At 64.5% G+C, this 55430-nt stretch carries 63 protein-coding genes, 4 tRNA genes and 1 pseudogene (2 of these 68 cut by a window edge); 32 read left to right on the top strand and 36 right to left on the bottom strand.

Going from position 1 to position 55430, the window contains the following annotated elements; all coding sequences use genetic code 11:
• Window positions 1-601, top strand: partial view of an enoyl-CoA hydratase-related protein gene (locus FZI91_RS22490; RefSeq protein ID WP_162525530.1) — the 3' portion only. Its footprint begins 185 nt before the window's first position; only the last 601 of its 786 coding nucleotides appear in the window; its start codon lies beyond the left edge, outside the window; the stop codon is at window positions 599-601.
• A complete protein-coding gene (locus tag FZI91_RS22485; RefSeq protein ID WP_155941316.1) occupies window positions 598-1242 on the top strand; it encodes a TetR/AcrR family transcriptional regulator in 645 nt (214 codons plus the stop codon). The genes FZI91_RS22490 and FZI91_RS22485 overlap by 4 nt, the downstream gene beginning before the upstream one ends.
• Before the next feature lie 10 nt (window positions 1243-1252).
• On the opposite strand, the gene FZI91_RS22480 is transcribed toward FZI91_RS22485, so the two are convergent.
• From FZI91_RS22480 to FZI91_RS22460, 5 genes are all read right to left on the bottom strand, one after another.
• Window positions 1253-2068 (bottom strand): enoyl-CoA hydratase/isomerase family protein, encoded by an 816-nt coding sequence (locus FZI91_RS22480; RefSeq protein ID WP_155941315.1) that lies wholly within the window; start codon window positions 2066-2068, stop codon window positions 1253-1255.
• Window positions 2065-2835 (bottom strand): SDR family NAD(P)-dependent oxidoreductase, encoded by a 771-nt coding sequence (locus FZI91_RS22475; RefSeq protein WP_155941314.1) that lies wholly within the window; start codon window positions 2833-2835, stop codon window positions 2065-2067. The genes FZI91_RS22480 and FZI91_RS22475 overlap by 4 nt, the downstream gene beginning before the upstream one ends.
• Complete coding sequence (locus tag FZI91_RS22470) at window positions 2832-3431, bottom strand: TetR/AcrR family transcriptional regulator (protein ID WP_162525529.1); 600 nt, start codon at window positions 3429-3431, stop codon at window positions 2832-2834. The genes FZI91_RS22475 and FZI91_RS22470 overlap by 4 nt, the downstream gene beginning before the upstream one ends.
• Before the next feature lie 69 nt (window positions 3432-3500).
• Entirely contained in the window at window positions 3501-3938 is a 438-nt protein-coding gene (locus FZI91_RS22465; RefSeq protein ID WP_155941313.1) for an SRPBCC family protein, read from the bottom strand.
• 28 nt (window positions 3939-3966) lie between these two features.
• A complete protein-coding gene (locus FZI91_RS22460; RefSeq protein WP_155941312.1) occupies window positions 3967-4710 on the bottom strand; it encodes a 3-oxoacyl-ACP reductase family protein in 744 nt (247 codons plus the stop codon).
• Between the two features lie 105 nt (window positions 4711-4815).
• On the opposite strand from FZI91_RS22460, the gene FZI91_RS22455 reads away from it, so the two are divergent.
• A complete protein-coding gene (locus FZI91_RS22455; protein WP_162525528.1) occupies window positions 4816-5706 on the top strand; it encodes an alpha/beta hydrolase in 891 nt (296 codons plus the stop codon).
• 6 nt (window positions 5707-5712) lie between these two features.
• Here FZI91_RS22455 and FZI91_RS22450 read toward each other — a convergent pair whose 3' ends face one another.
• Window positions 5713-6105: a type II toxin-antitoxin system death-on-curing family toxin gene (locus FZI91_RS22450; protein ID WP_155941310.1), complete on the bottom strand. Its 393-nt coding sequence runs from the start codon at window positions 6103-6105 to the stop codon at window positions 5713-5715.
• Window positions 6102-6302: a CopG family transcriptional regulator gene (locus FZI91_RS22445; RefSeq protein ID WP_155941309.1), complete on the bottom strand. Its 201-nt coding sequence runs from the start codon at window positions 6300-6302 to the stop codon at window positions 6102-6104. The genes FZI91_RS22450 and FZI91_RS22445 overlap by 4 nt, the downstream gene beginning before the upstream one ends.
• Window positions 6303-6384: 82 nt before the next feature.
• Between FZI91_RS22445 and FZI91_RS22440 the strand changes: the two genes are divergently transcribed.
• From FZI91_RS22440 to FZI91_RS22420, 5 genes are all read left to right on the top strand, one after another.
• On the top strand, window positions 6385-6765 hold the full coding sequence (locus FZI91_RS22440) for a VOC family protein (protein ID WP_155941308.1): 381 nt from the start codon (window positions 6385-6387) through the stop codon (window positions 6763-6765).
• Window positions 6766-6870: 105 nt separating this feature from the next.
• Window positions 6871-8358, top strand: coding sequence for a PPE family protein (locus FZI91_RS22435; protein ID WP_155941307.1), 1488 nt, complete (start codon window positions 6871-6873; stop codon window positions 8356-8358).
• 423 nt (window positions 8359-8781) lie between these two features.
• Window positions 8782-9483, top strand: coding sequence for a hypothetical protein (locus FZI91_RS22430; protein WP_239001611.1), 702 nt, complete (start codon window positions 8782-8784; stop codon window positions 9481-9483).
• Between the two features lies 1 nt (window position 9484).
• On the top strand, window positions 9485-9721 hold the full coding sequence (locus FZI91_RS22425; protein ID WP_162525527.1) for a hypothetical protein: 237 nt from the start codon (window positions 9485-9487) through the stop codon (window positions 9719-9721).
• A gap of 136 nt (window positions 9722-9857) precedes the next feature.
• Window positions 9858-10403 carry a hypothetical protein gene (locus tag FZI91_RS22420; RefSeq protein ID WP_155941306.1) on the top strand — a complete coding sequence of 182 codons (546 nt, stop codon included), beginning with the start codon at window positions 9858-9860 and terminating at the stop codon, window positions 10401-10403.
• 130 nt (window positions 10404-10533) lie between these two features.
• Here FZI91_RS22420 and FZI91_RS22415 read toward each other — a convergent pair whose 3' ends face one another.
• The 4 genes from FZI91_RS22415 to FZI91_RS22400 form a co-directional block, all read right to left on the bottom strand.
• Window positions 10534-11037, bottom strand: a complete 504-nt coding sequence (locus FZI91_RS22415) for an SMI1/KNR4 family protein (protein ID WP_162525526.1) — start codon at window positions 11035-11037, stop codon at window positions 10534-10536.
• 56 nt (window positions 11038-11093) lie between these two features.
• Window positions 11094-11170 (bottom strand) — tRNA-Phe (locus FZI91_RS22410).
• 46 nt (window positions 11171-11216) lie between these two features.
• Window positions 11217-11293 (bottom strand) — tRNA-Asp (locus FZI91_RS22405).
• A gap of 29 nt (window positions 11294-11322) precedes the next feature.
• A tRNA-Glu gene (locus FZI91_RS22400) sits at window positions 11323-11395 on the bottom strand.
• 137 nt (window positions 11396-11532) lie between these two features.
• Here FZI91_RS22400 and FZI91_RS22395 point away from each other — a divergent pair.
• Window positions 11533-11608, top strand: a tRNA-Lys gene (locus FZI91_RS22395).
• 31 nt (window positions 11609-11639) lie between these two features.
• Here FZI91_RS22395 and FZI91_RS22390 read toward each other — a convergent pair.
• From FZI91_RS22390 to FZI91_RS22380, 3 genes are all read right to left on the bottom strand, one after another.
• Window positions 11640-11915 carry a hypothetical protein gene (locus FZI91_RS22390; protein ID WP_155941305.1) on the bottom strand — a complete coding sequence of 92 codons (276 nt, stop codon included), beginning with the start codon at window positions 11913-11915 and terminating at the stop codon, window positions 11640-11642.
• Between the two features lie 103 nt (window positions 11916-12018).
• Window positions 12019-12186 carry a hypothetical protein gene (locus tag FZI91_RS22385; RefSeq protein ID WP_166548272.1) on the bottom strand — a complete coding sequence of 56 codons (168 nt, stop codon included), beginning with the start codon at window positions 12184-12186 and terminating at the stop codon, window positions 12019-12021.
• Between the two features lie 13 nt (window positions 12187-12199).
• Entirely contained in the window at window positions 12200-12895 is a 696-nt protein-coding gene (locus FZI91_RS22380) for an alpha/beta hydrolase (RefSeq protein WP_155941303.1), read from the bottom strand.
• Window positions 12896-13006: 111 nt separating this feature from the next.
• On the opposite strand from FZI91_RS22380, the gene FZI91_RS22375 reads away from it, so the two are divergent.
• Window positions 13007-13969 carry an AraC family transcriptional regulator gene (locus FZI91_RS22375; RefSeq protein WP_155941302.1) on the top strand — a complete coding sequence of 321 codons (963 nt, stop codon included), beginning with the start codon at window positions 13007-13009 and terminating at the stop codon, window positions 13967-13969.
• A gap of 7 nt (window positions 13970-13976) precedes the next feature.
• Here FZI91_RS22375 and FZI91_RS22370 read toward each other — a convergent pair whose 3' ends face one another.
• Together FZI91_RS22370 and FZI91_RS22365 are read right to left on the bottom strand one after the other, a co-directional pair.
• Window positions 13977-14879, bottom strand: a complete 903-nt coding sequence (locus tag FZI91_RS22370) for a DMT family transporter (RefSeq protein ID WP_162525525.1) — start codon at window positions 14877-14879, stop codon at window positions 13977-13979.
• 51 nt (window positions 14880-14930) lie between these two features.
• Window positions 14931-15386: a DUF2269 family protein gene (locus tag FZI91_RS22365; RefSeq protein ID WP_162525524.1), complete on the bottom strand. Its 456-nt coding sequence runs from the start codon at window positions 15384-15386 to the stop codon at window positions 14931-14933.
• Between the two features lie 102 nt (window positions 15387-15488).
• On the opposite strand from FZI91_RS22365, the gene FZI91_RS22360 reads away from it, so the two are divergent.
• The 3 genes from FZI91_RS22360 (at window position 15489) to FZI91_RS22350 (ending at window position 18249) form a co-directional block, all read left to right on the top strand.
• Window positions 15489-15986 carry a DUF1772 domain-containing protein gene (locus FZI91_RS22360; protein ID WP_155941300.1) on the top strand — a complete coding sequence of 166 codons (498 nt, stop codon included), beginning with the start codon at window positions 15489-15491 and terminating at the stop codon, window positions 15984-15986.
• Between the two features lie 39 nt (window positions 15987-16025).
• On the top strand, window positions 16026-16883 hold the full coding sequence (locus tag FZI91_RS22355; protein ID WP_155941299.1) for an SDR family NAD(P)-dependent oxidoreductase: 858 nt from the start codon (window positions 16026-16028) through the stop codon (window positions 16881-16883).
• 508 nt (window positions 16884-17391) lie between these two features.
• Window positions 17392-18249 (top strand): SDR family NAD(P)-dependent oxidoreductase, encoded by an 858-nt coding sequence (locus FZI91_RS22350; protein ID WP_155941298.1) that lies wholly within the window; start codon window positions 17392-17394, stop codon window positions 18247-18249.
• 16 nt (window positions 18250-18265) lie between these two features.
• Here the strand turns inward: FZI91_RS22350 and FZI91_RS22345 are convergent, their stop codons facing one another.
• Complete coding sequence (locus FZI91_RS22345; RefSeq protein WP_155941297.1) at window positions 18266-19258, bottom strand: oxygenase MpaB family protein; 993 nt, start codon at window positions 19256-19258, stop codon at window positions 18266-18268.
• Between the two features lie 108 nt (window positions 19259-19366).
• Window positions 19367-20371, bottom strand: coding sequence for an oxygenase MpaB family protein (locus tag FZI91_RS22340; RefSeq protein WP_155941296.1), 1005 nt, complete (start codon window positions 20369-20371; stop codon window positions 19367-19369).
• 75 nt (window positions 20372-20446) lie between these two features.
• Here FZI91_RS22340 and FZI91_RS22335 point away from each other — a divergent pair, with 75 nt between their 5' ends.
• A complete protein-coding gene (locus FZI91_RS22335; protein WP_162525523.1) occupies window positions 20447-21091 on the top strand; it encodes a TetR/AcrR family transcriptional regulator in 645 nt (214 codons plus the stop codon).
• Here the strand turns inward: FZI91_RS22335 and FZI91_RS22330 are convergent.
• Window positions 21048-21395, bottom strand: coding sequence for a hypothetical protein (locus FZI91_RS22330; RefSeq protein ID WP_162525522.1), 348 nt, complete (start codon window positions 21393-21395; stop codon window positions 21048-21050). The two genes, FZI91_RS22335 and FZI91_RS22330, sit on opposite strands and share 44 nt — an antisense overlap.
• A gap of 215 nt (window positions 21396-21610) precedes the next feature.
• Here FZI91_RS22330 and FZI91_RS22325 point away from each other — a divergent pair, with 215 nt between their 5' ends.
• The 4 genes from FZI91_RS22325 (at window position 21611) to phoU (ending at window position 27073) form a co-directional block, all read left to right on the top strand.
• Window positions 21611-22618 carry an acyl-ACP desaturase gene (locus FZI91_RS22325; RefSeq protein ID WP_155941295.1) on the top strand — a complete coding sequence of 336 codons (1008 nt, stop codon included), beginning with the start codon at window positions 21611-21613 and terminating at the stop codon, window positions 22616-22618.
• 12 nt (window positions 22619-22630) lie between these two features.
• On the top strand, window positions 22631-23806 hold the full coding sequence (dusB, locus tag FZI91_RS22320; RefSeq protein WP_309224048.1) for a tRNA dihydrouridine synthase DusB: 1176 nt from the start codon (window positions 22631-22633) through the stop codon (window positions 23804-23806).
• Between the two features lie 422 nt (window positions 23807-24228).
• A complete protein-coding gene (locus FZI91_RS22315; RefSeq protein ID WP_375234336.1) occupies window positions 24229-26292 on the top strand; it encodes an LCP family protein in 2064 nt (687 codons plus the stop codon).
• 112 nt (window positions 26293-26404) lie between these two features.
• Entirely contained in the window at window positions 26405-27073 is a 669-nt protein-coding gene (gene phoU, locus FZI91_RS22310; protein WP_155941293.1) for a phosphate signaling complex protein PhoU, read from the top strand.
• Window positions 27074-27088: 15 nt separating this feature from the next.
• Here phoU and FZI91_RS22305 read toward each other — a convergent pair whose 3' ends face one another.
• From FZI91_RS22305 to FZI91_RS22270, 8 genes are all read right to left on the bottom strand, one after another.
• Window positions 27089-28015 carry an NADP-dependent oxidoreductase gene (locus FZI91_RS22305; RefSeq protein WP_155941292.1) on the bottom strand — a complete coding sequence of 309 codons (927 nt, stop codon included), beginning with the start codon at window positions 28013-28015 and terminating at the stop codon, window positions 27089-27091.
• 54 nt (window positions 28016-28069) lie between these two features.
• A complete protein-coding gene (locus FZI91_RS22300) occupies window positions 28070-28873 on the bottom strand; it encodes a hypothetical protein (protein WP_155941291.1) in 804 nt (267 codons plus the stop codon).
• 52 nt (window positions 28874-28925) lie between these two features.
• Window positions 28926-29702, bottom strand: coding sequence for a phosphate ABC transporter ATP-binding protein PstB (gene pstB, locus FZI91_RS22295; protein WP_155941290.1), 777 nt, complete (start codon window positions 29700-29702; stop codon window positions 28926-28928).
• Window positions 29703-29712: 10 nt separating this feature from the next.
• Window positions 29713-30621, bottom strand: coding sequence for a phosphate ABC transporter permease PstA (pstA, locus tag FZI91_RS22290; protein WP_155941289.1), 909 nt, complete (start codon window positions 30619-30621; stop codon window positions 29713-29715).
• A complete protein-coding gene (gene pstC, locus FZI91_RS22285; RefSeq protein ID WP_155941288.1) occupies window positions 30618-31682 on the bottom strand; it encodes a phosphate ABC transporter permease subunit PstC in 1065 nt (354 codons plus the stop codon). Before pstC ends, pstA begins: the two co-directional genes overlap by 4 nt.
• A gap of 78 nt (window positions 31683-31760) precedes the next feature.
• The gene (gene pstS / locus FZI91_RS22280; RefSeq protein ID WP_162525521.1) at window positions 31761-32882 is read right to left on the bottom strand and encodes a phosphate ABC transporter substrate-binding protein PstS; all 1122 of its coding nucleotides are present in this window, start codon (window positions 32880-32882) and stop codon (window positions 31761-31763) included.
• 172 nt (window positions 32883-33054) lie between these two features.
• A complete protein-coding gene (mshD, locus tag FZI91_RS22275; RefSeq protein WP_155941287.1) occupies window positions 33055-33945 on the bottom strand; it encodes a mycothiol synthase in 891 nt (296 codons plus the stop codon).
• A 36-nt stretch (window positions 33946-33981) separates the two neighbouring features.
• Window positions 33982-34758 carry a response regulator transcription factor gene (locus tag FZI91_RS22270; RefSeq protein ID WP_155941286.1) on the bottom strand — a complete coding sequence of 259 codons (777 nt, stop codon included), beginning with the start codon at window positions 34756-34758 and terminating at the stop codon, window positions 33982-33984.
• Between the two features lie 98 nt (window positions 34759-34856).
• Between FZI91_RS22270 and lmeA the strand changes: the two genes are divergently transcribed.
• From lmeA to FZI91_RS22245, 6 genes are all read left to right on the top strand, one after another.
• On the top strand, window positions 34857-35672 hold the full coding sequence (gene lmeA, locus FZI91_RS22265; protein ID WP_162525520.1) for a mannan chain length control protein LmeA: 816 nt from the start codon (window positions 34857-34859) through the stop codon (window positions 35670-35672).
• A complete protein-coding gene (locus tag FZI91_RS22260) occupies window positions 35669-36136 on the top strand; it encodes a thioredoxin family protein (protein WP_155941284.1) in 468 nt (155 codons plus the stop codon). Before lmeA ends, FZI91_RS22260 begins: the two co-directional genes overlap by 4 nt.
• Before the next feature lie 10 nt (window positions 36137-36146).
• On the top strand, window positions 36147-36233 hold the full coding sequence (locus tag FZI91_RS24375; protein WP_353615267.1) for an Ms5788A family Cys-rich leader peptide: 87 nt from the start codon (window positions 36147-36149) through the stop codon (window positions 36231-36233).
• 79 nt (window positions 36234-36312) lie between these two features.
• Complete coding sequence (locus FZI91_RS22255; RefSeq protein ID WP_155941283.1) at window positions 36313-36813, top strand: DUF4395 domain-containing protein; 501 nt, start codon at window positions 36313-36315, stop codon at window positions 36811-36813.
• Between the two features lie 30 nt (window positions 36814-36843).
• The gene (locus tag FZI91_RS22250; protein WP_155941282.1) at window positions 36844-37677 is read left to right on the top strand and encodes a sulfurtransferase; all 834 of its coding nucleotides are present in this window, start codon (window positions 36844-36846) and stop codon (window positions 37675-37677) included.
• A 2-nt stretch (window positions 37678-37679) separates the two neighbouring features.
• Window positions 37680-37985 carry a DUF1416 domain-containing protein gene (locus FZI91_RS22245; RefSeq protein WP_005064245.1) on the top strand — a complete coding sequence of 102 codons (306 nt, stop codon included), beginning with the start codon at window positions 37680-37682 and terminating at the stop codon, window positions 37983-37985.
• Window positions 37986-38069: 84 nt separating this feature from the next.
• Here FZI91_RS22245 and FZI91_RS22240 read toward each other — a convergent pair whose 3' ends face one another.
• Complete coding sequence (locus FZI91_RS22240) at window positions 38070-38579, bottom strand: hypothetical protein (RefSeq protein ID WP_166548276.1); 510 nt, start codon at window positions 38577-38579, stop codon at window positions 38070-38072.
• 215 nt (window positions 38580-38794) lie between these two features.
• Between FZI91_RS22240 and FZI91_RS22230 the strand changes: the two genes are divergently transcribed.
• Window positions 38795-39412 (top strand): FABP family protein, encoded by a 618-nt coding sequence (locus FZI91_RS22230; protein WP_162525519.1) that lies wholly within the window; start codon window positions 38795-38797, stop codon window positions 39410-39412.
• Between the two features lie 18 nt (window positions 39413-39430).
• Here FZI91_RS22230 and FZI91_RS22225 read toward each other — a convergent pair whose 3' ends face one another.
• Window positions 39431-40090, bottom strand: coding sequence for a TetR/AcrR family transcriptional regulator (locus FZI91_RS22225; protein ID WP_155941280.1), 660 nt, complete (start codon window positions 40088-40090; stop codon window positions 39431-39433).
• Between the two features lie 136 nt (window positions 40091-40226).
• On the opposite strand from FZI91_RS22225, the gene FZI91_RS22220 reads away from it, so the two are divergent.
• Entirely contained in the window at window positions 40227-41297 is a 1071-nt protein-coding gene (locus FZI91_RS22220) for an alkene reductase (protein ID WP_155941279.1), read from the top strand.
• A gap of 277 nt (window positions 41298-41574) precedes the next feature.
• Here the strand turns inward: FZI91_RS22220 and FZI91_RS22215 are convergent, their stop codons facing one another.
• Window positions 41575-42429 (bottom strand): aminodeoxychorismate lyase, encoded by an 855-nt coding sequence (locus FZI91_RS22215; protein WP_155941278.1) that lies wholly within the window; start codon window positions 42427-42429, stop codon window positions 41575-41577.
• Window positions 42430-42499: 70 nt separating this feature from the next.
• On the opposite strand from FZI91_RS22215, the pseudogene FZI91_RS22210 reads away from it, so the two are divergent.
• Window positions 42500-43626 (top strand): annotated as a pseudogene (locus tag FZI91_RS22210) (YgfZ/GcvT domain-containing protein).
• Window positions 43627-43708: 82 nt separating this feature from the next.
• Window positions 43709-43888 carry a DUF3073 domain-containing protein gene (locus tag FZI91_RS22205; protein ID WP_155941276.1) on the top strand — a complete coding sequence of 60 codons (180 nt, stop codon included), beginning with the start codon at window positions 43709-43711 and terminating at the stop codon, window positions 43886-43888.
• A gap of 21 nt (window positions 43889-43909) precedes the next feature.
• On the opposite strand, the gene purM is transcribed toward FZI91_RS22205, so the two are convergent.
• Both purM and FZI91_RS22195 read right to left on the bottom strand, forming a co-directional pair.
• Entirely contained in the window at window positions 43910-44989 is a 1080-nt protein-coding gene (gene purM / locus FZI91_RS22200; protein ID WP_155941275.1) for a phosphoribosylformylglycinamidine cyclo-ligase, read from the bottom strand.
• A 51-nt stretch (window positions 44990-45040) separates the two neighbouring features.
• The gene (locus FZI91_RS22195; protein WP_155941274.1) at window positions 45041-45664 is read right to left on the bottom strand and encodes a TetR/AcrR family transcriptional regulator; all 624 of its coding nucleotides are present in this window, start codon (window positions 45662-45664) and stop codon (window positions 45041-45043) included.
• 92 nt (window positions 45665-45756) lie between these two features.
• Between FZI91_RS22195 and FZI91_RS22190 the strand changes: the two genes are divergently transcribed.
• Entirely contained in the window at window positions 45757-46641 is an 885-nt protein-coding gene (locus FZI91_RS22190) for an oxygenase MpaB family protein (protein WP_203448767.1), read from the top strand.
• Here FZI91_RS22190 and FZI91_RS22185 read toward each other — a convergent pair.
• Together FZI91_RS22185 and FZI91_RS22180 are read right to left on the bottom strand one after the other, a co-directional pair.
• Window positions 46638-47720 (bottom strand): dihydrodipicolinate reductase, encoded by a 1083-nt coding sequence (locus FZI91_RS22185; protein WP_155941273.1) that lies wholly within the window; start codon window positions 47718-47720, stop codon window positions 46638-46640. The two genes, FZI91_RS22190 and FZI91_RS22185, sit on opposite strands and share 4 nt — an antisense overlap.
• On the bottom strand, window positions 47717-48682 hold the full coding sequence (locus FZI91_RS22180) for a Rieske 2Fe-2S domain-containing protein (RefSeq protein ID WP_155941272.1): 966 nt from the start codon (window positions 48680-48682) through the stop codon (window positions 47717-47719). Before FZI91_RS22180 ends, FZI91_RS22185 begins: the two co-directional genes overlap by 4 nt.
• 91 nt (window positions 48683-48773) lie before the next feature.
• Between FZI91_RS22180 and FZI91_RS22175 the strand changes: the two genes are divergently transcribed.
• From FZI91_RS22175 to FZI91_RS22165, 3 genes are all read left to right on the top strand, one after another.
• The gene (locus FZI91_RS22175) at window positions 48774-49397 is read left to right on the top strand and encodes a TetR/AcrR family transcriptional regulator (protein ID WP_155941271.1); all 624 of its coding nucleotides are present in this window, start codon (window positions 48774-48776) and stop codon (window positions 49395-49397) included.
• Window positions 49394-50806: an amidase gene (locus FZI91_RS22170; protein ID WP_155941270.1), complete on the top strand. Its 1413-nt coding sequence runs from the start codon at window positions 49394-49396 to the stop codon at window positions 50804-50806. Before FZI91_RS22175 ends, FZI91_RS22170 begins: the two co-directional genes overlap by 4 nt.
• Before the next feature lie 96 nt (window positions 50807-50902).
• Window positions 50903-52900 (top strand): triacylglycerol lipase, encoded by a 1998-nt coding sequence (locus tag FZI91_RS22165; RefSeq protein ID WP_155941269.1) that lies wholly within the window; start codon window positions 50903-50905, stop codon window positions 52898-52900.
• 76 nt (window positions 52901-52976) lie between these two features.
• On the opposite strand, the gene FZI91_RS22160 is transcribed toward FZI91_RS22165, so the two are convergent.
• Together FZI91_RS22160 and FZI91_RS22155 are read right to left on the bottom strand one after the other, a co-directional pair.
• The gene (locus FZI91_RS22160) at window positions 52977-54632 is read right to left on the bottom strand and encodes an ABC transporter ATP-binding protein (protein ID WP_155941423.1); all 1656 of its coding nucleotides are present in this window, start codon (window positions 54630-54632) and stop codon (window positions 52977-52979) included.
• A gap of 5 nt (window positions 54633-54637) precedes the next feature.
• A protein-coding gene (locus FZI91_RS22155; protein WP_155941268.1) for an ABC transporter permease crosses the window boundary here: on the bottom strand, window positions 54638-55430 show its 3' portion. The gene runs 143 nt beyond the window's last position; only the last 793 of its 936 coding nucleotides appear in the window; the start codon falls outside the window, past its right edge; it ends in the stop codon at window positions 54638-54640.

The following is a 55430-nucleotide window of genomic DNA, read 5'->3' as shown; positions in this document are numbered from 1 at the left end:
CTGCGTGGGTGGTGACCTGAGCGACGGCTGGATGGTCCGTGACGGCTCGGCACCGCCACTGGATCCGGCCGCCATCGGCAAGGGCCTGCTGCTGAGCCATTCCCTGACCAAGCCGCTCATTGCCGCGGTCAATGGGGCGTGTCTTGGCGGAGGATGCGAGATGTTGCAGCAGACCGATATTCGGGTCGCGGATGAGTTTGCAACGTTCGGCCTCCCAGAGGTGCAGCGCGGGCTGGTACCCGGCGCGGGGTCCATGGTCCGGCTCAAGCGGCAGATTCCCTACACCAAAGCCATGGAGATGATCCTCACCGGCGAGCCGTTGACCGCCCAGGAGGCCTACCATTTTGGGCTGGTGGGGCATGTGGCACCGGCGGGCACCGCATTGGACAAGGCGCGCAGCCTGGCCGAGCGCGTGATCCGCAACGGCCCGTTGGCCGTACGCAACGCCAAGGAGGCAATCGTGCGCAGCGGTTGGATCGCCGAAGAGGACGCCCGCGTCATCGAGGCACGGCTCACCCGGCAGGTAATCACCTCCGCGGACGCACGCGAGGGGCTGACCGCATTCCGCGAAAAGCGAGAGGCACGGTTCACCGGGCAATGACCAGCACAGCGAGCGAGCCGTCCAGCCTCACACACGATTCCACCGACCAACGGCTACTCAGCGCCGCCGAACGGCTCTTCGCCGAACGTGGCGTGGACGCGGTGTCCCTGCGCGCCATCATGGCAGCTGCCGGCACCAATGTGGCCTCGGTGCACTATCACTTCGGGTCCAAGGAGCGCCTCATCGAGGCACTGCTCGACAAGTACCTGGGCCAGCTCGAACGGCGCCGTTTCGCGTTACTAGATACCGCCGAGGCAGCCGGGACGCTGCGCTCCATCGCCGAGGCGATCGTCTCGCCGCTGGCCGAGATCGGCGAAGAGGGCGGAACCGCATGGCTTTCCACGCTCGGGAAGCTGCTCATCAGCGGACATCCCGCGCTGATCCCGATGGGAGCCAGCTTTCAGCCGCAGGCCGCGCGGCTACAGGAGCTCATCCTCCGACTGCGTCCGACGGCGCAGCTGCCGTCGATCCGGTTTGGAGTCACCCATGCGGTGACGATGACGTGCGTGGTACTGGGCGATACCGCGCACACGAATCGTCTGATGTCCTTGAGCGGAACCTATCTCGACGAGGCGCAGATGCGAACACAACTCGTCGACATGGTCACAGCCATCCTGGCCGGACCGCCCGAGATTGACTAGCAATGCTCTTCTATCTACCCGAGCCGTCTCGGAAGGCGTCGAAAGAACGGCGTAATTCCCCTGTGGCGGTGCACATCACTTGGGTTCGGTTCTCTAAATCGAGGGCGTGACGCAGGCTCGGTGCATCGAGCGTCTGCCACATCGTCTCCTTGGTCATCCACACCGCCAGCGGAGAATGCGCGGCAATCTCTTCCGCCTTGGCGACGGCGGCATCGAGCAGACCCTCGGGCGGCACCACATCGAAGACCAAGCCGATCCGCTGGGCTTCTTCCGCTCCGAACACCCGGCCCGTCAGCATCAGTTCGGCGGCTCGTGCCGCGCCGACTAGCCGCGGCAGGTGATAGCTGGTGCCCATATCGCAGTTGGATACGCCGTGGCGGATGAAGACGGCGCCGAAAGCGGCATCCGGGCAACTGAACCGGATGTCACAGGCCAGGGCCAACGCGAACCCGCCGCCGACCGCGTGCCCGTTGATGGCCGCGATCACCGGCTGCCGCATCCGGTGAATCCGTTCGAACAGGGAGGCCATCAGCTCCTGAGCCGCGAGCGTGCGCACTACTTCCGAGTCGGTGGCCCCGAGTAGCGCCGCGGTGGAGGTGGCACTGGTGTTGGTGAAATCGGTCGGTAACGACTTGAGATCGGCTCCCGCGCAAAAGGATGCGCCGACTGCGGTGAGGACCACCGCACGAACATTCGGGTCGCCGTCGGCCCTCTGGACCACGGTGTGCAGCTCGGCGACTGTCTGCGGGTCCAGTGCGTTGCGACGCTCAGGACGATCGATGGTGACCACCAGCACGCCGTGGTCGCGATGTTCGGTGCGGATCATCGGGCCACCAGCCCGCCGTCGGCGATGAAGGTCTGCCCGGTGATGTAGCTACCCGCATCGGATGTCAGAAGCAGTGCAGTGCCCACCATTTCGTCGGGGACCCCGAGCCGCTTGAGGTGATTTCCGTTGGCCATACCATCCACGACGGCCTGCGGGTTCCTGCGCACCATGTCGGTATCGATCGCGCCGGGGGCGAGCGCGTTGACCCGCACACCGCGTGAGGCGAGCTCGGCGGCTGCCGACCTCGTATACGAAACGAGCGCGGCCTTGGCCGCCGAGTACATGGAGACACCCTGCCCAAACATGAAGGCGCCCACCGAGACCACGTTGAGCACTGCGGCGTGGGGGCTGGCCACCAGATGGGGCAGCGCGGCCTGCACCAGAAACACCGGCCCGCGCAAGTTGACCCCGAACGACTTGTCCCAGCCGTCGACCGAGAATGCACCGACGGGCTCGGTGAGGGCATTGGCGGCGTTGTTCACCACGATGTCCACACCGCCGAACTCGTCAACGGTGGCCTGCACCAGTTGTTCCAGGGAGTCGATGTCGCCGGTGTGCGTGGGCACACCCAGTGCCCGCCCGCCCAGGGTCCGCAGGTGTTCGACGGTCTCGGCACATGCTTCCGGTTTACGGCTCGCCACAACGACATTGGCACCCGCGCACACGTAGCCCTCGGCGAGCGCGCGTCCAATCCCGCGGGTGCCGCCGGTCACGATGACGGTGCGCCCGGTGAGGTCGAACAGGGTGGCGAATGTTTCTCGATTCATCGTTCCTTACCTTCTTCTCTGTCTACGAAACTGGCGGCACGGACCACGCCAAGAACTTGTTCGATCAGCGCCTCGTCGGCCCTGCCGCGCAGGACGCCGTAGTAGACCGCCATGCCCACGATGGTGTCGAAGAGCGCGTCGGGCGCCGGCTCAGCGGCACACCGGCCCGCGGCAACGGCCTCGTCGTGCGCAGCCCGGAACTCCTCGCGCAGCGGCGTTTCCGTGCGCTCGACCAGACCCGCGTACTGGCTCGGTTCGCGGTAGTACTCGACCAGCAGCCCCGGCATCGCCGCGCGGGTGGCCGGATCGGCGAAGTACTCGACCACCGCGCGCACCAAAATGGGTAGATAGTCCTGGAATTCGGCGCGATCAGCCAACGCCGCGGGCCATGGGCGGTCGGCGATCGCGCTTTCCACCATGTCGGCCTGGGTGGGCCAGCGGCGATAGATCGTGGGTGCACCGATTCCGGCGGCCCGGGCGACCGCGGGGATCGTGGTCCCCTGGTATCCCTCGGTGGCCAGCATCTGGCGCACGCTCTCGCGTACCGCGTCGTCCTTGTCGGGATCGCGGGGGCGCCCGCCCTGGCGTCTATCCACTATCCGACCATCCTCTAGTTTCGATATTTGAAATAACGATACTAGGGAAGGGTGCCGGAGGGAAGGCCCCTACCGATAGGTGGCAAGAACCTGCTTGCGGAGGCCATCGGTCGCGGTTTCCATGGCGCCCTTGATGGTCCGCTTGAGGATGAATCCGGGCAGCGGAATCAGCAGGTCCACGCTGAGCTCAAACTTCACGTGCGTCTTGTCACCCTTGGGGGTGAAGGTGTACTTACCATCCTGGCTGCGTAACTGACCTGCCTTCAGCAGCGTCCAGCTGACGGCGTCGGGCCCCCAGCTGTACGCCACCACCTGCTCGTCGGCGATACCTGCCGCCTTGATCTTCATCTTCACTTCGTGCGGTCGCCCGTCGTCGTGTGTGGACACGACTGTCGAACTCTGGTGCGCCAACGACCATTTCGGCAACACATCGAAGTCGGCAATGACGTCCATGATCTGCTCGGGAGTCGCTTCGATGACGACTTCCCGCGTATCGCTAGTGGCCATGGATCTGACCCTAGCGGCCGGTAACGGGCTAGACGGTGAATCCCCCGTCGATGTTGATGGCGGCGCCGGTGATGTACCAGGCTTCCTCGGAAGCCAGATAACTCACCAAGCTGGCGACATCGCGCGGCTGGCCGTAACGCCCGACGGCGATCCGCGGCAGTAGGACCTCGGCCAGTTCCCCATCTTCGGGGTTCATGTCGGTGGCGACGGGACCGGGCTGGACGTTGTTGATAGTGATCCCGCGCGGACCGAGCTCGCGCGCCAAGCCTCGGGTGAGACCGGCGACCGCGGCCTTCGACATCGAATACAGCGCCGAGTCGGGCGTGGGCGAATGATCTCCGCCGATACTGCCGATGGTGATGATCCTGCCGCCCGCACCCAACTGCGGGGAGGCTGCTTTGATCGCGGCGAATACGGCCCGCACGTTGACCGCAACGATGTCGTCGAAATCGTCAAGGGTGGCATTATCGACATCGCCAAAGATGGCAATCCCGGCGTTGTTGACCAGGATATCCAGTCCCCCAAGGATTTCCGCTGCCTCGTTGATGGCGGCGGCCACCTGACCGGGATCGGATACGTCTGCCCGGGTCGCCATCGACCATCCACCCTGCTCCTTGACACCGGCCACAACATCGGCTGCCTGTTTTGCTGAACTGGAGAACGTGAAGACAACGCGTGCCCCATCCGCCGCGAGCCTGCGCACGATCGCCGCCCCGATTCCGCGCGATCCGCCGGTGACGAATGCGCGGCGGCCCTTGAGTGGCTGAGTCATGTCGATCCTTCCGTCGGTACGAACGAGTCAAGCGGACCAAAGTCCGAAACATTCCCGAATACGGAATCCGCCACGGTGCACCCAGGCCCCCGGCATACTCGCTATGTGTCGTCCCCTGACATTCATCCCGATCTCCGCTTGGCCGCCAAGCTATTTCCCCGACGAGTAGCTCTTCCGCGATCCCTCGCTGCGCTGCGCGCAGTCATCCGAGTCTCCGGCCTCGTTCCGGTACGCGGGGCGCGGACCGTAGTGGTGAACGACGAGGTCAGCGTTCGCGTACACCTGCCCAAGAATCTCATCGAGCCGTCCCCGGCCCTGTTGTGGATTCACGGCGGTGGCTACGTGATGGGCACCGCGCGGCAGGACGATTTCTTCTGCCGCAAGCTGGCGCGGACGGCCGGTCTGCCGGTCGTATCGGTCGACTACCGACTGGCACCCGAACATCCCTACCCAGCGGCCATCGAGGACTGCTACGCGGCGCTGCGCTGGCTGTCGGTGCAGGGTTGGGTTGACCCGACTCGCATCGCCATCGGCGGTGCCAGCGCCGGCGGCGGGCTGACCGCCGCGCTCGCGCTGCTGGCACGGGATCGCGGCGAGGTTGCTCCCGCGCTGCAACTGCTGGTGTACCCAATGCTCGACGATCGCACGAGCACCCGCACCGACATCGACGAAACCAACCTCCGCATGTGGAGCACCGATGCCAACCGATTCGGCTGGGATGCGTACCTCGCGGACGCGGACCGCGACATCGCCGTGCCGGGCCGCCAGATGGATCTGTCGGGGCTGGCGCCGGCGTGGTTGGGCATCGGAACCGCCGACCTGTTTCACGACGAGGGCATCGCCTACGCCGAACGCCTCCGTGCCGCGGGAGTGCCCTGCGAGTTGGAGATCGTGCCGGGTGCATTCCACGGGTTCGACAGGTTCGCACCGCGGGCAGGGGTTTCCAAGGATTTCGTGGCCAAGGCGTGCCGGAGCCTGCAGGGCGCGCTTATCTGAAGCCGGCTAGCCGCGAAAGAAGATGACCGACAATCGCTTCGCGATATCCGCCACTCCGGCAACCTCGCCCGCCGCGACGTCCAGCACCAGATCAACCTTCTGATCCTCGGTCGCCGAAACCCAGTACCCGTTGAAGCCATAAAACAGTCGGGTGGCAACCCAGCCGAGCCGCTTGTTGCCGTCTACGAGAGCGTGGTTGTTGACGACGGAATCCAGCAAGGCAGCGGCCTTCTCATGAATTCCGGGATATGCGTCGTCCCCGAAGACAGTGGCCTTAGGCCGGGCGAGTGCCGATTCAAGCAGCCCGAAATCACGCACCTCCGCGGGATGTCCGAGGTATCCCTCACAGATGACGAGCAGATCCTCCAGCTCGAGGTAAACAACGTCAGGCTGGGTCATGCGTCAGCGAGACGGTCCAGTACGCCAGCATCTTCGGCAACTATGCGCTTGAGGAGGTCATCCCGTCGACGGCGACGGCCGTTGAGATATTCGTCGACAGCCTTAAGCGCGACGGCCTGCATGGACAAGCCCTCGCGGTCGGCCGCCGCACGCAGCGCCGACGTCTGTTCATCGCTCAACCGAAGGGTCATCGCCATCTTTAGATGGTATCGCTTGATACCATTAGATACCACCAATTTTTCGATGCCGTGCTGCCCGCCCAGTGAGTAGGTTTCCTGCATGGCATGTCGTATCAGCGAGCTCGTGCTCGATTGTCGCGATCCCGAGGCGCTGGCCCAGTTCTGGTGTGAGGTGCTGGATTTCGTGGTGCTCGATCGCATGGACGACGGCTCGATGGAGATCGGTCCGCGCGAGGGGTTCGGAGGCCCGCAGCCGACGATCATCCTCAGCCGCAGTGACGAGCCGCAACGCAGGAAGTCCCGGCTGCACATCGATGTCAACGCGACCGATCGCGATCAGGACGCCGAGCTCGAACGCCTCCTCACGCTCGGAGCACGTCCAGCAGATGTCGGCCAGACAGGGCACGAGCAGTGGCACGTCCTGGCCGACCCCGAGGGTAACGAGTTTTGCCTGCTCAGGGCCCGCCTGAACCCGCTCTGACCATCCGCATCGACGCCAATCCTGTGAGATGGCCCCCGAAAACCTGTGAGACTTCTGCGCTAATGTAAACGAATATCGTTTTCATTATCATTAGCGAGAGGGCATATGTTGTCTACTCCGGTGTGGATGGCGTCGCCGCCAGAGGTGCATTCGGCCCTACTCAGCGGCGGTCCGGGCCCCGGCCCGCTGCTCGCATCCGCCGCAGAATGGTCGTCGTTGGGCGCGCACTACACCGCGGCCGCCGACGAGCTCCGAGCGGTCCTGACCGCAACGCACGCAGCGGCATGGCAGGGTCCGAGCGCGGAAATGTATGCGGCTGCGCATGTTCCGTACTTGGCGTGGCTGACCCAGGCCAGCATCGAAAGCAATGCCAGGGCAATCCAGCACGAGGCTATGGCGGGCGCCTACAGCGCCGCCTTGGCCTTGATGCCCACCCTTGCCCAGTTGGCCGCCAATCACGCCACCCACGCGGCGTTGGTGGCAACAAACTTCTTCGGAATCAACACCATTCCCATCGTCGCGAATGAGGCCGATTACCTGCGCATGTGGATGCAGGCCGCCGCCACGATGGCGACCTACCAAGCCACCTCCGAGGTCGCGATGACGTCTACGCCACACTCCACACCGCCTCCGTCGATCCTGGCCGGTCATGACCACGACCACGATCATGAACACGGTGACGACGACCACGGTCACGGCGACCTGGACCCCACCGACCCGGAGTGGTGGCTGCACGTGGCCGGTGAGATGTTTGAGCATTTCGAGCTGCTGCTGAACAACCTGCTGACGGATCCCGCCGCGCTGCTGACCAACCTCCCGTTGGTGCTGGCCGACATCACCTTTCACGCCGCCCAACTGGCTTCCACCATCGGCCAGTTCGCACCGGCTCTGATTCAGCCCGCATTGGCGCTCGCGATCGCCAGCCTGGGATGGGCGGCCGGGTTCGCGGGGCTGGCCGGCGTCCAACCGTCTCCCGAGGCTCTTGCCGCGGACCCCGGCCGCGCCGAGGAACATCCCGTCACCGCGGTCGCGGGGACGACCCCTACCGTGAGCCCGTCCGCACCCGCTTCAGCGGCGGCTCCGGCGGGCGCCCCCGCGTCCAGTGTCGCCAGTGCGGCACCATCGCCTGCTCCGCCGCCGGCCGGCGGTGGAGCAGCGTTCGCGTTTCCCTATGCCGTTGGCGGCGGACCACGCATCGGCTCTGAATTGGCATCCAGAAGCCACGCGCGCTCGGAAGCCCTTGCGGCGGCACGGGACTCGGTAACCGAGCAGGCCGCCACCGCGGCAGCGGTAGCAGCCCGGCAGGCACGACGCCGCCGTAATCGGGCGAAGCAGAAGGGCCGCGGCGTCGAACATATGGATATGGACGCCACCACCGCGCCGGATTCCGTCGCAGGTACCGACGGGGCCGGCCAGAATGCCATGGCCTCGCACCGAGGTGCGGGACGCATGGGATTCTCCGGTACCGCGCCTGGAACGGATACGGCGGCAGCAGGACTGACGACGTTGGAGCGCGACGCGTTCAGTGGTGGAGCTCGGGCGCCGATGATGCCGAGCACGTGGAACCCCGAGGGCGGCCACGACACCGAATAGCTCCCCGGCGGGCGGCGTTCGCGGTTCAGATCACTCCGCCGGTGCGGGTCGCGTTTCCCCTGTCTGCGCCGTGTCGCGCAATACCTCGGCCACGAGTGACTTGATTCCCCCTAGCGCGTCATCCGGAGTGGGTGCAAGAAACGACAACGAGGGGAACTCGGTGGACCGTCCTACAACCCTGAAGCGGTGACCTGGTCTCCTCTGCGTCCGGCACGGGCGGAGCTCGCGCCGGTGCCGACGGCGTCCAATCACGTGTCCGGCGCAGACGAGCTACCTCGGTACAGTTCACTACGTGGATTCCACCAAGCTGTTCAGATCGAACCCGGCACCCTTGGCAATGCTTCGCATGGCCCTCGCGGCGGTGCTCACTGCGGCGATAGCGCTCGTAGGTACGCCGACCGCCCAGGCTGATCCGATGACAGCATGCCCACCGAACCAGCCGAGCGGATGGAACGGGCAGCCATGCTTCCCGCGGCCGTGTGTGCCTCCGTACGCGCCGGGCATCCCGCCGTGCTTCATGCCGCCGCCGCAGATCGGGCCGAACGGGTTGCCGGTGTTCGGGTGAACCTCGTCGAGCCGACCAGTCGGCGCTACCTCACCGCGCGGGTCGCTCGCGTCACCGGAGACGCTTCGTGGTGGGTCTTTGTCGTCGCTCGGCTCATGGCCGAGATGACCTCGTTCGGGTTGCCGCGCCGCTATGCCGATTACGACGAGTCCATCTTCGGTATCGGCTTGGGCCAGGGCGATTTCGGCTGGACCGCTTACGAGCCGCTGACCGATCAGCCGCCGTCGACGTTGGCCGACCCGTTCTACAGCGCGAACGTCGTCTCGAGCGTCGCCGTAGCCGCCTTGGCGGTAACGGTGATCGCCGCCGTGGTCGAATCCGTGACGGTCGGCCGGTGGCCGGCGGGGGTCGCAACGATTCTCACGCCGGTCGTAGGCGCTGGTGTGATCCTCACCGCGCTCTACTACCGGAGCGGGTTCGCAAGTGAGCTACAACTAAACCTCACTGTGGTGCTCGTGCTGGTGCTGCTCGGGGTCGCAGTCCGCGAGGTGTGGAGCCGCGTATGGGCGCCGCGGGCGTCGCGCGCATTCGACGAGCAGCCCCGGGAAGGGCGGGACTGACGTGAAGAGAATCGCATTCATCACGGGCATCGCCGTTGCGCTGCTGATCTCAGTGCTCGCCGTGCCGACCAAAGTGATATGCCCAAACGGCCCATGCTCCACGGCACCGGATGCACAGAGCAACGTTTACCGGTACTACGAGATGAAGCCGCTAGGTGCGACGCTGGTCGAGGAAGTGACAGGGCTCCGGATCCCGATCCACTACACGTCGGGCCGAGACACCGAGTCGCTCAAGTAGCTTCCAGGCCATCAATTGCCCGGCGCGAGAGTTCGACTTCCTTCGCGTGTTGAGGACCCATGTATCGCCCACATCCGCTTCAACGGACTCCGCATCCAGCAAAGTCTATAGCGAGACAAACAAGTACTCTGTTCTCGTGTCCCTTCGGATCACGGCGGCGTGGCTCCTGCGAGCCGTAGACATCGCGTTCGTCGCGGCGGTGGCGTACCTGTGCTGGACGCTGGTGTGGTGCGGCGGCCCCTTCGAGCGCATGGGCTGGATCTTCCCCGCGTTCTTCCTCGGACCCGCGCTCCTGCTGGCCGGCGCCATCTACTTCGGGGTGGGCGCCACGCGGCGGCAAAAGGTGACGATCCCGGTCGCCGCGATCGCCGGCGTGGTCGCCCTGTCGGTGCTCCTGATCGGCACGGGCGTGCTGCAGAAGGCACGGTGGGCGCACGCACGCTCCGCAGTACTCGCCGTCGCGGACCACCCGCCTGCCCACGGCGAGACCCAGCACCGCAGGATCGGCACCTACCCGGCCACCGTCCACACCAACTCGAGCGGCACCGTGCTGATCAGGTTCGAGAACAGCTGGGACGGCCTGCTCTACGTGCCCACCGGGATGCCGGAGCCGGATCGGGACGACGACCTGCGAATCGGCCCCGAGATGTTGCCACGCTGGTGGTACTACGACACCGACTGAGGCAGGCCCACGTGCGAGAGTCGAGCCAATGCCAGAGTCGCTGCTCACCGAGCAGGATGTCGTCGCCTTCGATGTCACGTGGCGTTCCCGGTGGCCGCGGCTCGGCGTAATCCCAAGCGGTCCAACTCACCTACTGCCACTTGCCAGATCGCGGAACCAGCTGGGCGAGATAGGCGTCGAACGATCCGGCGACGAACGATTCGATGTCGGGTTCGCGCGCTTCGGTATCGATCACTGCGACGGTCGGATCGGCGCGCAGACCGTCCGGACCCGTCGGAGATCGCCGGTAGTCGAGGCACAGGTCCCAGTGCCCGTCTCCGTCGAACGGGACGAGCCACTCTGCCTCATCGACCCGCGGCGGTCCCCAGTCGGGGTCGTGCCACCAGGCGTCCTTCTCCAGGCACGGATACATTGTGCCGACGCCGCGGATGATGTCGTGCGTGGTGTCGAAATTGTGATCGTCTGGGAAGCCGACTTCTAGGTGGCCGCCGTTCTGCACGCGGAGCAGAGTGACGAGCGACACGGGCAGCCGCACACCCAGTTCCCGCTCCGTCTCGTCGAGCAGCTCGTCGGTGAGCGGTGCCTGAACGGAGTTCTTGTAGGGCGGCGCTTTCCACACCTGTGCGGGATCCACTGCGTCAGGCTAACGGCTCCGAGACCGGCGCCGAGGTGGAGGACCTGCGGATACTATGGTGGCCAGGGCCGGGATCGAACCGGCGACCCTTCGCTTTTCAGGCGAATGCTCGTACCAACTGAGCTACCTGGCCGGCCGGCACGTCCCACGGGTAAACCCGCAAAACTGCCTCGCCGTACTGGCGACCCTGACGGGACTCGAACCCGCGACCTCCGCCGTGACAGGGCGGCGCGCTAACCAACTGCGCCACAGGGCCTTACTCTGCTCCCAGTATGACTGGTTGCGTACCCCCAACGGGATTCGAACCCGTGCTACCGCCGTGAAAGGGCGGCGTCCTAGGCCACTAGACGATGGGGGCCTATCCGAATCACTCCGGGGTACCCACAACGCAGTCACGTTGGGAGCTCGCCCAGCTTAGGGCACAACGCCGCCAATTCCCAAACCGGATAACCGCGGTGCTCGCCTGCCGGTCCAACCAGTATTCTGTCTCTCCGCGCCCCTATAGCTCAGTTGGTAGAGCTACGGACTTTTAATCCGCAGGTCCCAGGTTCGAGCCCTGGTGGGGGCACCAGCAGTACCATCGCCGTCCGGCCCAATCGGCTTTAGCCGGCCGGTTCGACCACGGTGGGCCCGGTCTTCTTCGCCGGCTTAGTTGGTTTAGCCGGGATGTCCTTGAGGTTGGGCTTTGAGTGAAGCTCAGCGTCGTGATCGCCGCCGCACACGGTTGTGGAGGTGTGTACCGAGCACTTGATGTTGCCGATCGATAGCGGTGTCGATTCGGCGGGTGCGGGGTGAAAGACCGCGAAGGCGGCAGGCGCCGCCGCGAATATGCCCACTGCCAGGACAAACAAGGTACGGCGGGCGTCTGTCAATCTCATGGCGAACACCATAAGGCCGAGGTTGCTCTTGCGCAGCGCGGGATGGTTAATGAGTCAACTCGGCATATTCGCCCCAGCTACCAGGCGGGGGCACCACCGCTGGTCAGCCGCTCCCGCGGCGACTCAGCACGATTCCCGTGACCACGATCACGCCGTCGAGGGGCGCGTTCCGTCCGATTCGCCCACTCAGGAGCACGACCCCCAGCAGGACGCCAATCACCCAGCCCATAAACCGGGTGGGGGTGCCGGCAGCACCTGCCGACACCCCCACCCGCATAGGGCTATTAGCCGACGACGGCCTCAGCGGCCTCGGAAATGAGATCCGCGATCGCGACGGGCTGAGACGCCAGCGACGCGTGGCTGGCATCCAATTCGATGGTCTTGCGGGGGTTCATCCGCTGTGCCATCTTGCGTTCGTTCTCCGGGTTGATCATCCGGTCTTGCGTAGATACCTGATACCAGGAGGGCTTGACCCGCCAGGCGGGTGCGGTGACGGTGTCCCCGAATGTCGATGCCAGCGGCGCCTTCTGAGTGACGGCCATGACGAGCGCCGCATCCTCTGGCAGGTCCTGGGCGAAGCTCTCGCGAAACTTGTCCTGCTTGACCCACAGATAACCATCGCTATCGGGAGCCAAATTGGCCGCCGCAGCGGGCGGCAGCTGCTCGGTCAGCTGACCGGGACTCTCACCCGCATCGGGGGCGAATGCCGCCACATAGACCAGGCCAACGACGTTCGGAAGATCTCCTGCCTCTGTGATCACCGCGCCTCCGTACGAATGCCCGACCAGGAGCACCGGCCCGTCGATCTGCTCCACCATCTGCCGCGTGCGGGCAGCGTCATCGGCCAACGAAGTCAGCGGGTTCTCGACCGCGTAGAGCTCCCCATACCCACGCTTATGCAGTTCGACGATGACGTTCCCCCAGTGTGCGGCGCCACCCCAGAATCCGTGGACCAGAACGATGGCTGGTTTGCTCGACATATCTGCCTCTCAATAGATGTTGGACGACCTGCACCCCGCGGCACCCGCCATCGGCGACGCTGTTGACTTACCGGGGCTACACCAACATATTTGGACTATGGAGCAAATGGCATGACCGATCATCCTGAATATTTTGCCGATCGGCCAGAACCGCACAGCTGGTTCTCAGACACACCGGATATTGATGCCTTCTCCGGGATCCTGTCCGCCATCGGGTTGAGGGGCGAAACTGTGATGCGTTGCTGTTCCGAGCCGCCGTTCGATATCGCCTTCCCCTCCAGCGATCGCGTACTCCATATCGCAGAAACTCCCGGGCTCCGCCTGCATATCGACGGAGATCTCGAATACACCCTCGGCGCCGGCGACATGGTGCTCTTGGCGCGCGGTACCGCACACCGTCTTGCCAAGGGCGAGTCAACCCGTGTACGAGACCTGTCTGCGACGGACGGGCACGTCAGCGATCGGGAGACTCAGACCGCAGCCCGGTGGGTCAGTGGCCGGTTCACCGCGGAAAAGGCTGCCGCCGACCCTCTGCTGTCGGTCCTGCCGGCGGCCATCGTCGTTCGGACCGATCAGCCCGGCCACGAATGGCTATCGCTATCTCTTCAGCTCGTCCTCGCTGAGGTCATCACACCCAGCCCGGGCTCATGGGTGATGCTGTCGCGAATCTTGGACCTGCTGTTCATCCATGCGCTGCGGGAGTGGTCGACATCCGATCGCGCCGAACCCGGCTGGCTCACCGCGGCCATGGACCCGCGTCTCGCACCCGTCCTCACCGCGATACACGGCAATCTGGCGCACCCCTGGTCCATTGCAGAGCTCGCCATGCACGCGCGGCAGTCACGCTCGTCCTTCACGCAGCGCTTCACCGCACTGCTGGGACAGCCACCCGCCGGTTACATCACCGAACGACGGCTCGATCGGGCGGCGCATCTCCTGCGCTTCAGCAGCAAGGCGGTGAGCCAGGTCGGCAAAGCCGTCGGTTACACCTCAGACGCAGCCTTCAGCCGGGCGTTCCAGCGTCGATTCGGCGAGCCGCCCTTGCGTTGGCGCATGCGACATCGGCCCAGATGACCTCAGGTCAGCCGCTTCCGCGGCGGCTCAGCACGATCCCCCCGACCACGATCACCCCGCCGACGGGCGCGTTCCATCCGATTCGCTCACTCAAGAGCGTGGCCCCCAGCAGGACACCGATCACCGGGGTCAGATAGGTGACCGAGGACGCAGCGGTGGCACCCCACCCGTTGATGATGTCGGTGTTCCAGACGTACGCCACGCCGGTCCCGAGCACTCCCAACGCCAGCATGCTCAACACCACTGCCGGCGTCGCCACCATCCGGTGATGGTCCACGGTCGCCACCACCGCAGTCAGCAGCACCGCCCCCACCCCCACCTGAATCCCGGCGACCGCCAGCGCGGGCAGCCCCATCGGGGTGACGTACTTGCGCATGTAGACGAACCCGATCCCGTAGCTCAGCGTGGCGCCCAAACAGGCGAATTGAGCAAGCACCGGTCCCCCGTGACCGATCAACTGCCAGGGCGCCAGCACCACGCACACACCCAGGAATCCGATCGCCAACCCGAGCGACTGGATCCGGCCGGGCCGCTCGGCGCGCAGGGCGATGAGTGTCACCGCAGTGGTCATCAGCGGGGTCGTCGCGTTGTAGATACTCGCCAGCCCGGAGTCGATGGTCTGCTCGGCCCAGGGGTACAGCACGAACGGTATGACGCACAGCGTCAGCGAGACGACAGCGATATGCCACCACACTCTAAACTCGCGCGGCAGCGAAACCCGCAGCAGCACAATGAGAGACACGAGCGTCAGGGCACCGAAATCAAGACGCGCCGCCGCTACCTGTAGCGCCGACAACCCCTGCAACCCGACCTTGATGAACAGAAAACTTGCGCCCCACACGATGGCGAGAACCGCAAACTGCAGGGGAAGCCATCGGCTACGGACCGGGGCGCTGGTCGCGGTGTCCACGCACCGATTCCACAGCACGACCACCATCCGGCGCTAGCGGTTTTCCGCCATCTAGACGCCGGTACTGGACCCCGGGCGCACGATCATCAGCACGGTGATCATCGCCCACAACAGGTTGAAGACCCCCGTGGACATCGCCAGTCGCGAAAACACCCGCGTATCGACCAATTCGCCGTCGCCCAACGCGGCCAATACCCACCGCTGCCGTGGCAGCACACCCAACACCAGCAGCGCCGCCGCCACCACGGTGAGCGCCAGCGATGCGATCAACCACGGGCTGCCGAGCACACCCATTACATTGGCCAACGTCAGACCGAACAGGGGCACAGCAATCCCCACGACCGCGTACACCTGGCAGACCCGATGCAATGTGCGCAGGCTGCCCAGCTCGCCGTCGGCGGCGCCTGCCCGTCGCGCGAACGCTGGAAACATGCTCGCCGCCACGGCGATTGGTCCGATCGCGAGAATCACGGCCAGCACGTGGATCGAGAGCAGCACCTTGGTCACGAGCCGACGTTATCGGGCCCACCGAAACGCCGACAGCCTGCCGCTGGCCATATTTCGACGACTTTTGGCCGCATCGGGCCCAATATTGGGCAGGATGTACCGATGGGCCGTCGAATACTGATGTATTTCACTGTGTTCGGGATCGCGATGTGGTTCTTCGGAAACCTGTACGAGGCCATCGTGATCGGGCCCAACATCGCTGGCGACTCCAAGGAGCAACTAAAAGCCTTCCAGCAGTTCACCGAGGTGACAAACCCGGTGTACTACTACATCCCACTCACCCAGATCGCCACGATCACCCTGATCGTCTGGTTTGTGCGCACCCCACGCAAGGCACCCGAGAAGCTCTCGCTGCTGATGGCCTGCATCGTCGAGATCGCGGCCGTCGCCCTCTCCGGCTACGTCATCGTCAAGCTCAATATGACGCTGTTCTTCGGCTCCCTCGGAGAAACCCCCAGCGAGCTGCATCAGCTTGCCCTCCAATGGAACCTCCTAAATCTCATTCGAGTGGGGCTCACCGCCGTTGCCCTGCTGTTCGCAATGAGGGCCCTGCGGCTCATCTGGCAGTCCTCCGGTCGACACCCTGTCGCTACCGTGTGAGACTTCCTCCTGTTCCGGACGTCTCGATGAGGAGATCGCATGCCCAACAGCCCGAAAACGGTGGTCATCACCGGCGCGAACGCCGGAATCGGCCTGGCCACGGCACACCGGCTGGCCGCCGACGGGCACAGCATCGTGATGGCATGCCGCAATCAGGAGAAGGCCCAGGACGCGCGAGATCAGATCCTGGCCGCCACCCCGGGCGCACAGCTCGACATCATGTCGCTAGATCTGTCCTCCTTCGAACACATCCGACGTTTCGCCGGTGAACTGGCCGCGCAGCATCCCCAGGTCGATGCGTTGGTCAACAATGCGGGTGCCTCACCGGTACGACAGTCGAAAACCGAGGACGGCTTCGAACTCCAGTGGGGCGCCAACTATCTGGGCCCCTTTCTGCTCACACACCTCATCCTGCCCCAGCTCCTGGCGGCCAACACCGGAGATTCCCGGATCATCCACCTCGCTTCGGTCGCCCACAATCTCGGCAGAATCAACGAAAAGACTTGGCGGGGACGCCGTTTCTATTGGGCGATGCCGCCCTACGCGCAGTCCAAGATGGGCAATCTGATGTTCAATTACGCGTTGGCGCGCCGCCTCCCAGACGGGGTGAGCACGCATGCCGTCCATCCCGGTGGGGTGGCCTCCGATATCTATCGCGAGATACCGCAACCCGTGCGCGGCCTGATTCTCAAAGCCATGATCCCCGTCGAACGGCCCGCGGAGCTCATCGCCGAAATCGCTACCGCTCCCGAGCACAAGGACCGTTCCGGTCAATACCTCACTGCACAGAAGCCGAACCCGGTACGCAAATATGCGAGAAACGCAGCGGCACAAGATGGCCTGTACGCCAAGAGCTGCGCGCTCGTCGGCGCAGAGCCACTCCCTGCACGCAGCTAGGGCCCCCTGGGCTGTAGCGGCGGACGTCGGACTACATATGTTGTGGCCAAAAGCATTTGGGTTCAACATGCCGGCTCTTCAACGGTTAGCGTAGGGGATGCAGCTGACGCCGGAGGGGTGTGATGTGTGGATCACTGTCGCTCGAACGGCGTTGATCGCCTACCTAGTCGTGAGCGCAGGAGTCCTGATTTTCCTGTGCGTCAGGCGTTCGAGAGCACAGCGCGACACCCCAGAAGCACGACGCGATCTGAATCTGTCGTCCCAGCCATTCCTGCCCGAATTGAGGGACGAATCGTCACCGCTGGTCGCGGAATTGGTCTACGCCCCGCCAACGGAAGCCGATGCTTGGCGCGGACAACTCCGGCCGAAATCTCACCGCCTCATCGAGTGAGGCTCACCGCCATCACGCTGCTGTGCGCGTTGCGCGCCCTGGCAAGCCTCCAGTCGACACCCGGCCGCCACCGTGTGAGACTTCCCCCTGTTCCGGACGTCTCGACGAGGAGATCACATGCCCAGCACCCCGAAAACGGTGGTCATCACCGGCGCGAACGCCGGGATCGGCCTGGCCACGGCACACCGGCTGGCCGTCGACGGGCACAACATCGTGATGGCCTGCCGCAACCTGCAGAAGGCCCAAGCCGCGCGAGACCAGATCCTGGCCGCGATACCAGGTGCCCAGCTCGACATCATGTCGCTGGACCTGTCCTCCTTCGAGCACATCCGACGTTTCGCCGACGAACTAGCCGCGCAGCATCCCAAGATCGATGCGCTGATCAACAACGCAGGCGCCTCACCAATGCGGCAATCGAAAACCGAAGACGGTTTCGAACTCCAGTGGGGCGCCAACTATCTCGGCCCGTTCCTGCTGACACATCTCCTGCTTCCACAGCTGCAAGCTGCCCGAGCTGGCGACGCCCGTGTCATCCACCTGGCCTCCGTCGCCCACAGCGTGGGCAGGATCAACGAAAATACCTGGCGGGGAAGACGTTTCTACTTCACCTTCTCAGCGTATGCGCAGTCGAAAATGGGAAACCTCATGTTCAGCAATGCGCTTGCCCGCCGCCTCCCCGACGGGGTCACATCGAACGCACTGCATCCAGGCAACGTGAGATCCGATATCTGGCGTGAGATACCGCGGCCTGTCCGGTCCCTGGTGATGCTGGCGCTGATCACCCCGGAACGGCCAAGTCAGCTGATCGCCGATATGGCGATGTCAGAGGAACACCACGGGCGCAATGGGGACTATCTGGCCGCACAAACGCCAAGCCCGGTTCGGCGCTGCACGAGAAATCAAGCGGCACAAGATGACCTCTACGCCAAGAGCTGCGAACTCGTCGGCATCGCTCCGCTCCCAGTGCGCGCCTGAGAAGCCGACGCGGCGGTCAGAACACCTTGGGGCTGTAGTGGTGCGGGCTGTCGCGCAGTTCCACGGGCGGCAGGTAGCGAGCCGAGGTCTGCGGCAATGGCGCATCAGCGGGTAGCCGCCCGGTCGCCCTGTCCCATCCGGCACGCGCACGCGGGTGCTTACGCCACCGAAACGGAACGAGCCGGAAGATCACGCTGTTCACCCGGCCGAGCCGCTCCAGCCGCCGCTCGTCACGCTCGGTCCACATGTACCCCAGTCGTTTTCGCACCGGTTCGTCGAACATACCCACCATCACCCATTCCGAGAAACGCGTGAAAACAGGAAGCGTGAACCGCCACATCCAATCCGGCATCAACGGCACAAACGGCGGCTTCGGCAACTGCGCAAAGTCCAGCAGGTCGCGCGTTGCCTTGTTGTCCTCCAACACATTCGCGCACATGTGATCCCAGTACTCCTGGAATTCCTCCCAGGTCTTGGGCACCGGCCGCATGCTCATCCCGTACATCCGGTACCAGACGATGTGCTCATCGAAGAGCTGACGCCTCTGCTCCTCGGTGAGACCACCCCCGAATCGGTCTACCGACAGGATCAGCGCCTTGAAGAAGGTGGCGTGCGCCCAATAAAAGACGTCGGGATCCAGGGCGCTGTAGCGACGGCCCTGACTGTCCACGCCCTTGATGCCGACGTGATAGTTGCGCACCTCGGCGCCGGTGACCGGTGCGCGATCTCCGTCGAACACCACACCGGTGATGGGATACAGCGAACGGAAGAGCCGTTCCCAACGCTCACGCAGGAAGGTGGAGTGCTCCTCGACGGCGGCGCCAAGTTTTGGGTGCATGTTCTGCATCGCGGTGGCATACGAGCCCATGGGCATTCCCGACCAGTCCGCGATGAGCTTCCAGGTCAGCGAGTCCGGCCCCAGGGGCGTGACCATCGATCGATCCGGACCATGGGTGACCGGACACCCGGCCGTCAGAGCACCGGTTTCGGCAGCACCGTCATTGACCATGGCTGGCTCACCCCACTTAGCCGGTTCCAAAAACTGAATTTGGATTCAGTTATGCACCTACACTACGAGCCCACTTGTGGTGACGTCAAGCACCAGAAGCGACGGGGTTCAGGAAACCTTGGGGTTGTAGTGCCTGGGACTGCCCCACGTGTCCAGCGGCGGCAGATTGCGATCCGGGGTCTGCGGCAGCGGCGCGTTGACGGGAACGCGTCCGGTGGCGCGATCCCATCCGGCGCGCGCCCTGGGGTGGCGCCGTTTTCGTTCTGGCACGAGCTTGAAGAGCACGTTGACGCCCTGCCCAAACTTGCGATGCAGCCATGCGTCGCGCGCGGACCATGTGTATCCGTAGCGGGCTCGAACGGCCGGGTGATACAGCCCCACGGTCAGCCACACGAACATCGGCGCCACCATACGTCGCTGGAAGCTCCACACGCGCTCAGGAATCCACGGCGCGAAGGGCGGTACCGCAAGGGAGGTCAGGTCCAGCACATCGCGCGCGGCCTTCTGATCCTCTAAGACGTTGGTGCACATGTGATCCCAGTACTCCTGGAATTCCTCCCAGGTCTTAGGCACGGGCCGCATGCTCATCCCGTACATCCGATACCAAGTGATGTGTTCGTCGAACAGTTGGCGCTTCTCGGCCTCACCGATACCGCCACTAAGCCAGTCCGCCACCACGATCGTTCCCATAAAGAAGGTGGCATGAGCCCAATAGAAGACATCGGGATTGAGGGCGCTGTACCGGCGTCCCTGGTCATCGACGCCCTTGATGTCGATGTGGTAGTCGCGCACCTCCGCACCCGTCATCGGGGCCCGATCACCGTCGAACACCACACCGCCGATCGGGTACAGCGAGCGCAGGAGCCGTTGCCAACGTTCCCGAAAGAACAGCGAATGCTGCTCCACCGCGGCACCCAACTGCGGATGCATGTTCTGCATGGATCCGGCGTACGGGCCCTGCAAGACCCCGCGCCAATCGCCAAAGTACTTCCACGTCAACGATTCCGGACCAAGCGGCACAGGCGTCGACGGGCTCGCTCCGTGACTCACCGGACATCCCGTCGCGAACGCGGCGGGTTCCGTTGCGGCGACCTCCGACATATCGTTGACCATTTCAGAACGCTCCGTTGCAGTTCGACGTACACTGACAATCAACGTTGTCAGTTTCACCATCAGATTAGGAGGCCCGTGGCGAACGGTCAAGGCCAGCGACGCAGCTGGGCGGGAATATCACCGGCCGAGCGCGCCGATGAGCGGCGCCGCGAGCTCATGGCAGCAGGCGTGCGGCTACTGGGGCTGAGCCCCCGGCCGGCCGTCACCGTCCGCGCGGTGTGCCGATCCGCCGCCATGACCGAGCGGTACTTCTACGAGAACTTCTCGGACCGGGACACCTTCGTCCGGGCCGTATACGACCACGTGGGCTTTCGCGCGATCGAGGCACTCAGCGGCGCGCGCTCCCCACACGAAGGTGTCGACGCCTTTGTCCGACTCATGGTCGACGAACCCACCATGGGGCGAGTTCTGCTGATAGCGCCAACATTTGAGCCGATACTCGCGGAGTCCGGGTACGACTGGCTGCCGCGATTCGTGGCGCTACTGCAAGGAAAACTCAGCACCAATCTGACCGACGAGGTGCAACAACAGCTGGTGGCCACGAGTCTGGTTGGCGCGCTGACAAGCCTTTTCCGGGCATATCTGAATGAGGACTTACAGATAGATCGGCAGCGATTCGTGGACTACTGCGTGCAGATCATGCTCCAAGGCGCCAGCTCGACGACATCATCGACTGTTACGTCGACGCAGCCTTCGCCTTCTCCTCAGCAGCCTTCTTAGCGGCGGCAACCTCGGCCTTGTAGCAGCGCAGGGTCACGTGCACCATCTTGCCGCGATCGTCCTGCCCCTTCTTGACGGTGAACGCTTCCTGATGGGAGACGAGGCAATTGTCGAGCGACACCTGATCACCGGAACGTCCCGCGACCACTACGGAGTAGCCCTCGCCCTTCAGGGTCGACGACGCATCGGCATAAAGCTGTCCGGTGGTGTCGCTGGGGCCACCCGCATGGGCCAGACCGGCCGCCGCCAAGGAGAAACCCGCGCCCGCGACGGCGACAGCCGCCACCTTGACTACCGACTTCACTGGATACACCTCCGCTGTGGGTTGCCAAGCATCATACTGCCGGTGCGGCGGTCCCGCAGGTCGAGCGAGACAACTACTTATCCGCAGGTCGGAATGCCTGCGGAGCGGTGAATGTGCGGCAGTTTCCATCCACTTGTGTGCAACCGGCGTTTACAGATATATTGACTGCAACTTCCAGATACAGATAACTCTGTCGAAACTTGAGGGACGCGTCCATGCCGCAGAAGGAATTCACCGACCTCGAGCTCATGCATGAGCTCGAGCCCGTGGTCGAGGAGAACGTCAACCGCCACCTCGGTGTCACCAAGGACTGGAACCCCCACGACTACGTCCCGTGGTCGGACGGCAAGAACTACAAGGCGCTCGGCGGCCAGGACTGGGATCCCGAGCAGTCCAAGCTGTCCGAGCTCGCCAAGGTCGCCATGATCACCAACCTGCTGACCGAGGACAACCTGCCCTCGTATCACCGCGAGATCGCCATGAACTTCAGCATGGACGGCCCGTGGGGCACCTGGGTGAACCGGTGGACCGCCGAGGAGAACCGGCATGGCATCGCTATCCGCGACTATCTGGTGGTTACCCGCGCAGTCGACCCCTTCGAGCTGGAAAAGCTGCGCATCGAGCAGATGACCCGCGGCTTCTCCCCCGGCCAGAACCGCCAAGGCGGGCAACAGGTGTTCGCGCAGTACATGCTCGATTCCGTCGCCTACGTGACGTTCCAGGAGCTGGCCACCCGGGTGTCGCACCGCAACACCGGCCGCGCGTGCGCCGAGCCCATCGCCGACGAGCTGCTCAAGCGGATCTCCACCGACGAGAACCTGCACATGATCTTCTACCGCAACATGGTCGAGGCCAGCCTTGAGATCGCCCCGGACCAGGCCATGCGATCCATCCATCGGGTGCTCGACAACTTCAAGATGCCGGGCTACACCATCCCCGGGTTCCGTCGCAGCGCCGTCATCATCGCCACCGGCGGCGTGTACGACCCGGAGTCGCATCTGGCCGAGGTCGTGATGCCCGTGCTGCGCAAGTGGCGTATTTTCGAGCGCACCGATCTCAGCGGCGAGGGCGAGGCACTCCGCGAGGACATCGCCCGCATCGTCGACGACCTCAAGAAGACCTCCGCGGACTTCGAGGAAGTCAAGGCCAAATACCTGGAGCGTCAGGCCAAGCGCGCCGAGCGCAACGCCGCGAAGGCCGCCAGGGAAGCGGTCAGCGTCTAACCGAATGACGCCGTGACGACATCCTTTGATCTTCCAAAGGCCCGATCTCGCGAGCTGCGGATCGGGTCTTTGGCATTGCCTAGCCCCGTCGTGTTGGCACCGATGGCCGGTGTCACCAACGTGGCATTCCGGACGCTGTGCCGCGAGCTGGAGCTGGCCACCACCGGCACCGTCAGCGGACTGTACGTCTGCGAAATGGTGACCGCGCGGGCGCTCGCCGAACGCCACCCCACCACGCTGCACATGACGACGTTCTCTCCCGACGAGTCACCGCGCTCGCTGCAGCTGTACTCGGTCGACCCCGAAACCACGTACCGGGCCGCCAAGTTGGTGGTCGACGAGAATCTCGCCGACCACATCGACATGAACTTCGGCTGCCCGGTCCCGAAGGTCACCCGCAACGGTGGGGGCGCCGCCCTGCCCTACAAACGGCGCCTCTTCGGGCAGATCGTCGCGGCAGCGGTGCGGGCCACCGAAGGCACCGATATTCCAGTCACGGTCAAGTTCCGCGTCGGCATCGATGATGATCACCACACCCATCTGGATGCCGGTGCCATCGCCGAGTCGGAGGGTGCCGCGGCCGTCGCACTGCATGCCCGCACCGCCTCACAGCGCTACTCGGGCACCGCCGACTGGAGCCAGATCGCCGCGCTCAAGAATCACGTGACCACCATTCCCGTGCTTGGAAACGGCGATATCTTCGACGCCACCGATGCGGTCGCGATGATGGAACAGACGGGGTGCGACGGCGTCGTCATCGGCCGCGGATGCCTCGGAAGACCCTGGTTGTTCGCGGAACTGAGCGCCGTGTTCGGTAATGAGCCCATCCCGGAGCCGCCAAATCTCGGACAGGTAACGGACATCATGCGACGTCACGCGTTGTTGCTCGTCGATCATTTTGGCGAGGACAAGGCGTTGCGCGATATGCGCAAGCACATCGCCTGGTATCTGCACGGTTTCCCGGCCGGCGGCGATATCCGGCGCGCGCTCGCACTCGTGTGCACCCGCGCCGAGCTGGACACCCTGCTCGATCAGCTAGATCACACGGCTCCCTTCCCGGAGGGCGGAAACGGGCCGCGAGGGCGTCAGGGGTCACCTGCGAAGGTGTCGCTGCCGGAAGGCTGGCTCAATGACCCCGACGATTGCACGGTTCCGTTAGCAGCCGATGTCATGCACTCTGGTGGGTGACTTCCGGTCACATATAGGTCACTTGGCATGGTGATCTGCGGCACTGCTCAGTAGCATGTGACGACGACCGTGCCGCGGGCACGGCGTTATGTGCTGCCGGTGTGCCGTGTACTTGCAACTGTCCAGACGTTTGAGCGAGGTTGAATATGGGTGATGGCCCTAACGCCACTCCTGCCCAACCGCGCGCATATCGCGCGGCCCCATGGGAACGCGCAGTAGAACCCGTTGGCAGTCATCCTGACATCGAGGTGGCGCCGGAACTGTCCAACACACCGTGGACACCGCCACCGGCGCTGAACAGCTCGCTGCCCGATCCCACCGATGACGAGTGGACCCGTCGGTTCGAGATCGAACAATCGATGCGCGAGGCCCCGCCAGAGCCGCCGCAGGCAGCGCGGGGTGTGCCGCAGGCAGCGCGGGGTGTGCCGCAGGCAGCGCCTCGACGCGCTCCGAGGCCGCCCGCACGACCGGCACCTAAGCCGGCACCAGAACCGCCGGTTCCGTCGGCGCACGAGACCGGCTCACACTCACTGTCGGTGGCCGACCTACTGGCCCGCGAGGGCGCCGCTGGTGGTCGCCGATCGCGTCGGCACGCCGTCAGCGAGCCCGAAGAACCCGCAGAGGCCGTCTATCCCGCGCACGGGGAAATCGCCAGCGCGACAGAAACAGATAGTCACACCGACGTCCTACCCCAGATACGTGATGACGCGCCCGAGCTCGGTGGGCCCCGCGAGGAGTACCCGGCCCCGCTGGACTATCCGGACGACGCACCCCTGTATGACAAGGCCGCCGCGCGTCGCATCCGGGCATCGAATCTGGACGACAACATCGACACCCGCGCCATCCCGGTCCGGATAGGCAATCCGGAGTCCGTCGTCCAGGAACCCGAGCCCAAACGCTCACGCAGGCCCATCTACGTCGGGCGGTCCATTGCCGCTGTCGTCGCGGTGTGCTCGCTCGCCCTCACCGGTGGGGCGTGGCAGTGGAGCAACGTCAAGAACAACCGGCTCAATCGCGTCGAGGCGCTGGACCCCAACTCCCACGACATCCGGGATCCCAACGCGCAGTACGGCGACGAGAACTTCCTCATCATCGGCGTCGACACCCGCTCGGGTGCCAACAGTGCGATGGGCGCCGGTGATACCGAGGACGCCGGCGGCACCCGTTCGGACACCATCATGCTCGTCAACATCCCGGCCAACCGTAAGCGCGTAGCGGTCGTATCCTTCCCTCGCGACCTAGCGATCCAGCCGACACTCTGCGAGGTCTGGAACGAGGACACCCGGTCGTACGGACCCGATAAGGCGTACACGGAAACAAAACTCAACTCGGCCTTCGCATTTGGTGGACCCAAGTGCCTTGTCAAGGTCATCCAGAAGATGTCGGGTCTGAACATCAACCGCTTCCTCGGGGTGGACTTCGCCGGCTTCTCCAAGATGGTCGACGCGCTCGGCGGAGTCGAGGTGTGCACGCCCACCCCCATCGAGGACTACGAGCTGGGCACCGTGCTGCAAAACGCTGGGCGCCAAACGATTGACGGACACACGGCCCTGCAGTACGTGCGGGCTCGGCAGGTCACCACCGAGTACAACGGTGACTACGGACGCATCAAGCGTCAACAGCTGTTCTTGTCCTCTCTGCTGCGCTCGATGATTTCGCACAACACGTTCTTCTCGCTGAGCAAGCTCAATAACGTAGTGAACACGTTCATCGACGACTCCTATGTCGACAACATCAGGACGAAAGACCTTGTGGACCTTGGGCAGTCGCTTCAAGATGTGAAGGCCGGCCGGATCACCTTCCTGACGGTGCCAACCGATGGCACCGATTCCGAAGGCAACGAGACCCCGCGCACCACCGATATCCGAAAGATCTTCGACGCCATCATCAATGACGATCCGTTGCCCGGCGAGCTGCAGCCCGACGGCACCCGCGTCCCGATGCCCGGCACCACCACGCAGGACACCACCTTGGCGTCCAGCGAGCACGGAGCCGCGACCGAACTCGGCGAAACATCCACGGCGACACCAACTCCCGAAAGCGCTCCGGCCACTCCGACCGAGCAAGTTGATCTGGTCACCACCGAGCCCAGCGAGATCAATGTGCACGTGTCGAATAGCACGGGCCAGACCGGACTTGCGGCATCGGCGGCCAGCCAGCTGACGCGGTACGGATTCGGCATTACCACCACCGACGATTACCCGTCGGCTCTGCCCACCACCACGGTCTTCTTCTCGCCGGGACACGAGCAGCAGGCGGCGACGGTTGCTGCCTCCTTCGGCGGCGCCAAGCTTCAGCGGATCAACGGCGCACAGTCCACCGTGCGGGTGGTTCTCGGTGGCGACTACGGATCCGCGGCGGTCTTGCAGGCACCGCCGACTGCCGGATCCTCCGTGCCGTTGCAGCTATCGGCGGGCGCAATGGCTCCCGCGGAGCTTCCGATGGACCTGACGGTCGTGAACGCCGGCGACGCTACCTGCGGATAGTCGACCGAAATAGACAGACTGAACATTTTCGTACACGGAGTTCGTAGTGGCATTCATCCGCCGTTCACGCCAGGGCCATGACTCGACGACAGCTGGTCCGTAGTCTTGATCCATGCGTACCGCGTTTCAAGAGCAGCTGTCCTCGTTATCGGCACAGCTGGGTGAGATGTGCGGGTTGGCCGGTGCCGCAATGGAGCGGGCCACTCGCGCATTGCTGCAGGCCGATCTCGTCCTTGCCGAGCAGGTAATCACCGACCACGAGCAGATCACGGCGATGAGCTCGGCCGCCGAGGAGAACGCCTTCGCCATCCTGGCCCTGCAGGCGCCGGTGGCCGGCGACCTACGCGAGGTCGTGAGCAGCATCCAGATTGTTGCGGACGTCGACCGGATGGGCGCGCTGGCCCTGCATGTCGCCAAGATCGCCCGGCGCCGCCACCCCCAGCACGCCCTGCCGGAAGAGGTCAACGGATACTTCGCCGAAATGGGCCGTGTCGCCGTCGATTTGGGTAACAGCGCGCAGGAGGTACTGCTGACGCGCGACCCGGAGAAGGCCGCCCGCATCAACGAAGAAGACGATGCGATGGACGACCTGCACCGGCACCTGTTCTCGGTGTTGATGGACCGCGAGTGGAGGCACGGCGTGGCCGCCGCCGTCGACGTGACGCTGCTGGGCAGGTTCTACGAGCGATTCGCCGACCACGCCGTTGAGGTCGCCCGCCGGGTCATCTTCCAGGTGACCGGAAGCCTGCCGCCGGAGGGCACCGATCACGCGCTCACCTAGGCGCGATGCAACAGGCTAGGGCACCAGGACGATCTTTCCGCGGGTGTGACGGCGCTCCAGGATTTCGTACGCACGCCGCACCTCCTCCAACGGAATGATTTGGTCGACAAGGACTTCGAGCTTGCCCGCGGTGATCAGGTCGGCCAGTGCGGCGAGTACTCGCGCCGAAGACCCCTCGGCGTTGCCCACGCTCTGCACACCGAATCGATCGACTGCCGCGAAGTCGATGATGGTATCGACACGTCGTGCATCCACCCCGAGCTCGTTGACGGCCAGCTCAACATAGCCGCCCCCGAAGAAGTCGAGGAAGGCATCGACCCGCCCCGGCGCCGCTGCCGCTTTGATCCGGTCGGCCAGTCCATCGCCGTAGTTGACCGGGATGACGCCGTGCGCGGTGAGCCACTCGTCGTTACCCGGGCCGGCGATGCCTATCACCGTGGCGCCGGCGGCCTTGGCGAGTTGCACGGCGAGGGTTCCCACTCCACCGGCCGCCCCCGCGACGGCGACCACGTCACCGGGCTTCACGTCGACCGAGCCAACCGCGGCGTACGCCGTGGTTCCTGCGACGAAGAGGCTGCCCGCGACTTCCCATGACAGACCCGCGGGCTTGGCGACCAGCTGATCAACCGGAACCGCAACCAGCTCTGCATGACTGGCACGATCGTCCGTATAGCCGAACACCTCGTCGCCGGGCTGGAACGCATCGACTCCCGGGCCGGACTCAAGGACCAGGCCCGCCAGGTCGCTGCCTTGTCCGGACGGAAAGGTCGCCGGAAATCGATCGTGCAGGGCACCCTTGCGAATCATCGCCTCACCGGGATTGATACCCGCGGCGCGCACCTGAACCAATACCCGGCCGTCGGCCGGGACCGGCCTTGGCACATCTCTGACCTCAAGAACGTTGATATCGCCGTACCGATCGAACTGCACCGCTTTCACCATGCTGATGTCAACCGCCTTTACTCATGCCGCTATTCCCCTGCCGCCGGGTGCGCGCTATCGATAGAGGGTGCCCACCCACGGCTGCGTACAGAACTGATGCGCCGCAGTCGCTGGATCTATCCCGGCAGACCGCATCGCGGCCTGTCGCTCGGCCAGGCTTCCGAGTGGATAGTCATTGGTGCTGACGGTGCAATCGACATTTCCGTTACGTATCCACTCCCCACGATCGTCAGGGAACCGCGGGAGATCGGCGACCTGCACGTCGAGGGTGATCGCCTTCACGAGTTTGTCTGCGTCCCAACGGTATAGGGACACAACTCCCGAGGCAGCGCTCGAGTGGGCGTAGTTGCCGAAGAATCCCACGGCCGACCTGTAGAACCTCCGGAAGCCAAACAGCTCGCCGGCCCGGACAAACTGCTGACCGGATAACCGCCACACCGCCATGGGTTCACCGCCCGTGCCGCCCCGACCGACGATCACCAGCAGCACCGGGTTCCCGCTCTTGTCGATGTCCTGCAGCAGCGGTACGGCACCGGACTCACCGATCTGATCGGTGGGCTCGCGGAACTCCTGTGTCGTCAGTCCATCGCTGCGCAGATTGAACGACCACGCCGGGTCGCTCGACACGGTGATCGTCCGGTTCTCATCGACCACCAACTCACACCGTATGTGTTGATCGCGCAGCGGCGGTTTGTAGGAGATGTCGACGGTCTGGCACGACGGCAACTCTTGTCGCGCAACAGAAGTAGTGGTCGATGGGGAGGCAGCCGATGGGGTCTGCTCTCGGGAGCCACCCGTCCCACATCCGCTCACCAGGACAGCCAGCGTCACCACCATCACACCGAGCCGCCGCTTCACGAGGAGATACTGGCAGATTTCCTCGTGTACGGGCGGTTCGGCGGGGTGGAAACTATCCGAAGCGTCCGGAGATGTAGTCCTCGGTGGCCTTCTGGGTCGGGTTCGAGAAGATCTTCTCCGTGTCGTCGAGCTCCACCAACATGCCCGGCTTACCGGCGGCCTCCAGATTGAAGAAGGCGGTCTGATCGCTGACGCGCGCGGCCTGCTGCATGTTGTGCGTGACGATGACGATGGTGAACTCCTGCTTGAGCTCGGAGATCAGATCCTCGATGGCCAGCGTGGAGATGGGATCCAATGCCGAGCAGGGTTCGTCCATCAGCAGCACATCCGGTTGCACCGCAATGGCTCTGGCAATGCACAGACGCTGCTGCTGGCCGCCGGAAAGCCCGCCACCCGGGCGGTCGAGGCGGTCCTTGACCTCGTTCCATAGGTTTGCGCCCTGTAGCGAGCGCTCGGCGACCTCGTCGAGCGTCTTCTTGCTGCGCACCCCCTGCAACCGCAGGCCTGCCACCACGTTGTCGCGAATCGACATGGTGGGAAACGGGTTCGGACGCTGGAACACCATGCCGATGGTTTTGCGCACCGACACCGGGTCAACCCCGGTGCCGTAGATGTCCGCACCGTCGAGGAGCACCGAACCCTCGACACGAGCGCCCGCGGTCACCTCGTGCATCCGGTTGAGGGTGCGCAGTACGGTCGACTTGCCGCAACCGGACGGGCCGATGAAGGCCGTCACGCTGCGAGGCGGAACCGACAGCGCCACATCCTGAACGGCGTGAAACTTGCCGTAGAAGATGTTGACGTCCTTCAGATCGAGACGCTTGGCCATGACTACCTTCCTAGACCTTTTTCGGCGCGAAGAAGCGCGAAATGAGTTTGGCGATCACGTTGAGAATCGCAACCAGCAGAATGAGGGTGAGCGCGGCGCCCCACAGCCGGGACTCGGCAAGTCCCACCACCGAGCCGCTGCGCTGGTCGAGCATCATGCCGGGCAGCGAGGCCATTTCCCCGCCGAACATGTCGAAGTTGATCAGCTTGCTGTAGCCGACCAACACCAGCAGGGGCGCGGTTTCGCCCATGACACGAGCCAGCGCCAACATCACACCGGTGACCACACCCGAGAGTGCGGTAGGCAGCACGATGCGCGCGATCGTCTTCCACTTGGGCACCCCCAGCGCAAAGGACGCCTCACGCAGATCGTTCGGGACGATCTTGAGCATCTCCTCCGAGGAGCGCACCACCACCGGAATCATCAACAGCACCAAGGCAAGCGACACCGCAAGGCCCGACCGCGGCAGCCCGAGGGTGGCAACCCAAAGTGCATAGATGAAGAGCGCGGCGACGATAGACGGCACACCGGTGAGAATGTCGACCATGAAGGTGGTGACCTTGGCCAGCCGGGAGTTGGCGCCGTACTCGACGAGATAGATCGCCACGAAGATGCCGATAGGCACCGAGATGATCGCGCAGAACAATCCCTGGAACAGGGTGCCGATGATGGCGTGATAGGCGCCGCCACCCGCGATCCGGTTGGTCATCATGTTCTGCGACGTGAACCACCAGTCGTAGCTGAGGATCGCACCGAATCCGCGCTCGAACACCGTGTAAAGCACCCATACCAGCGGGATCAGGGCAACTACCACGGCAGCCGCGACCAGCACCGTGGCAATGGCGTTGGTGGCCTTGCGCCTCCGCGAGAGCGGGTGGAAGGCGGGTTCCTTGACGGGCCTGTCGAGTGTCGCGGTCATGCGCGGCCCTTTCCGCCGACGACGGCACGCGCCGCCGAGTTCACCACGAATGTCAGTACGAACAGCACCAGCCCGGCCGCGATGTACGCGCCTGCTTCCAGTTCGTTGTTGAATTCCGATGCGTTGGAGGCGATATGAGTGGCGAAGGTGCTGCCACTGTCGAACAGCGACCAGCCGAACGCCACCGAGGTACCCGACAGAATCAGCATCAACGCGATCGTCTCACCGAGCGCGCGACCGAGTCCCAGCATGGAACCGCTGATGTATCCGGAGGTGCCGAACGGGATGATGGTGGTACGCACCACTTCCCACTTGGTGGCGCCCAGGGCCAGCGCAGCCTCGATCTGCCCCTTGGGAGTCTGGATAAACACCTCGCGAGTAACCGCGGCGATGATCGGCAGGATCATCACCGCCAGCACGATGCCACCGGTGAATAGGTTGCCGCCGCCTCCGATGTTGACGGGGCTGTCAGCGAAGATCGGAATGAACCCGAGGTTCCTGTTGAGCCACAGGGCAATCGGCGCGATTGCCGGCGCCAGCACGTAGATGCCCCACAGGCCGTAGACGATGGAAGGAACCGCGGCCAGCAGATCAATGACGTAGGCCAGCGGTCCACGGACCCGCGCGGGCGCGTATTCGGTGAGGTAGATCGCGATGCCGAGTGCCACGGGCATGGCGAGCATGAGCGCAAAGACGGAGACGAAGACGGTCACCGAGAACAGGTCGAGAACACCGAACTGCATGTGCGCCGTGTTATCGGTGCGCCACGGTCCGTTGTAGAGGAAGAAGTTCTGGTCGTTGTTGTTCAGCGCCGGTACGGCACGCAGAATGAGGAAAACTGCCACCAACCCGATCAGGGCGACAACGAAAATCCCCGATCCCGTCGCGAGTCCGGAAAAGATGCGGTCGCCCGGGCGGGTTACCGCCTTGGCGGCCTTGGTGGGTGACTGATGATCGCCGTCGTCGCTCATGGGTAGTGACGTCTCCTCCGAGACCGTTCGGTCATGATCCGCCCGACTGGCTATCCCCACCGGATCGATCCCGCTGGTCTGGCTGCTCATTGATCTCGCTGTCTATGTGGTTGATGGTACGTCCCCACCCGGGACGCTGTAGCTCGCCGGGTGGGGACGTATCCGCTGCTAGGAGATGGCCTTGATGGCCGTCTCGAGGCGAGACTTGAACTGCGTGGGCAGCGGGGCGTAGCCGACGTCGGCCAGACCCTTCTGTCCCTGGTTCACCGCGACCGTCAGGAACGACTTCACCGCGGCCGCGACCTCGGCGTCCTTGTATCCCTTAGAGCAGACGATCTCGTAGGTGGCCAGCACGATCGGGTACGCGCCTGCGGTCTTGGTCCCGTAGATCGAGGCCAGGTCCAGCTTGAGGTCATTGCCCTCACCCGCGAACTTGGCGGTCTCTACCGAAGCCGCGGCGGTCTCGGCGGTCAGCGCCACGGCGCCGGCACCGCTGTCGATCTGGGCGTACGGCATCTTGAGGTCGTCGGCGTAACCCTTCTCCACATAGGTGATGGCACCGGGCAGGCTCTTAACCTTCTCGGCCACACCCGAGGACTTCTCGGCACTCTCACCGGCGCCGCCCTCCCAGGTGCCGCTGCTGCCCTTGGTCCAGCTCTCCGGGGCAGCGGTGGTCAGGTACTTGCCGAAGTTCTCGCTGGTGCCCGACTTGTCCTTGCGGTACACGGGAGTGACCTTGGTGTCCGGCAGGGTGACGCCCGGGTTGAGGGTGGCTAGCTCCGGGTCGTTCCAGGTGGTGATAGCGCCGGTGAAGATCTTGGCGGCGGCATCGGCGTTCAAGACCAGCTTGTCGACACCGGGAATGTTGTATGCCAAGGCAATTGGGCCGAAGACCAGGGGCAGGTTCCATGCCTCGTTGCCGCCGCAGCGCTCCTTGGCCTTGGCCGCCTCCTCCTCGCTCAGCGCCGAGTCGGAGCCGCCGATGTCGACCTGTGCGGCGATGAAGTTGTCGCGTCCCTTGCCTGATCCGGTGGGGTTGTAGTTGATCGACTTTCCGGGGCAGGCGGTCGAGTACTCGTTCGCGAAGATGTCGAACGCGTTCTTCTGCGCCGACGAGCCCTCGGCGCTCAGCTTGGACTTGCCCGCGCAGTCGCCCGAGGCGGAAGCGGAGCCCGAGGTGCTGGACGAACCCCCGGTGGTGTTATCGCTACCGCAGGCGGCAAGGCTTGCGGACAGTGCGATCGCGGCGGTCGCCGCGAAAATCCTGGTGCCGGTGCTCTTGAGGTTCACGGCTCTCGCTTTCTCGCATGAGTGAGGGAAGAACGTCGGTGATGGAGTTGGATCTACTTACGCGCACCCCGGAAACTAAAGGCAGACGATGGACGGGTACCCGCCCGCAGGTGAACGGGAAATGAACTCACAGACTTGACAGTGCGGTCGTTATCGCAGGTAAACGCCTGTGTCAGGCGCGGCCATAGGCGGCATCGGTGAGCGATACCGCAAATCCCAGCCGTTCGTAGGTCCGCAGGGCCGCAGCGTTGTCCGACTCGACGTACAGCAGCACGGTGTCCAGCCCGGTGTGCGCCAGATGATGCAACCCCACCAGCGTCAGCAGGTGACCCAATCCGCGGCCTTGCGCGGCGGGATCGACACCGACGACGTACACCTCGCCGACTCCAGGCTTATCCAAATGCCCTTTTGTCCAATGGAACCCGAGAAGGTCACCGGTCTGCGCATCGTGAGCGAGGAACAGCCCGCGCGGATCGAACCAGGGTTCGGCGAACCGCCCGGCGAGATCCTCCTGCGTCCAGCCGCCTTGTTCCGGATGCCAGGAGAATGCCGCGTTGTTGACCCGCAACAGCTCCGAATCGTCTTGTGGTCCCTCGTAATAACGAATGACGACGCTCGGGTCGGCGGCGACCGCGGGCAGCTCGGCAAGGGCGCGGCGCATCTGATGCAGCCGCCGCAGTGCGACAAGCCCCATCTTGGCGGCCACCGCCTGAGCCGCCGGCAGGTCACCGTGCGCCCAGATGCGGAGGCCCTCACCGCCTTCGACGAGTGCCTGCCTGACCATCGCCGAACCGATTCCGCGGTGCCGGGCCGCCGGCGCGACCACCAATTCGGCCATAGCCATTGCATTCTCGTCGGCATTTTCGTCGGGAGAGACCAGGTTGAGGTACGCCGCCACCTCGTCCCCGTCCTCGACGATCAGGTGCCTGGATGCGGTTCCGCGTAGCGCGCGCAGCACCTGCTCCCCCACCGGGGCAATACCGTCGGCGCGAGTGGCCTCGACAATCAACTCTCGTATCTGGAGTTGGCGCTGATCATCGAGAAGCGGGACCCATTCGGTCATACCGCCACGCTAGTCGGCGGGACTCACCCGCCCGAATCACACCGCGGTGATGGTTCCCGGTTCAGCAGCGATGTCCTCGTCCGCGGCGTCATCCAGGTCGGCATCGACACGGGAAGCTTGTGGGCCCTCGGGTTCCCCCTTTGCGCGCGGCGGCCGCACCGCCTTGTAGCCGACGTTGCGCACCGTGCCGATAAGCGATTCGTACTCGCCGCCGAGCTTTGCACGCAGCCGTCGTACGTGGACGTCCACGGTGCGGGTACCGCCAAAGAAGTCGTATCCCCAAACCTCTTGAAGTAACTGAGCCCTGGTGAACACCCGGCCGGCATGCTGCGCCAGGTATTTGAGCAGCTCGAACTCCTTGTAGGTGAGATCGAGCGGGCGACCGCGCAGCCGCGCGGTGTAGGTGCCCTCGTCGATGACCAGCTCACCGAGAATCACCTTGCTGGCGTTCTCCACGTTAACCGCCCCCGCGCGGCGACCCACCAGTAGACGCAGCCGCGCATCGATCTCGGCGGGGCCGGTACCCGGCAGCAGAATGTCGTCCAGACCCCAGTCGACGTTGACCGCCACCAGGCTGCCCTCGTTGACCACCGCGACCACCGGAACCGAGGATCCGGCCGCACCAAGCAGCCGGCACAGTCCGCGCGCGGAGGCCAGATCGGTACGCGCGTCGACGATTGCGACGTCCGCCGAGCCCGCCTCCAACAGCGAAGACACCTCACTGGGCACCGGTCGCACGGTATGGGCGAGCAGCGCCAAGGACGGCAGCACCGCATCCGGATGTGGGTCAGCGGTCAACAGCAACAGGTCCAACGAGCCCTCCAACACCCGGGTGCTTCGGTCTCCAGGTGTTCCATAATGTACCGCGCCACCTGCTGATAAGCCCGGTCGAGGACAGTGGACGCGCGGCGATGCGCCAGAATACGCAGATGCGCAAACCCCTGATCGCCACCATCGCAGCGGTATGTGCACTGGCAATCGTGGCCACCGGCACCGATTTCGGATTCGCGATCTACGCCGAATACCGGCTGTCCCGGACCCTGCGCGCCGAGGCGAACCTGAGCTCCGATCCGTCGGTGGCGATCCTGGTGTTCCCGTTCATTCCCCAGGCCACCGCGCACCGGTACAAGGAAGTGGAGATCAAGGCGCACGGCGTGGACCACGCGGAGACCGGAAAGGCGACCCTGGAAGGCACGCTCCACGGCATCGACATCTCCAAGTCGTCCTGGCTCATCCGCCCCGACTCCCCGCTGCACGTGGACAGGGTGGAGAGCCGGATCATCATCGACTCCACTCACCTGGGCCGATTCATGGGAATCAACGACCTCGCCGTCGAACCTCCTCCCAAGGAGCAGAACGACGCCACCGGCGGCACCACCGAGTCGGGCATCTCGACAGGAACCGGGCTGCTGTTCACCGGAACCCCGAAGTCGGGCGAGTTTGATCAGAAGGTGACGGTGTCCGTCGACGTCTCCGTCGGTGGCCCGAACAAGACTGACCTGCAGTTGGTGGCTACCTCCGTGGTTACCGGCCCGGGAACGGCCGATCGCGATGTGCCCGAGGACCAGCAAGCGGGTGTGTTCGCCGCGTTCACCAAGGTCGTCCCGCGACAGAAGCTTCCGTTCGCGATCGAACCGACACGGGTCGGCGCGCGTGGATCAGATGTGATCATCGAAGGTATCGCCAAGGGAGTAACGATCTCCCTGGACGCGTTCAAGCAGTCATGACTGCATTGCTTGCTCTTCCCGCAAGCGGATCATCGCCGGGTCTCGTCACCGCCGTGGTCGCGATAGCGGTTGCGCTCTTGGCGTCGAGCATCATCGCGGTCGCCATCAAGAGCCGGTCGGGAAAGCTGCGCGCCGGCAACGGTGGTCCAGGCGGCGTCACCGCTCCGGCTGGCATCGAACTGTCGCCGACGGGACCCACGATCGTGCACTTCAGTGCGGCGTGGTGCGGGCCGTGCGCCTCGGTACGGCGGGTAGTTGACCAGGTGGTGGCGGGAGCGCCCGAGGTAGGTCACGTCGAGGTCGATATCGATACCAACCCGGATGCTGCCCGGGAACTCTCGGTGCTTTCGCTGCCGACGACGTTCATCTTCGACGCGGCCGGGCGTCAGGCCTATCGGGTGTCCGGCGTGCCCAAGGCCGCCGACCTGCGCACTGCGCTGCAGGGCTTAACGCAGCCGGGGTAAACTCGTCGCCGTGCAAGCCCGCCTTGAGCCGATGCTCACCAAACGACGCGCCGTCGATCTGTGCCGCGTCGCGGGCTGCTGCTGTTGTTGCTGCTGATCGCGGCCGTGTATGCGCTGTGTGCGCCTCCGGTTGCAACTAGGTGAAGCCATGCCCGCCACCCTCAGGAGCACATCCCATGACCAACACATCCTCTGCCCAGCCCGATGGTCTTCGCGCAAGCGGCTCATCACCAAGTCAGGTTGACGTCCGCGGACCCCGCTTCGCCGCCTGGGTCACCACTACCGTTCTCATCGTCACCCTGGCCGTTTCCGCCGTGTCGCCGGCGACGGCGGGGGCGATCCTGGGACTTCAAGCGGTGGTGTTCGCGATCGGCGCGCTACTCGGCCCGCATCGCGCGCCCTACGGAACGATCTTCCGGACGCTGATCCAGCCGCGGCTGAGCCCGGTGACCGAACGCGAGCCCATCCCGCCGCTGCAGTTCGCGCAGCTACTCGGCTTCACCTTTGCCGCGATCGGCGCCGTGGGTTTCGCGACCGGTGTCACGCTGCTCGGCGTGGTCGCGACCGCCTTCGCGCTCGGTGCGGCCTTCCTGAACGCTGCCTTCGGCATCTGCCTGGGCTGCCAGCTGTACCCCCTCGTTACCCGTTTTCGACACACACAACCGTCGGCCCAGTAGTCCGACAAAACCACCGGAAGGAAACCCTGCATGGCACGCTCTGACGTACTGGTCTCCGCCCAATGGGCGCAAGACAACCTTTCCACTCCCAATACGGTGTTTGTGGAGGTGGACGAGGACACCAGCGCGTACGACGTCGGCCACATCGAGGGCGCCGTCAGGCTGGACTGGAAGACCGATCTGCAGGACGCGGTCAAGCGTGACTTCGTCGATCAGCAGCAGTTCTCGAAGCTGCTGTCTGACAAGGGCATCGGCAATGACGACACCGTGGTCCTGTACGGCGGCAACAACAACTGGTTCGCCGCGTACGCCTACTGGTACTTCAAGCTGTACGGGCACCAGGACGTGAAGCTGCTCGACGGTGGCCGCAAGAAGTGGGAGCTGGACGGCCGCGCACTGTCCACCGACATCGTCTCGCGGCCCGCGACGTCCTACCAGGCCGTCGCACCCGACAACTCCATCCGTGCCTTCCGCGACGAAGTGATCGCCGCGATCGGTGTCAAGAACCTGGTGGACGTGCGTTCGCCCGACGAGTTCTCCGGCAAGATCTTGGCCCCCGCGCACCTTCCGCAGGAGCAGAGCCAGCGCCCCGGACACATCCCCGGCGCCATCAATGTCCCGTGGAGCAAGGCGGCCCAGGAAGACGGCACCTTCAAGTCGGATGAGGAGCTGGCCAAGCTCTACGCCGACGCGGGACTGGACGGCGAGAAGGAAACCATCGCGTACTGCCGCATCGGTGAGCGTTCCTCGCACACCTGGTTCGTGTTGCAGGAGCTCCTGGGGCACCAGAACGTGACGAACTACGACGGCAGTTGGACCGAATACGGCTCCCTGGTGGGAGCCCCGATCGAGTTGGGAAGCTAGTTATGTGCAGTGCACCGAAGCAGGGCCTGGCCATTCCGGCGGGCGTTGACGTGGAGAAGGAAACCGTGATCACCGGCCGCGTGGTCGATGGCAACGGTCAGACCGTTGGCGGCGCCTTTGTGCGTCTGCTGGATTCCTCGGATGAGTTCACCGCTGAAGTGGTGGCCTCGGCGACCGGCGACTTCCGGTTCTTCGCCGCACCGGGCGACTGGACCCTGCGGGCCCTGTCGTCCGCCGGGAACGGCACCGCGACGGTGAGCCCGACCGGCGCCGGCATCCACGAGGTCGACATCAAGATCGAAAGCTGAGCGGCTAGACCTTTCGCTCCAGAAGGCACTCAGGTACGGATTCAGCCCGAATCTTGTACCTGAGTGCCTTCTCGCGTTTGTAGCTCAGTAGGTCCAGCTGCCGGACGGCTGCACGACGAACCCGTGCTCGCCGTAATGCCGGTCCGGCGGGTCCGGAGTGTCCTTGGGCCAGGAGTCGGGTTTCTTGGCCCGGCAGGCCAACGCGTCGTCGGCAAGCACGGCACACACGACGCCGTTGCCCGGCGCGATCTTTGAGCCGGTGGGCAGCAGCGGATACTCGTTGACGCCGCCGGGGTGGGGGTCATCGCGACGGATCGTCCCGTTGCCGGTCAGCGCCACCGACACCGTGTTCATATCCGGCCGCGCGCCGGGAAGTGCGCCGCTGCACGACACTCCGATTTCAGCGATCATCGCGTCCCAGCAGGTAAGTCCGCCGGGAGTGCTGAATACCCACCCCGACATGCTGGGGTGCGCTCCGATCACCCGGTACTCGCCGACATCCACGGCCGGGTACGAGTCGACATCGGGGAAGTTAGCGGGCTGAGCGTTCGCTGCCGGAGCCGCGACAAACCCTGCAGATACCGCGATGGACACTAAAAGCGCAGATACCACTCGTCTTGGCAAGAACATCACACCCATCTCTCGGGGTTGCTGGCCCCGACGTTACCCGGCGAGGTGTGGGTCACACCGTTATCCCAGGTAGGCTCTCTGCTCGTGGTGCTCTTCTTCGAGATCATGTTGGTAGCCGCGGTGCTTGTCATCACCTGGTTCGCGCTGTACGCGCTGTACCGGCTGATCACCGACGAGTCGTGACGGAACCGGATCCGACCGCCGCCGAGTCGCGGCCATCGGTGGGCAGGAATCTCCCCACCTTTCAAGACCTGCCGATCCCGGCCGATACCGCGAATCTGCGCGAGGGCCCGGGTCTCCATGACGCGTTGCTCGCGCTGCTACCGCTGGTCGGCGTGTGGCGTGGCGAGGGCGAAGGCAGGGACGCCGACGGTGACTATCGGTTCGGTCAGCAGATCATCGTCTCGCACGACGGCAGCGACTACCTCACCTGGGATTCCCGGTCGTGGCGGCTAGATGCTGAGGGGCAGTTCGAGCGGTTGACGCTACGCGAGAGCGGGTTCTGGCGATTCGCCCCAGATCCGGACGACCCCGACGAGAAACAGGCCATCGAGCTGGTGCTGGCGCATGCCGCTGGTTTCGTCGAGCTGTTCTACGGCCAACCCCGCAATGCCTCGTCATGGGAATTGGTGACCGACGCGCTGGCCCGCAGCAAGTCCGGGGCATTGATCGGTGGTGCCAAGCGCCTGTACGGCATCGTCGACGGTGGCGACCTGGCCTATGTCGAGGAGCGGGTGGGGCCCGACGGCGGCCTCGCGCCGCATTTGTCGGCGCGGCTATCGCGGTTCGTGGGCTAGAACCTTCTCCCCCCGCTCCTAGTCTTTTGCGGCGGAACGAAAAACGTCTTCGATATCCTGGCGCGTCACCATGGGGCCCGGTAGCGGCTGATCGCTCGGTGCGCGCAAGCCGCGTACGAAAAGCTCGACCTGACGCTGCGCAACTACCGGGAAATCCGCGCCGACAGGCACGGGCTGGGTCACTAGTGCGCCGAACATCATGACATCGCTTGCGTTCACATCGGCGTTCACGCTTCCGGTGATCCGACCGTCCTCGAGGAATTGTTCGAGCACGGTATCGAGCTCGAGCCGGGCGGCCACCGCCGCCTGGTCTACCAGCGGAGGAGCCCACCGCAGTGGCAGCACTAGTTGAGGTCCGAGCCGTAAGCATTCATACAGATAGGTCCTAATCGCATCGGCACCGGTCTCCCCGGAATGCCGGATTCGCTCGAGTGTCGCAATCAGCTGCCCGTAAGCGCGAAGTTCCAGGGAGTGCATGAGCGCGGCGCGATCCGGCCACGTGCGATAAAGGGTGGCCACACCGACACCCGCGACTGACGCGATCTCGGCCATCGGCACGTTGGGGCCTCGCTCGCACATCAGCTCTGCGGCGATGGCGATGATCTTTTCGCGATTCACGAGTGCATCACTTCGTACCGCGCGCTGGCGCCGTGGCGCCGCCGATCCTGTGCTGGCCATCGATTCGAGTCTCACATAGCGCCCGGAATGTGGTCACGCGTGGACAGAGTTTTACTTATCCGGAATAATTCGTCCACATAAAATGTCGAACATATCGAAGCCGTCTCCACACTCAGGCCAACGAGAGGACAGAACCATGACCACAATCTGGGACCCCATCACCGTCGGGAACATGCAACTACCGCACCGAATCAGCCTGTCGCCGATGACGCGAAGCCGCGCGCTGGAGGACGGTACACCGCCGCCAATAGTTGCGGAATACTATGCGCAGCGAGCCTCCCTCGGCATGCTGATCACCGAAGGAGTGCAGATCTCCGACGATGGGCAGGGTTACCTGCTCACCCCTGGGATCTACACCGATGCGCACCGTGAGGGGTGGAGACGAGTCGCCGACGCGGTGCATGCCAAAGGCGCGCATCTGGTGATCCAGGTGATGCACGCCGGGCGCATCTCACATCCGGATAACACGCCACACCACCGCCCGGCCGTCGCACCTTCGGCTATTGCTCCCGGAACGGGAATTCACACGCCGACTGGACACCAGCCCATCCCGGTGCCGCGCGAACTGACGCGCGACGAGATCGCCACCATCATCGGCGAATTCACGAATGCAGCACGGAACGCGATAGCCGCCGGAGCCGATGCGGTGGAGATTCACGCGGCCAACGGCTACCTGCTGCAGCAGTTCATTGCCCCGAACGCCAATCGGCGAGTCGATGAATACGGTGGCACGATCGAGAACCGGGCGCGGTTGACTATCGAGGTGGCGCGCGTGATTGCCGACGAAATTGGTTCCTCCCGTACCGGTATCCGTATTTCCCCGGGGGCCGGGTTGGGTGGTCTCGACGAGGGACCGGACGGCCCGGATCTTTACCGCTATCTCGTAAGCGAGCTTGCCGAACTCGACCTCGCGTTCCTCGACGTATATTCGTTCACCGATGACGTTCTGCTGCAAGATATCCGGGAACTCTGGCCCAACCGGTTGATGCTCGTCCGCGACGGCAGGACCCTCGACCAGCTCGGCACTGACGTGGAGGCCGACCTGGCAGATGTCACACCGGTGGGCACCTGGGCACTTGCCAATCCCGACTTCGTCGAGCGGATTCGGGCCGGGGCGTCACTCAACGAGGCGGACCAGAGCACCTACTACTCAGGCGGAGAACGCGGCTACACCGACTACCCCACCCTGCAGGCACTGGTCGGCTAGCCGAGGGGATGAACGCCGGTTTCACGGATCGAGAGACGAACCGCCCCAGATATGGGGCGGCCCCCGAACCATTCGGCTCGATCGGACTCATCGAGGGTTCGGGGGCCGGGTGGCTACCGGGTACTCGCCAGCGGTAACCGATGGCTGCTGCTAGCGGGCAGCCACCTCACATGTCCAATATGCAATCAATGTGTCGGACCACCTCCTTTCGTGTGTACCGACGACGGTACGACGCAAGAAGATCCGCGACAACCGATTTATTCACAAGCGAATAGAACTAGAGCGCGATGGCCTTGTCGACCAGCTCCGGCAACCGCGCCGCCAACCGCCCCGCGGGACGCGCAACACCGTCGAGAGTGCGCACCCGCGCCGCGAGCGTGACGCTGGCGAGCATCCAAATATCTTGGGCGGCAACCAAATCAGCGGGCTTTACCGCCCCATACCGACACTCGATACCCTCGGACGCCGCCACCTCGAAGAGTGCCCGTTGCGTGGTTCCGTGCAGGATGCCGTGCTCCGGGAAGGGAGTGACCAAGGCATCGCCGGTGTCAACGATGACCGTCGAGCGCGGCCCCTCGAGCACGAATCCGTCCGAGCTGACGAAGATGACGTCTTGCACCCCTTGGCGTTCGGCGTACCGCAGGGCCGACATGTTGATCGCGTAGGACAGCGTCTTAGCCCCCGACAGCAGCCACGGCAGCGGTTCGACGGGGCGTGCGGGCAGCCCGCGATCCAACGTGATTACCGAAACACCGTCGCGCCGCGCCAGCAGCGATCTCTCAGGTACGGGCGCAATGGTGAGATATGCCGTTGCATCTCCACCGCTTTCGCGCCCACGCGTGAACACCAGGCGCAGCATCGCGTCGTCACTCGATATCGAATTCCATCGCTCCACACCCACCTCGACGGCCGCACGCCATGCCGCGCGGTCGGGCTCCGGCAAATCCATCGATGCGGCCGACGCGGCCATCCGGTCCAGATGCGCTTCCAGCTTGCAGACCGTGCCAACGCGCACCAGCAGCGTCTCGAAGGCACCGTCGCCGCGCACGGCGGCCAGTTCGTCGGCGTGCAGCAGCGGCACCGACGGGTCGTGTACTTCACCCTCGAGTGTGACCACCACCGCTACCGCCATGGGCAATGAGATTAGCGGTCGTAGAGTTGGAACTGTGATGAGCCGCTTGCGCGAAGAAACATAGGCACCGATGAGCGCTGTGTACGTACCCGAAGACAACCCCGACGCCGGTGCAATCTGGCACTACGGCGACCCGCTCGGTGAGCAGCGCACCGCATTGACCGGCGCCGTCCTTGTGGACAGATCAACACGACCGGTCATCGCCCTGTCCGGTCCCGAACGGCTGAGCTGGCTGCACACCATCTCCAGCCAACACGTCGCGGACCTGCGGGATGGCGAAACACGGGAGAACCTCAGCCTCGACGGGCAGGGCCGCGTCGAAGACCATTGGGTGCAAACCGATCTAGACGGCATCACCTACCTCGACACCGAACCCTGGCGTGGCCAGGCGCTGCAGGACTTCCTCACCAAGATGGTGTTCTGGGCGAAGGTGGAGGTCACCGCGCCCGATCTGTCGGTCTTCACCCTGCTGGGCCCGGACACCGTCGAGCTGGCCGAAAAACTGGGCATCACGGCGCTGCCCGACTTCGGCTGCGCCGTCGCGCTCCCCGGCGGCGGTCTCATCCGACGCGTGCCGTGGCCACTGCCCGACGCAACGTTCGATCTCCTGGTCCCCTCCGGGGCCGGCCTCGCCGAACGTCTGGGGGTGCGACCGGCCGGCTTATGGGCGTTCGAGGCGCTCCGCGTGGCGGCTGCCCGGCCGCGTCTCACGGTGGACACCGATGAGCGGACTATCCCGCACGAGGCGGCCTGGATCGCCGTCGACGACGATCCCCGGGCCGTACATCTGGCCAAGGGCTGCTATCGCGGTCAGGAGACGGTGGCCCGGGTGCACAATCTCGGCAAGCCGCCGCGGGTGCTGGTGTTGCTACATCTGGACGGCTCCGTGGATCGGCCATCTACGGGAGACGAGGTGACCGCGGGCGGTCGCACAGTCGGCCGCGTGGGCTCGGTGATCGACCATGTGGACCTGGGGCCCATCGCCCTGGCTCTGGTCAAACGCTCGGTTGTCGAGGCCGTCATGAACGGCAATCCGACGCCGCTGACGGCGGGTCCGTCGCCTGCCGCGATCGACCTCGATCTACTGCCCGAGCTGGACGGTGAACAGCGCGGACGCGAGGCCGTCAACCGGCTCCGCCAAGGCTAGGGCGACCTGGGTCGTTAGGGCGTGCAGCAGTCGCCGGAACGGCACGCTAAACTATCGTCAGGATCGATAAAAACACTCCACCGGAGCCGCCCTACATTGGGCCGCTCCGCTATTGCGCGAGGGGGTTCCCCCATGGGCCGCGGCCGGGCAAAGGCAAAGCAGACCAAGGTTGCTCGCGAGCTGAAATACAGCTCTCCAAACACGAATCTTGAGGAGCTCCGCCGTGAACTTTCCGGCGGTACGTCATCTCAACCGGATGACGACCGCTCCAGCGATCGCTGGACGGATGACGAGGATGCCCGGCGCCGCTAGTCGCGGCCCAGGCTCAAACCTCTAGAACCTCGGGTGCTGACCTACCAGCAGGGCGCGTTCGCCGCCTGAATCCCTGCCTGATTTCTTGATGGTGCCGAGGGTCCAGCAGTCGATGTGGCGTGCGGTCAGGACCGCGAGCGCCCTATCGACGTCTTCGGGGGCGACGACGGCCACCATGCCGACGCCCATGTTGAAGGTCTTGTCCATCTCGGCGCGCTCGATGCGGCCTCGCTGGGCGATCATGGCGAAGATGGGGCCGGGGGTCCAGCTGCCCCGGTCGAGTTCGGCGACCAGTCCCTCGGGGATGACGCGCTCCAGGTTGCCCGCGAGCCCGCCGCCGGTGACGTGGCAGAACGTCCGCACCTCGGTCTCGGCCGCCAGCGCCAGGCAGTCCTTGGCGTAGATGCGGGTGGGTTCGAGCAGCTCCTCACCGAGGGTGCGGCCGAACTCCTCGACCTGACCAAACAGATCCATCCGGTCGATCTCCAGCAGCACGTGGCGAGCCAGTGAGTACCCATTGGAATGCAGACCCGAGGACCGCATGGCGATGACGACGTCGCCCGGGCGCACCCGGTCCGGTCCGAGCACCCGGTCGGCTTCGACGATGCCGACTCCGGTGGCGGACAGGTCGAAGTCATCGGGGGCCATTAGGCCCGGGTGTTCGGCGGTTTCCCCGCCCAGGAGGGCGCAGCCGGCGATGGCGCAGCCCTCGGCGATACCGGCCACCAACTCGCTGACGCGTTCGGGGACGACCTTGCCGACGGCGATGTAGTCCTGCAGGAAAAGCGGTTCGGCCCCGCACACCACGAGATCGTCGACGACCATGGCCACCAGGTCGAGGCCGACGGTGTCGCGTTTGTCCATCGCCTGCGCGACGGCGATCTTGGTGCCGACGCCGTCGGTGGAGGCCGCGAGTACTGGCTCGCGATACCCACCCTTGAGGGCGAACAGACCGGCGAAGCCGCCGATACCGCCCAGCACCTCGGGACGGTGTGTCTTGGCGACGGATGTCTTGAATAGCTCGACGGCCCGGTCGCCGGCTTCGATATCGACCCCGGCCGCGGCGTACGAATTACTGGGTTTGTCGGCTCGCTCGCTCATATCGGGCCTTACGGTACCCGTCCTGCCTGGGACTGGTACCGCCACAGCCCGTCACTGTGAGTCGATCGGCGCGCGGAGCAAGCCAGCGATCGGCAGAAGGACCGAAAAGTTGTTCCGTACATACTCGGCGAGTTCTTGATCGGTCTTCAGAACGGGGGGAGCATCGGGGAAGACCACCAACGAGTGGACGAGTCGGACGGTCACCCCGGCCAGTACTTCGTCCTGTATGGGCACGATGCACCCACCTCGGCGTGCACGATGAATTTCGTCCACCACGAACGCGTTCGCGGCATTCATCACCGCCGCGGTCGCGTCGGCGATGGCGAGCAGCGCGGCTGCCCTGTCCACCTCCAATGCACGCACCACAATGGGGTGATTGCGCATCCGCTGCACCGTGCCCACGAAGGCACGCTCGAACCGTTCCGACAGATCGTCAAAGGGCTCGACATCCGCGCGAATTTGGTCGACGAGGCGCTGGCCCTCCAACACCAGCGCGGCCGCTGTCACCGCCTGCAGGTCACCCACTCGCCGGTAGATGGTGCCGCGATCGACGTTGGCTCTGCGCGCGATATCGGTGAGTGAGGTGCGCGAGATACCCAGGACGGCGAACTGCTCGAGCGCTGCCTCCAGGATGTGCAGGTCGGCCACCTCCGTAGGTTGCCACGCCGATGTCATCTGTTCAGATTACACACCCCTAGCTGCGGCGACAGGTAACCCCAAAATTGGCTGTACAACACTTCCGCATTGTCTGTTGTATTGTTGTATGGATGACGCAGGCTCAGCCCACACCATCGGAACCAACGACCGCCGTGGACTCGCAGGGATTTCGCGAATCGCCCGTTGGCCCCGGCTCACTGACGTGGCGCATCTTCGGGCAACGCACCGTGTGGCTGTTGGCCTCTTACTCGGGAACCCTGCAAAACATGCACCCGGCGGTAGGTCAGTCCCTCCAAGAGGTGTCGAACTTCTTCGATGACCCGATGGACCGCTTCCTCCGATCGATTCCGCCGATCATGGGCGTGATCTACGACGACGAGGACACCAAGACCGGGCTCCTCGTCCGCGACTTCCATCACGACGTCAAGGGCGAGTTACCGGATGGAGGGCGATATCACGCGCTTGACCCCGATACCTTCTGGTGGACGCACGCCACCTTTGTCGATGCGGTGATATCCCTCGAGGAATTCTTCGGCACACCGCTGACCGAGGCGCAAAAGGACCAGGTCGTCCGCGAAGGTGTCGCCTGGTGGCGGCGGTACGGACTTTCCATGCGGCCCGTCATCGACAACTACGCAGACTTCCGCGCGTATTGGGAAGACATGCACGACAAGGTTCTTGAATCCAACAAGACCACCGAATTCGCCGTCGGCCGACTCGGAAAGATCGGTGCCCCACGGACTTTCCCGGTGCCCATCCCAGGCCCCCTCTGGGATCTGTTGCTCGAGCCAGTCGCGCGGCGGATGAGCCCCTGGCTGATGTCCGCGATGATGACTCCGCGTGGACGCGAGGTCCTTGGCTTGTCCTGGTCGCCTCGAGATCAGCGCCTCTTCAGCCTCTTTCAAGGAGTTGTACGCGCCACATGGCCACGCGTCCCTCAACGCCTCAAGTACTTCCCCCGCGCCTACGCCGGCATCAAGAAGCAGGGTTTCTAGACGGCCTGCTTGAACCTGCCGGCGAATCCGCGTAGCGGCAGATCGGCGGAGGTAAGGATCCCTGGCGGGGCGTCAATGACGCTCCGGATGGCATTGAGTGCGGGCAGCCCCGTAACGGTCATCCCTACAGAAGCGAACGCCGCGGGGTTGGTGAAGTCGGTGCCGGGCTTGGGGATAACCATGTGCTTGCTGTAGACGCAAGGATCGCCCTGAATCTTCGTGATGTAGCAGCCCTTGACGTTCCAATGCGGCTGAGTCTTCGGGGTCATCTGCCATTCGACATGCACCTCGACCTTCGGCACGCCGTCGACGATCCCTTGGTATTTCAAGTAACTGGCGCCCAGCGAGCCTTTAGGCAGCCGGTACCAGCCGAGGTCCACGTCCTCGGTGCAGGCGCCCAGCTCGTAGGAGAAGGTGACGTCGTCGAGTTCCAGTCCGAAGCAGTCGGCCATCAGGTACACCCCATCGGCGAAGACGCGGGTGCCCTTCTCCAGCATGGCCGGGATCCCCGGATCGTTCGCCGGGCGTCCGTAGCCGACCATCTCCCAGGAGTCCACCGAGTGGTGGCAGGACACGTCCACGGACTCGATGACGGTGACGTTCTCGATCTCGGCGACGTCGCACGAGTGGACGATGCCCAGGATCTGCGTCAGTCCCGGGTTCATGCCGGTGCCGTAGAACGTGGCGCCGCCACGTTCACACGCCTCCTGCAGCACCTCGGTGGTGAGGCGGCCCGACGGGTGCGGGTGGTTTTGGTTGCGGTGGTGCCCGGTGATCCAGTCGGCGGTGGTGACGATGTCGATACCCGCCTCCAGAACCTTGACGTACAGGTCCTCGTCGGGGAACACACCGTGGAAGGTCAGCACATCGGGTTTGATGGCGATGATCTCCTCGACGGTGCCGGTGGCGATGATGCCGTTGGGTTCCAGCCCGACAAGCTCACCGGCATCACGGCCGATCTTTTCCGTTGAGTAGCAATGTAATCCGGCCAATTCCAGGTCAGGATGTTGGGCGATACGTTTGATCATCTCGGTGCCGACGTTTCCGGTAGCGACCTGAAACACCCTGATGGGACTCATGCGGTGACTTCTTCCGGATAGAACTGGGTTGCCCATTGACGCAGTTTCATAAAGCCTTCGTATTCGGCGCGCACCAGCGTGGGCGGATCGGAGTATCGCTGGTGCTGCCAGATGTGCACGTCGGCCAGGAATTGATCGATGACGGCCTGCGCGAACACCTTTGCGGTTGACGCATCCTGACCTCTGCCGATGTAGACCATGAAGCGAACGTCGGCCGTGGCGTCATCGACGGGCGTGACGGCGGTGATGGTGCGGTTGTCGATCATGCCCCAGCTTTTCGTCACCGCCACCCCGAGACCGCCGTTGATCGCCTCTACCCCACTGTTCATCTCGTCGGCAGAGGCCACCTCGTCGAAGGCAATGGTGAAGTCCACGTACGAGATGGGGTTTACGAACTCCTGACGGGTGAACGTCGGGATGAACGGCGTCTTGTGCACGTACTTGAAATGTGCGAAGTCGACGCCGTTTTCAAGAACGTACTGGGGATGGATTTGCAGACGTTCCCGCAATAGCGTTGCCGCGGGGTGATAGTCACTCACATCACCACCGCTCTCGAAGCCGGTGAACACGTCCGGAACGTCGAAGTAGGGCTCACGCCCCTGGATGTCATGCCAGATGTACACCGACTCGTTGCGCTCCACCACCGGGTAGCTTCGGATGCGCCGCAATGGGTTTGGCCGATTCTCGTAGGGGATGCACACGTTCCTGCCCTCACGATTCCACTCCCAGCCGTGGAAGGGGCAGACGATCCGGTCGCCCTCGACGTGACCGCCGTGGCCCAGGTGCGCGCCGAGGTGTTCGCAGTACGCATCCATTACCGCGAGCTCACCGGAGTGCGCGCGCCACGCCACCATCTCACGCCCGAAGTAGGTCATCCGATGCACTGCACCGACCGCAATCTGCGCGGCCCAGGCGACCTGGAACCACCCGGTGGGCTTCATGGACAGCGGCGGCTTCGGCATCGGAACCTCCTTACGCGGGTGACAGTAGCCGAATCCGGCCAATTTTCACAGAGACCTCTATGAAAAAGCATCGACCGCTAGCATCCTTGGGATGAGCGAAGCGGTGTCCACCGGGCGACGGGCAAATCGTCGGGGCCTGGCGACCCGCGAGGGCATGCTCGACGCCGCGCTGCGCGTACTCGCCTCGGGCGACCCGGCGGCGGTTTCGGCGAACAGGATTGCCAAGGAATGCGGCGCCACCTGGGGTGCGGTCAAGTACCAGTTCGGCGATATCGACGGGCTGTGGGCCGCGGTCTTGCAGTGCACCGCCGAGCGCCGCGGAGAACAACCATGGCGCACGGATCCGGAAGGGCCGCTGGATCGACGGGTGAGCGCCATCGTCGAAACCCTCTATCGGGGTTTGACCTCACCGGACTCGCGGGCGATCGAGAATCTGCGTCGGGCGCTGCCTCCGGAACCCACGGAGCTGGAGCGGGTGTACCCCCAGACCGCCGCCGAGTTGTCCTCGTGGAAGCATCGTTGGGCGCGTGCGTGTCAGCAGGCGTTCGATGGCCTGGATGTCGATCCGGTTCGAGTGCGTGAGGTGGCCGCCTTTATCCCAGGCGCCATGCGCGGACTCGTATCGGAAAAACAGTTGGGTACCTATTCGGATCTAGACGAGGCCCGTCGAGGGCTGACCAACGCGATCGTCGCTTATCTAGGAGGTCACGCATGACGCGCGTGCACGCATTCACCGAGGACGCGCTCGGCGACTTGGATGCCACCGGTGTCGCCGAACGAATTGCCTCCGGCGAGGTCACCGCAGGCGAATGCGCCGAGGCCGCCATCGTCCGTCTCGAAAGGGTCAATCCGGCGCTCAATGCGGTGGAGTTCAAGGACTTTCCGCGGGCTCGTGAGCGGGTGAACTCGATGGACGGCGCCACGGGCACATTGGCGGCCTTTCACGGTGTACCCACCGCCACGAAAAACAATATCCACGTCGCCGGCATGCCGCTGACCGAAGGATCCGCGGCGATCCCGCCGACGCTGCAGACTGTGGACGGACCGTTTACGCAACAGTTCCTCAGCACCGGGCTCGTTCCTATCGCGTCGACCACCATGCCCGAATACGGTTGGTCGGCCAGCACGGAACGTTCGGGCGGTTCGGTCACCCGCAATCCGTGGCACACCGACTTCTCCGCGGGCGGGTCCTCCGGCGGGTCGGCGGCGCTGGTGGCCGCGGGGGTGGTGCCCATCGCACACGGCAACGACGGCGGCGGATCCATCCGAATCCCCGCGGCGGTATGCGGTCTAGTCGGCCTCAAGCCCAGTCGCGGAAGGCTTTTGGGCGACCCGTCGAGCAGTTCCGCACCGGTGAAGATCGTCGCCGACGGAGTGCTCGTGCGCAGCGTTCGCGACTGCGCACGGTTCTTCGAGGCGGCCGAGCAGCACTATCGTCACCCGAAGCTGACGCCCATTGGCCGGGTGGATCACCCCCTGCAACGCCGGCTGCGCATCGGCCTGTGTATGGACTCCCCCTTTGCACCGGCCACGGATCCCGCCACCCGGCAGGCGGTGGACTCTGCCGCGAAAGTGGTTGAATCTCTTGGTCACACCGTCGAGCCGTACATCCCCGCGGTGCTGCCGTCCTTCAAAACCGACTTCGAAGATTACTGGTCGTTCCTGGCCTTCGCCATCGCCAAAGGCGGCTCGCGGATGTTCGACGGGTTCGACGCGTCTCGGCTGGACCCGCTGACCCTCGGGCTGAGCCGCAGGTTTGTCCGGCGGTCGTACCGCGCACCACTGTTCCTGGCCCGGCTGGCCGCATCGGCCCGGGTGTACGAGCGCGGGTTCGCGAACGTCGACGCCGTGCTCACCCCGGTGCTCACCCACACCACACCGCGGATCGGATACCTGACGCCGGATCAGGATCCCGAGGTGCTGCTGGACAAGCTCAGCTCATACGTGGGATTCACTCCACTGCATAACGCCTGCGGCGCGCCCGCAATATCGCTTCCGCTCGGGCAGGACCCCGACGGGTTGCCCATCGGGGTGATGTTCAGCGGTCAGCGCGGCAGTGAGCGGACCTTGCTTGAGCTCGCGCTGGAAATCGAGGAAGCGCAGCCGTTCTCGATGCTGGGCTAGTCCGAATCCGTGATGCCAATCACAAATTGGCAGTGTTGCAACAAAATTAGGGCGCTCGACATGCGATCCACCGGCTGAGCACCTACCGTTTTGTGCATGCCGACGGCGTCGTACTGTGCACGCGGCGCCTCACGGAATCCCCTATCGCATCACCCCCGCGCAGCCAGGCTGCGGGTTTTATTGGCCGCATCTCTGGTCGCATCATTGGTGGTCACGGACGGGGCGCCCGCGGCCCTTCACACGATCTCAGAGAATCCCTTGTCTGCTCCGATCACGTTGACGGTGGAGTCCGGGTACATTTCCCTGACCTCGGACTCGACACCGCTCGGGGCCGGGCCCGCTGCCTCCGATTCATCGCCCACCCTCACGATCACCCGGCGGGCCACCGTCTCATTGAATCCGGGTGAGAACGGCCACGGTCTGGATGCGGTCATCAAGTCCGAATCCCTCGCCTCCCCGGCCGAAGCCGGCACACCGACACCGGGGAGCATCCCGGTCGTCCTAGTTCACGGAACTGCCGAGAACCAAAAGTACTGGGATGCGATGAAGACGAGCCTGCATGATGCGGGGATGAAGGCGTTCACCTTCGAGTACGGCCAGAAGGGATTTCAGGGCCTCGTGGGCTCGATCGGACGGCAGATCGGGCTGCGCGGCTTCGGCGATGTCGAGGTGTCCACACAACAGCTTGCCCATGAAGTCGCGACGGTCTTGGATCAAACCGGCGCCGGCAAAGTCGACCTCGTCGGCCATTCGCAGGGCGGCCTGCTGATCAAGAATTTCGTCGCGCAGGACAAATCTGACAGGGTGGCTAATGTTGTCCAGCTGGCGCCCTCGAGTCACGGCACCACCTTCAGTGGACTCGCCGACGTCATTGGCCCGGTGGGCAATTCGGTCGATATCAACGGCTGGAAACCCGTCAAAGACGTGATCTATTCGGCTGTCAGCACGCTGGGCTGGCCGTCCTTGTCGCAACAGACCGTGGGCAGCCGCTTTCTCGACAAGCTCGACAAGCTGCCGGACACCAAGCCAGGTGTCGACTACCTGGTGGTGAGCACCAAAAATGATGTCGTCGCCACCCCATACAAGTCTCAATTCATCACAGCGGCACCGGGTTCCACTGCGGTCAACATCGAAGTGCATTCGCTGCCCGGGGTGCCGCGCGACGGGGTGGTCGACCACGGCCTGAACGGCGGGGAAGTCATCTCGGCCGTGACCAACTACCTCAAGTCCAGCCAGTCGGCGCAACGCTCGGCCGATCAGATCAAGGCCAATCCAGGTACCACCCTCAGCAGGGACGGCAGCACCACAACCGTCTCCGAGGGCACAAAGGTGGTCGCGACCATCGAAGACCGGCCCGAATCTGCAAAGCAGAACGCCTCCAAGCAATCTCAAGAGTCGGCCGGCAAGGCCGCAACCGGCACCACAGTCACCACGCCTTCGGGAGCGACCCTCGAGGTCGCGGGGCGCGATGTCACGTTGAAGCGCAACGGCCAGTCTGTCTCCATCAGCGAGACACACGGTGTGACGGTTGCTAATACCCCGGCCGAACAGACACCGAGCAGCAAGACCTCCCCACAGCCGGATCACCTCGCCAAAGCCACCGAGAGCCCGGTCACCAAAGCCTCTCCGGCGGCCGGCGAAACCAAGGCAAAAGAGTCACCGAGCAAGCCCGATGCCGACAAGAAGCCCGCGGCACACGAGTCCAACACCATCACGCCGAAGATCGGTATCGGCGCCAACGGCATAGCCCGCGACGGGAAAACCGCGGGGAGCAGGCTTTTCGACCATTCGGCCAGCCCGGCGGCCGAATCGGGATCTACGAAGAGCGAGAGGACGCCGGCGGCGACCAAGAAGAGCGGCGGGGCGGCCACAGACGCCTCTTCCGCTGCGCATTCCGACACTGAGAATTCCACAACGAACGGGAGTGGGAGCACCGGTTCGTCAGCCAGCGTTGGCGGACAACAGGCCTCCACACCGAATGGGGCAAGCGACCACAAGCCAGGGCATCCGGAAACCGGCTCGGCGTCGAGCTCCGGTGATCACAAGAAGGCCGCCGAGAGGCCGTCGCACGAGCACACCGCAGGCGCTTCCTAACCCCTGGGCACGCCACTTGCGTTGCACCGACATCACATTCGCGCAGGTAACGCACGACGTAACTCCCGCATAGATGTCATCTCGGCGGCACGGAACGACGGGCGCGCTGACGCTCCCTTTGTTCTAAGGGATCCGGCACCGGCACCGCCGCAACCAATGCGCGGGTGTATTCGGTGGACGGGTTATGCAGAATCTGACCGCGCGGACCCATCTCTTCGAGCACCCCGTGACGCAGCACCGCGACCTCGTCGGCGAGCCGGTCCACCACGGCCAGATCGTGACTGATGAACAGGCAAGCGAACTGCCACTGCTGCTGCAACTCCTCGAACAGGTCCAGCACCGCCGCCTGCACCGATACGTCAAGCGCGCTGGTGGGTTCGTCGGCGACCAGCAGGTCGGGGCTCAACGCCAGCGCCCTGGCCAAATTGGCACGCTGCCGCTGGCCTCCGGAAAGCTCATGCGGATAGCGGTTTTCAGTGCCGGCCGGAAGTTGCACGGCATCGACCAGTTCAGCGACTCGGCTGAGGATCTTGTGCCGATCCCCGTAACGATGCACCCACATGGGTTCGGCAATGCAATCACCCACGCGCATCTTCGGGTTCAACGAGGTGGCCGGGTCCTGGAACACGAACCCGAACCTGGCGCGCAGCGGACGCAGCTTGCGCTGACTCATGCCCACGATTTCCTGCCCGAGCATCCGCACCGATCCGGAGGCCGGCGGCTGCAGCGCGGCCACGCATCGACCGATGGTCGACTTGCCCGACCCTGACTCCCCCACCAGTCCAAGGGTTTTACCGCGACCGATGCTGAAACTCACGTCGTCGACGGCACGGAAGGATGAGCGCCCGAGCGGACCGGGGAATTCCACCACCAAGTGGGACACCTCCAGCACCGGCTCGGCCGGATCTCCACTCTCCGCGGGTGCATGCTCAGGATCTCCCTGGCCGAGGTGCGGCACGGCCGCCAGCAGCGCCCGTGTGTACGGTTCGGCAGGCGCGGCGAAAAGCTGTTCCACCGGGGCTATTTCGACGACTCTGCCCTGTTTCATCACCACCACCCGGTCGGCGATATCGGCGACGACGCCCATGTTGTGAGTGATGAGCACGATCGAGCTGCCAATCCGATCGCGCAGATCCCGGAGGAGTTCCAGGATTTCGGCCTGTACCGTCACATCGAGGGCGGTGGTCGGCTCGTCGGCGATGATCACCTTGGGGTCGCAGGCGATGGCGATCGCGATGACCACGCGTTGTTTCTGACCACCCGAGAGCTGATGCGGATAGCAGTCGTAGCGGCGCTCCGGATCGGGCAACTGCACCAGTGCGAGCAGTTCGAGGACCCGCGCGCGGGCCTGCGTGCGGGTCATGGCCGCGTGCGCGCGGACTGCCTCACCTACCTGGTAGCCGATGGTGAAGAGCGGATCCAGTGCCGCCCCAGGCTCCTGGAACACCATCGCGATGTCCTTGCCGCGCATAGCCGTCAGCTCACGGCCCGACAGTGTGGTGACATCGCGGCCGTCCAGCAGAACCGAGCCGGTGATGCGCGCGGTCTCGGGCAGCAGCCGGATGGCGGCGCGTGAGGACACCGATTTGCCCGAGCCCGATTCTCCGACAACGGCGAGCACCTCACCCGGTTTCACGTCGAAGGACACGTCCTCCACCGCGGCGACGGGCCCACTGTCGGTGCTGAAGGTCACCGATAGCGACCGGAACGACAACGGCGCCACTGCTTCCATGTCACTCACGCGTCACCTCGCCGGGTTCGCAGTAGCGGATTGATGACTTCGTTGAGACTCTCGCCCACCAACGTCATGCCGAGCACCACGAGCACAATGGCGATACCCGGGAACACCCCAGTCCACCAAATCCCGTTGGCCACATCCGATAACGCCTTGTTCAGGTCGTATCCCCATTCGGCGGCCTGGGTGGGTTCGATGCCGAACCCGAGAAAGCCGAGGCCGGCCAACGTCAGGATGGCCTCGGCGCCGTTGAGGGTGATGATGACCGGCAGCGACGAGGTGACATTGGACAGGATGTGCCGAAACAGGATTCGCGGTGTGCTGGCGCCGGTGACCCGGGCGGCGTCGACAAAGGGTTCCTGCTTGATGCCGACGGTGGCGTTGCGTACCACCCGGAAGTATTGCGGCACGAATACGGCCATGATGGCGATGGCCGCCGCGATAATGCCTCCGCCGGTGCTGGATTGACCTCCGGTGACCGCGATCGATACCACGATGGCCAGCAGCAGCGAGGGCATGGCGTACAGCGCGTCCGTCACCAGGACCAACCCGCGGTCCAGCCAGCCGCCCAGGTATCCAGAGGTCAGCCCCAGCACCACACCGACGGGCAGGGAGACCACCAGCGAGGCCAGGATGACGAGCAGCGCGGTACGGGCACCGAACAGCACCCGGGAGTGCACATCCTCACCGCGCACCGAGGTACCGAACCAGTGCTGCCATGACGGAGCCTGCTGCCGCACGAAATCGACCCCGTCCGCACTAGTTTGCGAGAACCCGTACGGCGCCAACAGGGGC

This window comes from Mycobacteroides sp. CBMA 271, assembly GCF_009729205.1.
Lineage (GTDB): Bacteria > Actinomycetota > Actinomycetes > Mycobacteriales > Mycobacteriaceae > Mycobacterium.
The sequence above is the reverse complement of the archived record's forward strand: the minus strand, read 5'-3'. Positions and strand labels throughout refer to the sequence as shown.

Coding starts and splice junctions, on each gene's coding strand:
- FZI91_RS22485 (WP_155941316.1), top strand. CDS start 598: ATGACCAGCACAGCGAGCGAGCCGTCCAGCCTCACACACGATTCCACC.
- FZI91_RS22480 (WP_155941315.1), bottom strand. CDS start 2,068: ATGATCCGCACCGAACATCGCGACCACGGCGTGCTGGTGGTCACCATC.
- FZI91_RS22475 (WP_155941314.1), bottom strand. CDS start 2,835: ATGAATCGAGAAACATTCGCCACCCTGTTCGACCTCACCGGGCGCACC.
- FZI91_RS22465 (WP_155941313.1), bottom strand. CDS start 3,938: ATGGCCACTAGCGATACGCGGGAAGTCGTCATCGAAGCGACTCCCGAG.
- FZI91_RS22460 (WP_155941312.1), bottom strand. CDS start 4,710: ATGACTCAGCCACTCAAGGGCCGCCGCGCATTCGTCACCGGCGGATCG.
- FZI91_RS22450 (WP_155941310.1), bottom strand. CDS start 6,105: ATGACCCAGCCTGACGTTGTTTACCTCGAGCTGGAGGATCTGCTCGTC.
- FZI91_RS22445 (WP_155941309.1), bottom strand. CDS start 6,302: ATGGCGATGACCCTTCGGTTGAGCGATGAACAGACGTCGGCGCTGCGT.
- FZI91_RS22440 (WP_155941308.1), top strand. CDS start 6,385: ATGGCATGTCGTATCAGCGAGCTCGTGCTCGATTGTCGCGATCCCGAG.
- FZI91_RS22435 (WP_155941307.1), top strand. CDS start 6,871: ATGTTGTCTACTCCGGTGTGGATGGCGTCGCCGCCAGAGGTGCATTCG.
- FZI91_RS22430 (WP_239001611.1), top strand. CDS start 8,782: ATGCCCACCGAACCAGCCGAGCGGATGGAACGGGCAGCCATGCTTCCC.
- FZI91_RS22390 (WP_155941305.1), bottom strand. CDS start 11,915: ATGAGATTGACAGACGCCCGCCGTACCTTGTTTGTCCTGGCAGTGGGC.
- FZI91_RS22380 (WP_155941303.1), bottom strand. CDS start 12,895: ATGTCGAGCAAACCAGCCATCGTTCTGGTCCACGGATTCTGGGGTGGC.
- FZI91_RS22375 (WP_155941302.1), top strand. CDS start 13,007: ATGACCGATCATCCTGAATATTTTGCCGATCGGCCAGAACCGCACAGC.
- FZI91_RS22360 (WP_155941300.1), top strand. CDS start 15,489: ATGGGCCGTCGAATACTGATGTATTTCACTGTGTTCGGGATCGCGATG.
- FZI91_RS22355 (WP_155941299.1), top strand. CDS start 16,026: ATGCCCAACAGCCCGAAAACGGTGGTCATCACCGGCGCGAACGCCGGA.
- FZI91_RS22350 (WP_155941298.1), top strand. CDS start 17,392: ATGCCCAGCACCCCGAAAACGGTGGTCATCACCGGCGCGAACGCCGGG.
- FZI91_RS22345 (WP_155941297.1), bottom strand. CDS start 19,258: ATGGTCAATGACGGTGCTGCCGAAACCGGTGCTCTGACGGCCGGGTGT.
- FZI91_RS22340 (WP_155941296.1), bottom strand. CDS start 20,371: ATGGTCAACGATATGTCGGAGGTCGCCGCAACGGAACCCGCCGCGTTC.
- FZI91_RS22325 (WP_155941295.1), top strand. CDS start 21,611: ATGCCGCAGAAGGAATTCACCGACCTCGAGCTCATGCATGAGCTCGAG.
- phoU (WP_155941293.1), top strand. CDS start 26,405: ATGCGTACCGCGTTTCAAGAGCAGCTGTCCTCGTTATCGGCACAGCTG.
- FZI91_RS22305 (WP_155941292.1), bottom strand. CDS start 28,015: ATGGTGAAAGCGGTGCAGTTCGATCGGTACGGCGATATCAACGTTCTT.
- pstB (WP_155941290.1), bottom strand. CDS start 29,702: ATGGCCAAGCGTCTCGATCTGAAGGACGTCAACATCTTCTACGGCAAG.
- pstA (WP_155941289.1), bottom strand. CDS start 30,621: ATGACCGCGACACTCGACAGGCCCGTCAAGGAACCCGCCTTCCACCCG.
- pstC (WP_155941288.1), bottom strand. CDS start 31,682: ATGAGCAGCCAGACCAGCGGGATCGATCCGGTGGGGATAGCCAGTCGG.
- mshD (WP_155941287.1), bottom strand. CDS start 33,945: ATGACCGAATGGGTCCCGCTTCTCGATGATCAGCGCCAACTCCAGATA.
- lmeA (WP_162525520.1), top strand. CDS start 34,857: ATGCGCCAGAATACGCAGATGCGCAAACCCCTGATCGCCACCATCGCA.
- FZI91_RS22260 (WP_155941284.1), top strand. CDS start 35,669: ATGACTGCATTGCTTGCTCTTCCCGCAAGCGGATCATCGCCGGGTCTC.
- FZI91_RS22255 (WP_155941283.1), top strand. CDS start 36,313: ATGACCAACACATCCTCTGCCCAGCCCGATGGTCTTCGCGCAAGCGGC.
- FZI91_RS22250 (WP_155941282.1), top strand. CDS start 36,844: ATGGCACGCTCTGACGTACTGGTCTCCGCCCAATGGGCGCAAGACAAC.
- FZI91_RS22245 (WP_005064245.1), top strand. CDS start 37,680: ATGTGCAGTGCACCGAAGCAGGGCCTGGCCATTCCGGCGGGCGTTGAC.
- FZI91_RS22225 (WP_155941280.1), bottom strand. CDS start 40,090: ATGGCCAGCACAGGATCGGCGGCGCCACGGCGCCAGCGCGCGGTACGA.
- FZI91_RS22220 (WP_155941279.1), top strand. CDS start 40,227: ATGACCACAATCTGGGACCCCATCACCGTCGGGAACATGCAACTACCG.
- FZI91_RS22215 (WP_155941278.1), bottom strand. CDS start 42,429: ATGGCGGTAGCGGTGGTGGTCACACTCGAGGGTGAAGTACACGACCCG.
- FZI91_RS22205 (WP_155941276.1), top strand. CDS start 43,709: ATGGGCCGCGGCCGGGCAAAGGCAAAGCAGACCAAGGTTGCTCGCGAG.
- purM (WP_155941275.1), bottom strand. CDS start 44,989: ATGAGCGAGCGAGCCGACAAACCCAGTAATTCGTACGCCGCGGCCGGG.
- FZI91_RS22195 (WP_155941274.1), bottom strand. CDS start 45,664: ATGACATCGGCGTGGCAACCTACGGAGGTGGCCGACCTGCACATCCTG.
- FZI91_RS22190 (WP_203448767.1), top strand. CDS start 45,757: ATGACGCAGGCTCAGCCCACACCATCGGAACCAACGACCGCCGTGGAC.
- FZI91_RS22185 (WP_155941273.1), bottom strand. CDS start 47,720: ATGAGTCCCATCAGGGTGTTTCAGGTCGCTACCGGAAACGTCGGCACC.
- FZI91_RS22180 (WP_155941272.1), bottom strand. CDS start 48,682: ATGCCGAAGCCGCCGCTGTCCATGAAGCCCACCGGGTGGTTCCAGGTC.
- FZI91_RS22175 (WP_155941271.1), top strand. CDS start 48,774: ATGAGCGAAGCGGTGTCCACCGGGCGACGGGCAAATCGTCGGGGCCTG.
- FZI91_RS22170 (WP_155941270.1), top strand. CDS start 49,394: ATGACGCGCGTGCACGCATTCACCGAGGACGCGCTCGGCGACTTGGAT.
- FZI91_RS22165 (WP_155941269.1), top strand. CDS start 50,903: ATGCCGACGGCGTCGTACTGTGCACGCGGCGCCTCACGGAATCCCCTA.
- FZI91_RS22160 (WP_155941423.1), bottom strand. CDS start 54,632: ATGGAAGCAGTGGCGCCGTTGTCGTTCCGGTCGCTATCGGTGACCTTC.